Source organism: Halomonas sp. NyZ770 (assembly GCF_020616575.1).
In the GTDB taxonomy this organism is placed as follows: domain Bacteria; phylum Pseudomonadota; class Gammaproteobacteria; order Pseudomonadales; family Halomonadaceae; genus Vreelandella; species Vreelandella hamiltonii.
The window spans coordinates 2009429-2067099 of the sequence record NZ_CP085143.1 but is presented as its reverse complement, the minus strand read 5'-3'; the positions used below and the strand labels follow the sequence as shown (position 1 = coordinate 2067099).

The 57671-nt window shown below is 58.9% G+C and carries 52 protein-coding genes and 2 rRNA genes (2 of these 54 running past the window's edge); 40 read left to right on the top strand and 14 right to left on the bottom strand.

The features are described 5' to 3' along the window. Both LG409_RS09510 and rrf read left to right on the top strand, forming a co-directional pair. Positions 1-2732 (top strand): 23S ribosomal RNA (locus LG409_RS09510) (it extends 162 nt beyond the left edge of the window). Between the two features lie 153 nt (positions 2733-2885). Next, positions 2886-3001 (top strand): 5S ribosomal RNA (gene rrf / locus LG409_RS09505). Between the two features lie 164 nt (positions 3002-3165). Here the strand turns inward: rrf and guaD are convergent. The 4 genes from guaD to xdhA are packed head-to-tail and all read right to left on the bottom strand — an operon-like array spanning position 3166 to position 9214. After that, positions 3166-4482 (bottom strand): guanine deaminase, encoded by a 1317-nt coding sequence (gene guaD / locus LG409_RS09500; RefSeq protein ID WP_096922912.1) that lies wholly within the window; start codon positions 4480-4482, stop codon positions 3166-3168. Position 4483: 1 nt separating this feature from the next. Next, entirely contained in the window at positions 4484-5353 is an 870-nt protein-coding gene (gene xdhC, locus LG409_RS09495) for a xanthine dehydrogenase accessory protein XdhC (RefSeq protein ID WP_096922913.1), read from the bottom strand. After that, positions 5350-7773, bottom strand: a complete 2424-nt coding sequence (gene xdhB, locus LG409_RS09490) for a xanthine dehydrogenase molybdopterin binding subunit (RefSeq protein ID WP_227406541.1) — start codon at positions 7771-7773, stop codon at positions 5350-5352. Before xdhB ends, xdhC begins: the two co-directional genes overlap by 4 nt. Beyond that, positions 7757-9214 (bottom strand): xanthine dehydrogenase small subunit, encoded by a 1458-nt coding sequence (gene xdhA, locus LG409_RS09485; RefSeq protein ID WP_227406540.1) that lies wholly within the window; start codon positions 9212-9214, stop codon positions 7757-7759. Before xdhA ends, xdhB begins: the two co-directional genes overlap by 17 nt. 208 nt (positions 9215-9422) lie before the next feature. Here xdhA and LG409_RS09480 point away from each other — a divergent pair, with 208 nt between their 5' ends. Both LG409_RS09480 and hrpB read left to right on the top strand, forming a co-directional pair. Next, positions 9423-10073, top strand: coding sequence for a TetR family transcriptional regulator C-terminal domain-containing protein (locus LG409_RS09480; RefSeq protein WP_144984593.1), 651 nt, complete (start codon positions 9423-9425; stop codon positions 10071-10073). An 8-nt stretch (positions 10074-10081) separates the two neighbouring features. Next, the gene (hrpB, locus tag LG409_RS09475; protein ID WP_227406539.1) at positions 10082-12526 is read left to right on the top strand and encodes an ATP-dependent helicase HrpB; all 2445 of its coding nucleotides are present in this window, start codon (positions 10082-10084) and stop codon (positions 12524-12526) included. Positions 12527-12547: 21 nt separating this feature from the next. Here hrpB and LG409_RS09470 read toward each other — a convergent pair whose 3' ends face one another. Next, entirely contained in the window at positions 12548-12760 is a 213-nt protein-coding gene (locus tag LG409_RS09470; protein ID WP_096922917.1) for a hypothetical protein, read from the bottom strand. Between the two features lie 240 nt (positions 12761-13000). Between LG409_RS09470 and LG409_RS09465 the strand changes: the two genes are divergently transcribed. From LG409_RS09465 to LG409_RS09445, 5 genes are all read left to right on the top strand, one after another. Continuing rightward, on the top strand, positions 13001-13174 hold the full coding sequence (locus tag LG409_RS09465) for a DUF2970 domain-containing protein (protein WP_084123813.1): 174 nt from the start codon (positions 13001-13003) through the stop codon (positions 13172-13174). 124 nt (positions 13175-13298) lie between these two features. After that, positions 13299-14417, top strand: a complete 1119-nt coding sequence (coxB, locus tag LG409_RS09460) for a cytochrome c oxidase subunit II (protein ID WP_039181877.1) — start codon at positions 13299-13301, stop codon at positions 14415-14417. A gap of 45 nt (positions 14418-14462) precedes the next feature. Next, positions 14463-16121 carry a cytochrome c oxidase subunit I gene (gene ctaD, locus LG409_RS09455; protein WP_039181874.1) on the top strand — a complete coding sequence of 553 codons (1659 nt, stop codon included), beginning with the start codon at positions 14463-14465 and terminating at the stop codon, positions 16119-16121. Positions 16122-16149: 28 nt separating this feature from the next. Further along, entirely contained in the window at positions 16150-16734 is a 585-nt protein-coding gene (locus LG409_RS09450) for a cytochrome c oxidase assembly protein (RefSeq protein WP_227406538.1), read from the top strand. After that, positions 16731-17591 (top strand): cytochrome c oxidase subunit 3, encoded by an 861-nt coding sequence (locus LG409_RS09445; protein WP_039181869.1) that lies wholly within the window; start codon positions 16731-16733, stop codon positions 17589-17591. The genes LG409_RS09450 and LG409_RS09445 overlap by 4 nt, the downstream gene beginning before the upstream one ends. Positions 17592-17595: 4 nt before the next feature. On the opposite strand, the gene LG409_RS09440 is transcribed toward LG409_RS09445, so the two are convergent. Next, positions 17596-17787: a DUF2909 domain-containing protein gene (locus LG409_RS09440; RefSeq protein ID WP_039181867.1), complete on the bottom strand. Its 192-nt coding sequence runs from the start codon at positions 17785-17787 to the stop codon at positions 17596-17598. A 55-nt stretch (positions 17788-17842) separates the two neighbouring features. Here LG409_RS09440 and LG409_RS09435 point away from each other — a divergent pair, with 55 nt between their 5' ends. The 13 genes from LG409_RS09435 (at position 17843) to LG409_RS09375 (ending at position 30077) form a co-directional block, all read left to right on the top strand. Beyond that, positions 17843-18490, top strand: coding sequence for an SURF1 family protein (locus LG409_RS09435; protein WP_308428120.1), 648 nt, complete (start codon positions 17843-17845; stop codon positions 18488-18490). 4 nt (positions 18491-18494) lie between these two features. After that, positions 18495-18998: a hypothetical protein gene (locus LG409_RS09430; protein WP_039181860.1), complete on the top strand. Its 504-nt coding sequence runs from the start codon at positions 18495-18497 to the stop codon at positions 18996-18998. Between the two features lie 36 nt (positions 18999-19034). Further along, on the top strand, positions 19035-20087 hold the full coding sequence (locus LG409_RS09425; RefSeq protein WP_227406537.1) for a COX15/CtaA family protein: 1053 nt from the start codon (positions 19035-19037) through the stop codon (positions 20085-20087). A 47-nt stretch (positions 20088-20134) separates the two neighbouring features. Beyond that, the gene (locus LG409_RS09420; protein WP_144984613.1) at positions 20135-21058 is read left to right on the top strand and encodes a heme o synthase; all 924 of its coding nucleotides are present in this window, start codon (positions 20135-20137) and stop codon (positions 21056-21058) included. Positions 21059-21149: 91 nt separating this feature from the next. Further along, entirely contained in the window at positions 21150-21617 is a 468-nt protein-coding gene (locus LG409_RS09415) for a DUF2489 domain-containing protein (RefSeq protein WP_039181851.1), read from the top strand. Positions 21618-21861: 244 nt separating this feature from the next. Next, complete coding sequence (locus LG409_RS09410) at positions 21862-22731, top strand: OmpA family protein (RefSeq protein ID WP_039181848.1); 870 nt, start codon at positions 21862-21864, stop codon at positions 22729-22731. Between the two features lie 206 nt (positions 22732-22937). Beyond that, positions 22938-24860, top strand: a complete 1923-nt coding sequence (thrS, locus tag LG409_RS09405) for a threonine--tRNA ligase (protein WP_039181845.1) — start codon at positions 22938-22940, stop codon at positions 24858-24860. Between the two features lie 12 nt (positions 24861-24872). Then, entirely contained in the window at positions 24873-25412 is a 540-nt protein-coding gene (gene infC / locus LG409_RS09400) for a translation initiation factor IF-3 (protein ID WP_081135803.1), read from the top strand. An 81-nt stretch (positions 25413-25493) separates the two neighbouring features. Further along, positions 25494-25688: a 50S ribosomal protein L35 gene (gene rpmI / locus LG409_RS09395; protein WP_039181842.1), complete on the top strand. Its 195-nt coding sequence runs from the start codon at positions 25494-25496 to the stop codon at positions 25686-25688. A gap of 53 nt (positions 25689-25741) precedes the next feature. Continuing rightward, a complete protein-coding gene (gene rplT / locus LG409_RS09390) occupies positions 25742-26095 on the top strand; it encodes a 50S ribosomal protein L20 (protein WP_009097607.1) in 354 nt (117 codons plus the stop codon). 157 nt (positions 26096-26252) lie between these two features. Next, a complete protein-coding gene (pheS, locus tag LG409_RS09385) occupies positions 26253-27272 on the top strand; it encodes a phenylalanine--tRNA ligase subunit alpha (RefSeq protein ID WP_039181837.1) in 1020 nt (339 codons plus the stop codon). Between the two features lie 26 nt (positions 27273-27298). Further along, positions 27299-29680 carry a phenylalanine--tRNA ligase subunit beta gene (gene pheT / locus LG409_RS09380; RefSeq protein WP_227406536.1) on the top strand — a complete coding sequence of 794 codons (2382 nt, stop codon included), beginning with the start codon at positions 27299-27301 and terminating at the stop codon, positions 29678-29680. Positions 29681-29759: 79 nt separating this feature from the next. Continuing rightward, positions 29760-30077: an integration host factor subunit alpha gene (locus LG409_RS09375; RefSeq protein ID WP_039181832.1), complete on the top strand. Its 318-nt coding sequence runs from the start codon at positions 29760-29762 to the stop codon at positions 30075-30077. A gap of 70 nt (positions 30078-30147) precedes the next feature. Here LG409_RS09375 and LG409_RS09370 read toward each other — a convergent pair whose 3' ends face one another. Next, positions 30148-30354 (bottom strand): DUF2788 domain-containing protein, encoded by a 207-nt coding sequence (locus LG409_RS09370; protein ID WP_039181829.1) that lies wholly within the window; start codon positions 30352-30354, stop codon positions 30148-30150. 140 nt (positions 30355-30494) lie between these two features. On the opposite strand from LG409_RS09370, the gene LG409_RS09365 reads away from it, so the two are divergent. The 8 genes from LG409_RS09365 to LG409_RS09330 all read left to right on the top strand — a co-directional run bounded on the left by LG409_RS09365 (position 30495) and on the right by LG409_RS09330 (position 39876). Continuing rightward, positions 30495-30956, top strand: a complete 462-nt coding sequence (locus tag LG409_RS09365; protein ID WP_039181827.1) for a flavodoxin domain-containing protein — start codon at positions 30495-30497, stop codon at positions 30954-30956. A 2-nt stretch (positions 30957-30958) separates the two neighbouring features. Further along, positions 30959-31327: a hypothetical protein gene (locus tag LG409_RS09360; RefSeq protein ID WP_096922926.1), complete on the top strand. Its 369-nt coding sequence runs from the start codon at positions 30959-30961 to the stop codon at positions 31325-31327. Positions 31328-31501: 174 nt separating this feature from the next. Further along, entirely contained in the window at positions 31502-32854 is a 1353-nt protein-coding gene (gene tig / locus LG409_RS09355; RefSeq protein WP_039181821.1) for a trigger factor, read from the top strand. A gap of 66 nt (positions 32855-32920) precedes the next feature. After that, entirely contained in the window at positions 32921-33538 is a 618-nt protein-coding gene (gene clpP, locus LG409_RS09350; protein ID WP_016913935.1) for an ATP-dependent Clp endopeptidase proteolytic subunit ClpP, read from the top strand. A 73-nt stretch (positions 33539-33611) separates the two neighbouring features. Continuing rightward, positions 33612-34892, top strand: a complete 1281-nt coding sequence (gene clpX, locus LG409_RS09345; RefSeq protein ID WP_039181818.1) for an ATP-dependent Clp protease ATP-binding subunit ClpX — start codon at positions 33612-33614, stop codon at positions 34890-34892. Positions 34893-35055: 163 nt separating this feature from the next. Beyond that, a complete protein-coding gene (gene lon / locus LG409_RS09340; RefSeq protein WP_227406535.1) occupies positions 35056-37482 on the top strand; it encodes an endopeptidase La in 2427 nt (808 codons plus the stop codon). 192 nt (positions 37483-37674) lie between these two features. Further along, positions 37675-37947: an HU family DNA-binding protein gene (locus LG409_RS09335; RefSeq protein WP_009724302.1), complete on the top strand. Its 273-nt coding sequence runs from the start codon at positions 37675-37677 to the stop codon at positions 37945-37947. A gap of 111 nt (positions 37948-38058) precedes the next feature. Beyond that, positions 38059-39876, top strand: coding sequence for a SurA N-terminal domain-containing protein (locus LG409_RS09330; RefSeq protein WP_096922928.1), 1818 nt, complete (start codon positions 38059-38061; stop codon positions 39874-39876). A gap of 50 nt (positions 39877-39926) precedes the next feature. Here the strand turns inward: LG409_RS09330 and LG409_RS09325 are convergent, their stop codons facing one another. Together LG409_RS09325 and LG409_RS09320 are read right to left on the bottom strand one after the other, a co-directional pair. Further along, positions 39927-40718, bottom strand: a complete 792-nt coding sequence (locus LG409_RS09325) for a UDP-2,3-diacylglucosamine diphosphatase (protein WP_227406534.1) — start codon at positions 40716-40718, stop codon at positions 39927-39929. 14 nt (positions 40719-40732) lie between these two features. Then, positions 40733-41233 carry a peptidylprolyl isomerase gene (locus LG409_RS09320; RefSeq protein ID WP_016913930.1) on the bottom strand — a complete coding sequence of 167 codons (501 nt, stop codon included), beginning with the start codon at positions 41231-41233 and terminating at the stop codon, positions 40733-40735. 156 nt (positions 41234-41389) lie between these two features. Here LG409_RS09320 and LG409_RS09315 point away from each other — a divergent pair, with 156 nt between their 5' ends. From LG409_RS09315 to LG409_RS09270, 10 genes are all read left to right on the top strand, one after another. Then, on the top strand, positions 41390-43069 hold the full coding sequence (locus LG409_RS09315; protein WP_039181804.1) for a glutamine--tRNA ligase/YqeY domain fusion protein: 1680 nt from the start codon (positions 41390-41392) through the stop codon (positions 43067-43069). 11 nt (positions 43070-43080) lie between these two features. Then, complete coding sequence (cysS, locus tag LG409_RS09310; RefSeq protein ID WP_189463150.1) at positions 43081-44466, top strand: cysteine--tRNA ligase; 1386 nt, start codon at positions 43081-43083, stop codon at positions 44464-44466. A gap of 104 nt (positions 44467-44570) precedes the next feature. After that, the gene (osmF, locus tag LG409_RS09305) at positions 44571-45494 is read left to right on the top strand and encodes a glycine betaine ABC transporter substrate-binding protein OsmF (RefSeq protein WP_039181798.1); all 924 of its coding nucleotides are present in this window, start codon (positions 44571-44573) and stop codon (positions 45492-45494) included. A 3-nt stretch (positions 45495-45497) separates the two neighbouring features. After that, the gene (locus LG409_RS09300) at positions 45498-46697 is read left to right on the top strand and encodes an ABC transporter permease (protein ID WP_189463148.1); all 1200 of its coding nucleotides are present in this window, start codon (positions 45498-45500) and stop codon (positions 46695-46697) included. Further along, a complete protein-coding gene (locus LG409_RS09295) occupies positions 46694-47653 on the top strand; it encodes an ABC transporter ATP-binding protein (RefSeq protein WP_039181792.1) in 960 nt (319 codons plus the stop codon). Before LG409_RS09300 ends, LG409_RS09295 begins: the two co-directional genes overlap by 4 nt. Positions 47654-47751: 98 nt before the next feature. Next, positions 47752-48462: an ABC transporter permease gene (locus LG409_RS09290; protein WP_319799348.1), complete on the top strand. Its 711-nt coding sequence runs from the start codon at positions 47752-47754 to the stop codon at positions 48460-48462. 134 nt (positions 48463-48596) lie between these two features. Beyond that, positions 48597-49799 carry a thiamine pyrophosphate-dependent dehydrogenase E1 component subunit alpha gene (locus LG409_RS09285; protein ID WP_227406533.1) on the top strand — a complete coding sequence of 401 codons (1203 nt, stop codon included), beginning with the start codon at positions 48597-48599 and terminating at the stop codon, positions 49797-49799. 1 nt (position 49800) lies between these two features. Next, entirely contained in the window at positions 49801-50778 is a 978-nt protein-coding gene (locus LG409_RS09280; protein ID WP_016913922.1) for an alpha-ketoacid dehydrogenase subunit beta, read from the top strand. A 17-nt stretch (positions 50779-50795) separates the two neighbouring features. Continuing rightward, complete coding sequence (locus LG409_RS09275; RefSeq protein WP_227406532.1) at positions 50796-52097, top strand: 2-oxo acid dehydrogenase subunit E2; 1302 nt, start codon at positions 50796-50798, stop codon at positions 52095-52097. Between the two features lie 18 nt (positions 52098-52115). Then, the gene (locus tag LG409_RS09270) at positions 52116-53978 is read left to right on the top strand and encodes a protein kinase domain-containing protein (protein WP_227406531.1); all 1863 of its coding nucleotides are present in this window, start codon (positions 52116-52118) and stop codon (positions 53976-53978) included. Here the strand turns inward: LG409_RS09270 and LG409_RS09265 are convergent. From LG409_RS09265 to LG409_RS09245, 5 genes are all read right to left on the bottom strand, one after another. Next, complete coding sequence (locus tag LG409_RS09265) at positions 53975-54640, bottom strand: ABC-type transport auxiliary lipoprotein family protein (protein WP_096922938.1); 666 nt, start codon at positions 54638-54640, stop codon at positions 53975-53977. The genes LG409_RS09270 and LG409_RS09265 overlap by 4 nt on opposite strands. After that, positions 54637-55578: an MlaD family protein gene (locus tag LG409_RS09260; protein WP_227408080.1), complete on the bottom strand. Its 942-nt coding sequence runs from the start codon at positions 55576-55578 to the stop codon at positions 54637-54639. Before LG409_RS09260 ends, LG409_RS09265 begins: the two co-directional genes overlap by 4 nt. Positions 55579-55583: 5 nt before the next feature. Beyond that, positions 55584-56405, bottom strand: a complete 822-nt coding sequence (locus tag LG409_RS09255; protein ID WP_227408079.1) for an ABC transporter ATP-binding protein — start codon at positions 56403-56405, stop codon at positions 55584-55586. After that, entirely contained in the window at positions 56399-57511 is a 1113-nt protein-coding gene (locus LG409_RS09250; protein WP_227408078.1) for an MlaE family ABC transporter permease, read from the bottom strand. The genes LG409_RS09255 and LG409_RS09250 overlap by 7 nt, the downstream gene beginning before the upstream one ends. 84 nt (positions 57512-57595) lie before the next feature. Further along, on the bottom strand, positions 57596-57671 hold the final stretch of the coding sequence (locus tag LG409_RS09245) for an IclR family transcriptional regulator (RefSeq protein ID WP_227408077.1). It continues 746 nt past the right edge of the window; only the last 76 of its 822 coding nucleotides appear in the window; its start codon lies beyond the right edge, outside the window; the stop codon is at positions 57596-57598.

Below are 57671 nucleotides of genomic sequence, written 5' to 3'. Positions count from 1 at the left end.
ACATAGGCGTAAGAGGCGAACCAGGGGAACTGAAACATCTAAGTACCCTGAGGAAAAGAAATCAACCGAGATTCCCCTAGTAGCGGCGAGCGAACGGGGACCAGCCCTTAAGCGTGTGACGGATTAGACGAACAGATTGGGAAGTCTGGCCATAGCGGGTGATAGCCCCGTAGTCGAAAATCTGATCACGTGAAATCGAGTAGGTCGGGGCACGAGAAACCTTGACTGAAGACGGGGGGACCATCCTCCAAGGCTAAATACTCCTGGCTGACCGATAGTGAACCAGTACCGTGAGGGAAAGGCGAAAAGAACCCCGGAGAGGGGAGTGAAATAGATCCTGAAACCGTGTGCGTACAAGCAGTAGGAGCAGACTTGTTCTGTGACTGCGTACCTTTTGTATAATGGGTCAGCGACTTATATTCAGTGGCGAGGTTAACCGTATAGGGGAGCCGTAGGGAAACCGAGTCTTAACTGGGCGACACAGTCGCTGGATATAGACCCGAAACCGAGCGATCTATCCATGAGCAGGGTGAAGGTTGAGTAACATCAACTGGAGGCCCGAACCAGGATCTGTTGAAAAAGATTTGGATGACTTGTGGATCGGAGTGAAAGGCTAATCAAGCTCGGAGATAGCTGGTTCTCCTCGAAAGCTATTTAGGTAGCGCCTCACGTATCACCGCCGGGGGTAGAGCACTGTTTCGGCTAGGGGGTCATCCCGACTTACCAACCCGAGGCAAACTCCGAATACCGGTGAGTGCAAGCGTGGGAGACACACGGCGGGTGCTAACGTCCGTCGTGAAAAGGGAAACAACCCAGACCGTCAGCTAAGGTCCCCAAATCCTGGTTAAGTGGGAAACGATGTGGGAAGGCTCAGACAGCTAGGAGGTTGGCTTAGAAGCAGCCATCCTTTAAAGAAAGCGTAATAGCTCACTAGTCGAGTCGGCCTGCGCGGAAGATGTAACGGGGCTAAACCAGGTACCGAAGCTACGGGTTCATCCTTACGGATGAGCGGTAGAGGAGCGTCGTGTAAGCCGATGAAGGTGTGTTGAGAAGCATGCTGGAGGTATCACGAGTGCGAATGCTGACATGAGTAACGATAAAGGGAGTGAAAAACTCCCTCGCCGGAAGACCAAGGGTTTCTGTTCGACGCTAATCGGAGCAGAGTGAGTCGGCCCCTAAGGCGAGGCCGAAAGGCGTAGTCGATGGGAAACGGGTCAATATTCCCGTACCGGACATGATTGCGATGGGGGGACGGAGAAGGCTAGGTGAGCCAGGCGTTGGTTGTCCTGGTGAAAGTGAGTAGGCTTGGGTCTCAGGTAAATCCGGGACCCTCCAAGGCCGAGACACGAAACGAAGACACTACGGTGTCGAAGTCATTGATGCCACGCTTCCAGGAAAAGCCTCTAAGCTTCAGATCATGTGCGACCGTACCCCAAACCGACACAGGTGGTCAGGGTGAGAATCCCAAGGCGCTTGAGAGAACTCGGGTGAAGGAACTAGGCAAAATGGTGCCGTAACTTCGGGAGAAGGCACGCCGGCGTAGGGTGACGAGACTTGCTCTCCAAGCCCGAACCGGTCGAAGATACCAGGTGGCTGCAACTGTTTAGTAAAAACACAGCACTCTGCCAACTCGCAAGAGGACGTATAGGGTGTGACGCCTGCCCGGTGCCGGAAGGTTAAGTGATGGTGTTAGGATTCGTCCGAAGCTCTTGATCGAAGCCCCGGTAAACGGCGGCCGTAACTATAACGGTCCTAAGGTAGCGAAATTCCTTGTCGGGTAAGTTCCGACCTGCACGAATGGCGTAATGATGGCCACGCTGTCTCCACCCGAGACTCAGTGAAATTGAAATCGCCGTGAAGATGCGGTGTACCCGCGGCTAGACGGAAAGACCCCGTGAACCTTTACTATAGCTTCACACTGGACGCTGATGTTGCCTGTGTAGGATAGCTGGGAGGCTTTGAACCTCGGACGCCAGTTCGAGGGGAGCCAACCTTGAAATACCAGCCTGGCATCATTGGCGTTCTCACTCAGGTCCGTGATCCGGATCGAGGACAGTGTGTGGTGGGTAGTTTGACTGGGGCGGTCTCCTCCCAAAGCGTAACGGAGGAGCACGAAGGTACCCTCAGCACGGTCGGACATCGTGCAATGAGTGCAAGAGCATAAGGGTGCTTGACTGCGAGACAGACACGTCGAGCAGGTGCGAAAGCAGGTTCTAGTGATCCGGTGGTTCTGTATGGAAGGGCCATCGCTCAACGGATAAAAGGTACTCCGGGGATAACAGGCTGATACCGCCCAAGAGTTCACATCGACGGCGGTGTTTGGCACCTCGATGTCGGCTCATCACATCCTGGGGCTGAAGTCGGTCCCAAGGGTATGGCTGTTCGCCATTTAAAGTGGTACGCGAGCTGGGTTTAGAACGTCGTGAGACAGTTCGGTCCCTATCTGCCGTGGGCGTTGGATGTTTGAGAAGAGCTGCTCCTAGTACGAGAGGACCGGAGTGGACGACCCTCTGGTGTTCCGGTTGTCACGCCAGTGGCATTGCCGGGTAGCTATGGTCGGACGGGATAACCGCTGAAAGCATCTAAGCGGGAAGCCCCCTTCAAGATGAGACATCCCTGAGGCCTAGAGCCTCCTGAAGGGCCCAGCGAGACCAGCTGGTTGATAGGCACGGTGTGGAAGCGCTGCAAGGCGTTGAGCTAACGTGTACTAATGGCCCGTGAGGCTTGACCCTATAACACCCAAGGGGTCTGGTCGTGATGATAACGAGGAGTGTGAACGCACTCGCAACACCGGATACGCCGCAGTGAGCCCAAGTGCTTGCTGACAAGAGACGCACACAATACACGTCAACGAATACGCAGCATGATATGCATTACCTGTTACGCCTGACGACCATAGCACGCGTGAACCACCTGATCCCATGCCGAACTCAGAAGTGAAACCGCTTAGCGCCGATGGTAGTGTGGGGTCTCCCCATGTGAGAGTAGGTCATCGTCAGGCACTTATCCCGTAGAAAGCCCCGAGCACACTGTGTTCGGGGCTTTTTGCTATGCGTTAAATTTGTCGTGGGAAGGGGCGTCGAGAAACGTTGGTTGGGAAAATTCCTGAGCAAAAAAACACCCAGCCTGTGGCTGGGTGAGAGTGACTTTACAAGAGATCGGTTGCTAGGCGTCTCTGCGGTGTTGGCATACGCCTCCGGCCCAGGTTTCATAGACAGCGCGGTCATCGGCGAGCATCATCAATGCAAATAGCCGTTCACCGAGGGTGGTGCAGTGCTGGCTACGTCGCTGTAGCAGTGACGTGGCGTCAGGGTCGATCACGACAAAGTCAGCTTCGTAGGAAGGGGCCAACTGTCCAATGTGGCTATCCAGAGAGAGGGCTTTGGCGTTGCCGTGGGTGAGGCCATAAAATCCTTGCCAGGCGGTCAGAGGCTGACCACGCAGTTGGCCTACCTGGTAGGCACTTTTCAAGGTGCCGAAGCCTGAAAGATCCGTGCCTGCGCCAATGTCGCTGGCATAGGTAAATGCCATGCCCGTCTCTCGGGCAGCGTCTCGGTCGAACAGGCCGCTACCCAGGAACAGGTTGGAGCTGGGGCAAAAGGCGATATTGGCGCCGCGCTCTGCCAACCGTTGGCGCATGCCGTTGTCCAAATGGATACCGTGGGCAAAGGTGCTGCGTGGGCCGACGAGTCCTGCTTCTTCGTAAACGGCCAAATAGTCTCGACTGCCGGGAAACAGTTCCGCCACCCAGTCCAGTTCTCCGCTGTTCTCGGCGAGGTGGGTCTGCAGCCATAGGGTAGGGTCATTGCGCAGCAGGGCACCTGCCGCGTCCATTTGTGCTCTGGTCGAGGTGGGCGCAAAACGCGGGGTAACGCTGTAACCGAGGCGCTGCTTCCCATGCCAGTCCTCGATGAGTCGCTCTGTGTCGGAGATACCCGAGACGCCATCCATCAAGGCATCGGGGGCATTGCGATCCATCAGTACCTTGCCTACCAGCATGCGCAGCTGCCGCTTTTGGCAGGCTGCAAAAAAGGCATCCACGGAGCCTGGGTGGCTCGAGCCAAACACTTGCGCGGTGGTGGTACCTGCGCGCAGCATTTCGCTCAAGAACGCTTCCGATAACGCCTTGGCGTGATCATGATTGGCGAACTGGCACTCGGCCGGAAACGTGTAGTCATTCAGCCAATCCAGCAGTTGGCGCCCATAAGAGGCCATGATGTCCAACTGGACATAGTGGACGTGAGTATCGATGAATCCGGGCATGATGAGCTTGCCTCGATGGTCGATCACTTCCGCTGCTTTCGGCAACTGATCAACCAGCTCGGCATAATGCCCCGCTGCATGGATATGCCCACCCTTCAGCCACAAGAGGCCGTCAGCATAGTGTTCCAGACTGCCAGGGTGGGGCAGGTTGCCATCGCCGGGGTCATTGGGAAAGCTGATCAATTCAGCGCGGATAAGTGTATCGGTGGGCAAGGTCATATCAACTCGAGTGCGTTGCAGTAGGGGCAAAAAGCGCGCGTAGCGTAGCGCTATCCAGGCCACGGGTCTCAGTGGCATAGGGTTGGTCGGTCAACCAGAGTAATTCCGTCACCACGCTCAGCGCGATGGCGTAGGGGGTTTTATTGCTGAGCTTGGTATTCCTGACCGAGCCGATGGGGCAGCGCACGCGCTGCAGTATCGGCTGGTCGACACCTGCTCGGGAAAGGCGCCCTTTGAAGCTCGCCCACTTGCTGTCGGAGCCTATCAGCCCAATGGACGCAATATCGGCGCGCTCCAGCAACCCCTTGATCAAGGCATAATCCTCATCATGATCGTGGGTCATGACCAGAGCATGGGTGCCAAGGGGTAAGCCTGCCACCGTATCTCCAACGTCGCCTAGCAAATGACAACTCAAGCGTGCTCGAGGGACATCTGACTGGAAAGCATCGGCGCGGCTGTCATACCAATCGAGCTGCCAAGGCAGAGGAGCGCTGAGTTTGACGATCTCGCGTCCGACATGCCCTGCGCCGAACAGGGCAATGTGAGCGGTGGCGCCCAGAAATACTTCCAGCAGGACGTTGACCAGCCCGCCACAGCACTGCCCGCTACGACCGCCCAGCGAAAAGGATTCCAGTGAGAACCCCGCCTGGCGCTGGCTCAATAGGGAGCGAGCCTGCTGAATGGTCTGCCACTCGAAGGTGCCGCCGCCCAGCGTATCGAAGACAGCGTGTTCGGTAATCACCATGCGTGCGCCAGGCTCACGAGGCGTGGAGCCTGCGCTGGTCATCTGGGTGGCCAAGACATGAGGCGTGCCGTGGCGTTGACAATGGTCGAGGGCGGCGTGCCAAGTCATGGGCATTTCATGGGTCATAAGGCACTTTTCCGAATGGCATGCGACGCCAGCATGACGCGCTCGGGCGTGGCCGGGGTATCCAGACGCGGCGAGCTGCGGTAGTCATCCAGGCTGGCGAGGGCATCGCGCAAGGCTGACCAGACGCATATCCCCAGCATGAAGGGCGGCTCACCCACCGCTTTGGAGCGGTACAGGCTGGCCATGGAGTTAGGGTGTCCTTCCAGCAGTTCGACATTGAAGACGCTGGGCAGATCACCAAAGGTAGGAATCTTGTAGGTCGCTGGACCATCGCTGACCAGCGTCCCTTCACTGTTCCATTTGAGCTCTTCGCTGGTCAGCCAGCCCATGCCCTGGATGAACCCGCCTTCTACCTGACCAATATCGATGGCTGGGTTGAGCGAGTTGCCCACATCATGAAGTATGTCGACACGGTCGACCTGATACTCGCCGGTCAAAGTGTCGACGCTGACCTCCGCCGCGGCCGCGCCAAAGGCGTAATAATAAAATGGGCGGCCTTGGCCAGTTGCGCGATTGTAATGAATCAGTGGCGTCGCGTAGAAGCCTTTCTCGGACAGCGAAACCCGGTGTAGATATGCCGTCTGCACCAGCTCGCCCCAGGGAATGCGGCGTTCACTTTCGCCGATGCCTGCGATGAGCATGCCGTCCCTCAGCTCCATGCCTTCACGATCCAGCCCACCCTCGAAGTGGTTGGCGGCAAAATCGAACAGACGCTCACGCAGTTTGATGGCAGCATCGCGGGCGGCCATGCCGTTCAAATCCGCACCGCTGGAGGCTGCCGTGGGGGAAGTGTTCGGCACCTTGTCCGTTCGTGTGGCGCTGATGCGTACGCTCTCCAGGTCCAGCCCCAGTTCCAGAGCCACCACCTGGCAGATCTTGGTGTGCAGGCCTTGCCCCATTTCAGTGCCGCCGTGGTTGATCAGGATGCTGCCATCGGTATAGACGTGTAGCAGTGCGCCGGCCTGGTTGAGGTGCTGGGCGGTGAAGGAGATGCCGAACTTGACGGGTGTCAGTGCCAGTCCTTTCTTGATGACGGAGCTGGAGACATTGAAATCCCGTATCTGCTGTCGACGCGTCCAGTACTCGCTGCGTTGCTCGAGGCGCTCGACGAGCGTGTGAAGCAACTGCTTCTGGTCGACCTGTTGCCCGTAATGGGTCATGTCGCGTTCTGGGCGGTAAAAGTTGCGCTTGCGGATGGTCAGCGGGTCTTCACCGACATGGCGGGCAATATCGTCCATGGCCGCTTCGATGATCATCATGCCCTGGGGGCCGCCAAATCCGCGAAAAGCGGTGTTCGACGCAGTGTGGGTGCGGGCTCGGTGGCCGGTGACACGGGCATTGCCCAGTGAGTAGGCATTGTCTGCGTGAAACATGGCGCGGTCGACGATGGCATCGGAAAGATCGGGAGAGTAGCCGCAGTCGCCGATCACGGTAATGTCGCTGCCTTGAATCACTCCCTGTGAATCGATGGCCAGCCGATAGCGGTTGTGAAAGGGGTGGCGCTTGCCAGTGGCGCGCATGTCGTCACGTCTGGGTAGGCGAAGACGCGTGGCCTTGCCGGTGCGTCGTGCGATGAGGGCAGCAATGCAGGCCCAGGGGGATGCCTGGGTTTCCTTGCCTCCAAAACCACCCCCCATGCGCCGTACTTCCACCGTGACGGCATGAAACGGGATACCCAGCACTTCGGCAACCAGCTTTTGGGTTTCACTGGGGTGCTGGTTGGAGGTATGTACCATGACGCCTTCGTCTTCGCTCGGAATGACGACGCAGGCCTGGCCCTCCAGGTAGAAGTGCTCTTGTCCACCAATGAACAGCGCGCCTTCCAGCACGTGTTCGGCTTGCTCCAGTGTGGCCTGCCAGTCACCACGCTGCTGGGTGTGGCTGGGACGAACGAACTCCTGTTGAGCAGCGGCTTGAACGGCATCCAGCTGTGCTGGCAGCTTGTCGATCTGCACATTGGCAAGCAGCATCGCGTGACGCGCCGCACTCAGGGAAGTGGCAGCCACGGCGAACAGGCACTGCCCTGAATAGCTGATCTCGCGCTCGACGAAGATAGGGTCGCCAGGGAAGACCGGGCCGATGTCCGTGTGGCCAGGCACGTCGTGGAATGTGATCACGTCGACCACGCCGGGGGCGGTGCGAACGGCCTCCAGGTCGAGGTGCGTCAAGGTTCCGTGGGCCACGGGTGAGAGCCCCAGAGCCACGTGTAAAGCATCAGCAGGTGTCTTGAGGTCGTCGATATAGAGCGCTTTCCCCGTCACATGTTTTTCGGCGCTCTCATGAAAGCTGGAGGACCCCGCCTGGCGCTGTCCGCTGCTGTCCACGGTATGGCGTGCCAAGGGTGCCGCGCCATGTATACGCTGGTCGAGCTCATGCCGGGCCCGGCGACTGTCGTTGTCGAGTTTAGTGAGCGTACGCATGCAACATGACCTCCTGTTCTGGTGATGATAGCGACAAGTAGAGTCGTTCCAGCAGATTGGCGGCCGCCAACTGACGATACTGCTGGCTGCCTCGCACGTCACTCATGGGCTCGAACTCATCTTGCAGCGCTTGCCGAGCCGCTTGAAAGGCCTGTTTGCCTACCCTTTGCCCTTCCAGCGCGGCCTCCGTTGCCGGAGCGCGCCGGGGCGTGGCGGCCATTCCACCGAAGGCGATGCGCACGTCGCTTAACTTGCCGTCGTCCAAGCGGTAGCTAAAGGCACCCAGAACGGCAGAGATATCGTCTTCACGGCGTTTTGAGAGCTTCCACACTCTGAGTGAAGCACTCTTCTCCAGCGCCGGAATGAAGATACGTGTGATGACCTCATCGGCGGCCAGGGCCGTTTTTTTGTAATCGATAAAGAATGCCTGCAGCGGCAAACAGCGGGTACCCGCATGGCTGGCAAGTTCGAGGTGAGCGCCGAGTGCCAGGAGTACGGGTGGGGTATCGCCAATGGGGGATGCATTGGCGATATTGCCGCCCAGAGTTCCCCGGTTACGCACTTGTTCCGAGCCCAGCCGGTGGAGCAGGTGCGCGAAAGCGGGGAAGTGTGTTGCCAGCAGCGGAGCAAGCCGCGAATAGGTCACCGCCGCGCCGACCCACCATCCTTCCTGCCCCTGAAAGGTCGCTGACGAGATCATGCTCAGCTCGGGCACGCGGGTGGTATCGATCAGTTGATCCAGTGCGGACAGGCGCTGGGTCGTTTCCAGCCATAGGTCCGTGGCGCCGGCGACCAACCTGGCATTGGGCAGATCACGCCGCAGCGCTGTCAGTTCGCTCAGGGAGCTCGGCTGAGCAAATAGCGGACCTTCCTGAAAGGCTTGTGTGGAGTTGTCGCCATCCTGAGAGTCAGCAAGCGTCGCATCCCACCATTGAGGCGGCTGCCAGTCGCTGGCGTGCATGGTCAGCGCGGCATCACGAATCGGGCGATAGCCCGTGCAGCGGCAAAGGTTGCCACCCAGCGCGGCTTCCAGACGCTCGGGCGTCAAGGGGGCAGGTTGGCGCTGCTGCTGCGTATGCAAACTGAACAGCGACATGACGATGCCCGGCGTACAGAAACCGCACTGGCTGCCGTGGCAGTCGATCATGGCGCGCTGCGCAGGGTGCAAGGAGTTGCCCTGTGAAAGGCCTTCCACAGTGACGAGATGCTGACCGTGCAGTTGGTGAGCCGGCGTAATGCACGCATTGACCGTCAGGAACGGTGGCTGATCGGGGTCGCTGCTTTTCAAGGCGACTGTGCAAGCACCGCAGTCGCCGGAAGCGCAGCCCTCTTTTGTGCCCGTGGCCCCCAAATGGTCGCGTAACAGCGTTAGAATACTGGTCTCAGGGGGCACTCGACACTGTTGACGGGTGCCATTGAGCAGAAACTCAATCGTTGCCATGCCAAACTCCGTTATGATTGTTCTGACCGATTGGTCAATAATGGTGAGCTTGGGACAAAAAAGCGTGGCTTGCAAGACTTTGTTGTCAGCGCGTTTTGATGCCCTGAAACGATGCATAAAGAGCGAAAATGCCCCTTTTTGCAGCGTTGTCCGACGTTGGGCCTGAGCTGATCGGCACAACCCGAGCCTATATCAAGGAGCTTACTCAATGACGCTTGATACCGCTAACCATGAGAGCGCCAGCAGGGATCGCATCGAGCAGATGATATTGAGTGCCGCCGAACAGGTGTTTGCTCAGCATGGTTATCGCGGAGCCAGCCTGCAGTCGATTGCTGACGTCGCTGGTTTGCCCAAGGCCAATATCCTCTATTACATGGGGAGCAAACAGGCGCTCTATGTGCGACTACTGAATCGCATGATGAAGCGCTGGAACGCGGTGCTGGAGGACATTACGCCAGCGAGTGACCCAGCAGCCGTATTGAGCGATTTTATTCGCACCAAAATGGTGCTTGGTCAGCGCTATCCCGAGGGTTCCAAGCTGTTTGCGGCTGAAATCCTGGGGGGCGCACCTTTTCTGAAGGATTACCTGAACGGTGAGCTGAGAGAGTGGGTCAGCAGCCGTGCCGCCATCATGCGAGAGTGGTCGCGACAGGGGAAGATGGATGATGTGGATCCTCGCTGGCTGATTTTTCTGATCTGGTCATCCACCCAGCACTATACCGAGTACAGTGCCCAGGTGAACGGCATTCTCGGCCAGGAGGCACTGGCCGAGGAGGACATCGACGCTATTTGTCGCTTCCTGGAGCATGTGATCTTGAAAGGCTGTGGCATAGAGCGCCCAGTCGTATCGATTGCATGAGTTCGACCATGCCTGAGCTGCCCATCGAGCAACACCTGGCGTCGATCGAAGACGCTCTGGACACCCACTCTCGCCTCATTCTGGTGGCGCAGCCCGGCGCGGGCAAGACCACCCGCGTGCCGTTGCGGCTCATCGAGCGCCCTTGGGCGCGTGGCCAGCGCCTGCTGATGCTCGAACCTCGGCGGGTGGCGGCCAGGCTGGCGGCAACCTACATGGCCGCTCAGTTGGGTGAGCCGGTGGGTAAGCGTATTGGCTATCGCATGCGCGGTGATCAACGGGTGGGGCCTGACACGCAGCTGGAAGTGATCACTCAGGGGGTGCTGACGCGCATGCTGCAGGATGACCCGCTGCTGGAGGGGGTGGCCGGCATTCTCTTCGATGAGTTTCATGAACGCAGTATCGAGTCCGACCTGGGTCTGGCGCTGGCAATGGACGTGCAGCAAAGCATTCGTGACGATCTCCGCCTGGTGGTGATGTCCGCGACGCTGGATATAGAGGCGCTGCGTACCTTGCTGGGCGAGCATACTCCGGTGATCGAGAGCAGTGGCCGCGCCTTTCCGGTCACCACGCTATATCGGCCACCTGTTGGCGGTGAGACCGCCGCCATGGCGGCGCGCAGCGTCGTGGAGGAAGCCGTGGCGCTGGACGATGCCCAGGACATATTGGTCATCTTGCCCGGCGTGGCGGACATCCGCCGGCTCGCTCAGGCGCTGGCGGCTTCATCGCTGACGCTGGATATTCGCACGCTGCATGGCGGCATGACGCTGGATGCTCAACAAGCGGCACTTAGCCCTGGTACGCAGCGGCGGGTGATCATTTCCACCTCGATCACCGAATCGAGCCTGACGGTCGACGGCGTCAACGTCGTCATTGACGCAGGCCTTGAACGGGTGCCCGAGTTCAGTGCCCAAACGGGGCTTACGCGGTTGACTACCCGTCGCGTCAATCGTGCCAGCGCCGACCAGCGGCGTGGGCGCGCGGGTCGCCAGCAATCAGGCTACTGCTATCGTCTGTGGGCACAGGACCAGCCGCTGGTCGCGCACCGCGAGCCCGAGATGCTGCAGGCCGATCTCTCGCGGCTGGCGCTGGAACTGGCGCTATGGGGGGTCAATGCACCCCACGCGCTTGCCTGGCTATCTCCACCCCCCAAGGGCGCATGGCAGAGCGCGCGCGATCTTCTCCAGCGGCTGGGGCTGCTCGATCAGGCCGGCGGGCTGACCCCGTTGGGGCAGCAGTGCGGTACCTTGCCGGTGGAGCCTCGCCTGGCCGCGATGCTGGTGCGCTCCAAGGCTGGAGAAAATACCGCGCTGGCCTGTGCGTTGGCAGCGCTGCTGGAGGGCCGGGAGCGTCTTGAGGGAACATTGCAGGAAGCCCTGGCCGCTCGGCTGAAAACATCTTCTGCATTCCCAATCTGGCACCAGGAAGTCAAGCGTCTGGCGGCGCTGATGGGATGCACGGTGCCGTCACGCCTTGATCTTGAGCCTCTGGGTGAGCTGCTTGCGGTGGCGTTTCCTGACCGAGTGGCCCAGCTCATGAACCTCGGGCGTTTCAAGCTGGCCAATGGCAAGACGGCAACGCTATCGCCGCAGCACCCGTTGGCCAACGAGCCGTATCTGGTGGCCGTTCACCTCGACAGCGCTAGCCGTGATGCACCGATCCAGAGGGCAGTGCCCCTCTCCGAACAGGCTTTGCGAGCCCTTTATCCGGCGACGGCGAGGTGGCACGAACGAGTTGCCTGGCAAGAGCCGCCAGGCAAGCTGGTGGCCGAAACGGTGCAGTGTCACGGTGAGCTGGTATTGGCGGCACGCCCGCTACAGACGCTGCCCGCCGCCGCTGCCGAACAAGCGCTGATGAGCGCTTTGCAGCGCCGCCCTTCAGCCTTGCTGAATGACGAGGTCAGGCGCTTGCAGGGGCGCATGGCGCTGCTCAAGCGTACTTTCCCTAGGCAATGGCCCGACTGGTCCGATGCTGCGTTGGTGGATGATCTGGACGAGTGGCTGGCGCCTTACGTGGCCGGTATGACTCGGCTGGCACAAGTCGAAAAACTGCCTTTCGCGCGGTGCCTGCTGGATACGCTGACCTGGGAAGCGCAGAGTGCGTTGGCACGTCTGGCGCCTATCGGCCTTACCGCGCCGAGCGGTAACACGATTACGCTGGACTATCTTCCCTGCCTGGAGGGCAGGCCGCCGGTGCTGGCATTGAAGCTGCAGGAGGCCTTTGGCTGGCAAGAAACACCGACCGTGGCCGAAGGGCAAGTGGCCGTGATGATTCACCTGCTGTCACCGGCCCGACGCCCTCTGCAGGTAACCCAGGACTTGCGCAGCTTCTGGCTGACCGGCTACCCGGAGGTGAGAAAAGAGATGCGCGGGCGGTATCCAAAGCACCCGTGGCCAGAAGACCCCTTGACGGCGCAAGCCACGGCACTGACCAAGCGCCGCTTGGGCAACGCTTGAAGGTCAGTCAAAGCGTGCTCTTTACTCTTGTGCAGGTTCCGGTACTTCTCCAGGGCGTTGATAGCGTACGCCGTCCGCGCGAGGTTCTTCGTAACGCTTGTTCTCATCTTCGGAAACCACCCCAAAGACCGTTTCCTGAGAGCCATCCGGCCATGTGTAAGTGGTACAGCCCGCCAGGCTCGACAGACCAAGAATAAAAACGAAACCAGACAGCGTGATACGACGCTTGGGCATGAAAAGCTCCCTGAAAATGGCACATGCTCATGAAAAAGGGTGACGACGAGTGCTGCGTAGTGTGAAGCGCACCGCCACTGCTCGCAAGCTAATTTCAATGGTGTCGATGCAGCAATGGAGATGATGATCGGTGGCGGGCATGTTCACCTTGTGTCTATGCTGGGATATCAGTCAGGTGTCCTTGTAAAAGGGCGTCAGGAAGACGCCCAGGCGGTTGAGTGCAGAAGGTGGGGAGTGGATATGTGGTCAGTCTTGAAGTCGGTACTGGCAGCCCTGATCGGGGTGCAGAATGATCGGCAGCGCAGGCAGGACTTCTCCAGCGAGCGACCTGCGGCGTTCATTGTGACGGGGGTCGTCGTCACGCTCCTGTTCGTACTGGCGATTGCCTGGTTGGCCAAGTGGGTCGCCGGATGAAACGTTGAGGCAAATCACGCAAGGTTTGCGTGACGAATGGCATTTGTTTTCTATACTGAGATTGACGTCTTAATCCTGCTTTAATAAAAGCATGGCGAGAACAACAATAATAAAGGAGGTTTCTATGCCCCCAGTGTGGCGATGGCTACTACTTCCCTCATCGAGTCTTGCCGTCGCGTCAGCGGCGTCGGCCAATAGTTGGAATATGCCGGTGGGTGTCACGGACGTCAGCCGTGATATCTTCAATCTGCATATGACCATTTTTTGGATCTGCGTCGTCATTGGCGTCGTGGTGTTTGGCGTCATGTTCTACTCGCTGTTTCGCTATCGCCACGCCAAGGGAGCCAAAGCAGCCCATTTTCACGAGCACACCACGGTGGAAGTGTTGTGGACGGCCATTCCCGTGCTGATTCTGGTGGGTATGGCGATTCCCGCCACCGCTACGCTCAAGAACATGTATGACGCCTCGGAAGCCGACCTGGATGTGATGATCACCGGCCAGCAGTGGCGCTGGCGCTACGAATACCTGGGCGAAGACGTTGCCTTCAACTCCAACATGAGCACCCCTTGGGAGCAGATCCGCGGGCAGGAGGAGCGAGGAGAGCACTATCTGCTCGACGTGGACGAACCCCTGGTCTTGCCAATCAATCGCAAAGTGCGCTTTCTGATGACCTCGGACGATGTCATCCACTCCTGGTGGGTGCCCGAGCTGGCGGTCAAGCAGGACACGATTCCCGGCTTCATCAATGAAAACTGGGTGCAGATCAATACACCCGGTATTTACCGCGGACAGTGTGCCGAACTCTGTGGTGTCAATCATGGCTTCATGCCTGTCGTGGTACATGCCATGGAAGAAGAGGAATTCGATGCCTGGCTGGTAGAGCGGCGTGAAGCGGCCGAGCAGGAGGCCATGGGCGTCGACCGTGAATGGGAAATGGAGGAGCTGATGGCCAGAGGGGAAGCGGTGTACCGCGCCATCTGTTCTTCTTGCCATCAAGCCGAAGGGCAAGGGGCGATGCCGGCCTTCCCGGCATTGGCCGGTAATGATCAGTTGATCGAAGACCTGGATTGGCATATCGACAGGATCGTCAATGGGGTCTCTGGCGCGGCGATGCCTGCCTTCCGGGCAACTCTGAACCCCGTTGAAATTGCCGCAGTGGTCACCTATACCCGCAATGCCTGGGGAAATGACACGGGTGAAACGGTACAGCCTGCAGCCATTGCTGAGCTGATAGCCCAATAACTCCACGTTTCTACCCATAACAACGAAAAGCAGGCGGAGAAGCTCATGGCGCCCCAACTACCCCCTCAGCATCCGTTGCAGCATAGCTCTACCACTCACGCTGGCACTCATGCCAGCGCCGGTTCTGCCCACCATGAGCATGCGCATCACCCGAAAGGACTCATGCGCTGGCTATTGACCACCAATCACAAGGAGATCGGTACGCTCTATCTGATCTTCTCGCTGACCATGTTCTTCATTGGGGGCATCTTTGCACTGGTGGTCAGGGCAGAGCTTTTTCAACCAGGACTGCAGCTGGTACAGCCCGAGTTCTTCAATCAGATGACCACCATGCATGGCTTGATCATGGTGTTCGCAGCCGTCATGCCTGCCTTCACGGGACTGGCCAACTGGATGATCCCGCTACAGATCGGAGCGCCTGACATGGCGCTTCCTCGGCTCAACAACTTCAGCTTCTGGCTGCTGCCTGTCGCCTTCACGCTCCTGCTTTCAACACTGTTCATGCCGGGCGGCGGGCCCAATTTTGGCTGGACCTTCTATGCGCCCTTGTCCACTACCTACGCGCCACCCTCCACGACCTTCTTCATCCTGGCCCTGCACATCGCCGGTATCAGCTCCATTCTGGGGGCGATCAACATCATCGCCACCATCCTCAACATGCGTGCCCCCGGTATGCGCATGATGGACATGCCGCTGTTCGTCTGGACATGGCTCATTACCGCTTTTCTTCTGATTGCCGTCATGCCCGTGCTGGCGGGGGTGATTACCATGATGCTCATGGATATCAATTTCGGAACCAGCTTCTTCGATGCCTCGGGGGGCGGTGACCCGGTGCTGTTCCAACACCTGTTCTGGTTCTTTGGGCACCCCGAGGTCTACATCATGATTCTGCCAGCCTTCGGTATCGTGTCTGCGATCATTCCAACCTTTGCGCGCAAGCGTCTGTTTGGCTATGCCTCCATGGTGTATGCCACGGGAGCCATTGCGCTGCTCTCGTTTCTGGTATGGGCGCACCACATGTTCGTGGTGGGCTTGCCGTTGGCGGCAGAACTCTTCTTCATGTACACCACCATGCTGATCGCCGTGCCAACCGGCGTGAAGGTATTCAACTGGGTAACCACGCTATTTCGAGGCTCCATCAGCTTCGAGCCACCCATGCTGTTTGCACTGGCATTCGTGGTGCTGTTCACCATCGGTGGTTTTTCCGGGCTGATGCTGGCCATTGCACCGGCCGACTTTCAATACCATGACACGTACTTCGTGGTCGCTCATTTTCACTATGTGCTCGTGCCGGGGGCCATCTTTGCCATCATGGCAGGCGTGTACTACTGGCTGCCCAAATGGACCGGCCACTATCCCAACGAGCGTTTGGCTCAGTGCCATTTCTGGTGCTCGATCATTGGGGTCAACCTGACCTTTTTCCCCATGCATTTTGCCGGGCTGGCGGGCATGCCCAGACGGATTCCCGACTATGCGCTGCAGTTCGCCGACTTCAACCTGCTGTCCAGCATCGGCGCGTTCTTCTTCGGTTTCTCTCAACTGCTGTTCGTGCTGGTCGTCGTACTGTGTGTCAAGGGGGGTAAAAAAGCACCGGCCAAGGCTTGGGAAGGGGCTGAGGATCTGGAATGGAGTGTGCCTAGCCCGGCGCCACTGCATACCTTTGAGACGCCACCTGTCTTTCAACGCCATCAGGCACATGATTAGTCATGCGTAGTCGGGGGAGGGCTCCAAGATGGCCATCAGCAGTGCAGAGCAAACGGTAGCCGTTCGGCGTACGGTCATTCGCACCACGGCAGTGCTGGTGGGGATGTTTGCCTTCGCCTTTGCCTTGGTCCCGCTTTACGACGTTTTCTGCCGTATCACAGGGCTGAATGGCAAGGTGGATACGACCGCCCAGGCCATCGTTCACGAAGAGGTGGACACGTCGCGTTTCATCACGGTCCAGTTCATTACTCGTGGCAGCGCGGGGTTGCCCTGGCAGATGAGTGTTGCCACGCGCCAGATGCGTGTGCATCCCGGGCAAACTGCCGAGGTCGATTTCACGTTCACCAATAATAGCCAAGCCCAGAGCTGGGGGCGTGCCGTGCCTAGCGTATCGCCTTCCAACGCCACGACACACCTTCGCAAGGTCAGCTGTTTCTGCTTTCAAGAGCAGCAGCTGCAAGGCCAGGAACGGCTGACCATACCTCTGGTATTTCAACTCGCCCGGGATCTGCCAGCGGAGATCAATACGATTACGCTGGTGTACACCCTCTATCCCGTTCATCACGTCGCACTGAGTGACCCTTATGACAATGCCTCAGGAGGCAGCATATGAGCAGCGGCAGCTATTACGTACCTGCGACCAGCCGGTGGCCAGTATTGGGCTCGATTGCGCTGGGTGTGATGATGATCGGTGCCGGTATTCAACTGGTCTATGGCACCGGTATGCCAGTCTTGGCGGTTGGATTGGTGGCCGTGGTGGCGGTCATGGGTCTCTGGTTCCGAGATGTCGTGCATGAGTCGATGGGCGGTTTGTACGATGCCCAGATGGATCGCTCGTTTCGCTGGGGGATGGGGTGGTTCATTTTTTCGGAAGTGATGTTCTTTGCAGCTTTCTTCGGGGCGCTTTTCTACGTCCGAACGTTTGCGCTTCCGTGGTTGGGCGGTGAGGGTGCCAAAGGTGTATCGGCGCTGCTATGGCCTGGTTTCATTCCCGAGTGGCCGCTGTTGAACCCTCCTGATGCCGCCGTGTCAGGGCCCCATGGCGTGCTGAGCCCATGGCAGTTGCCGCTGGTGAATACGTTGCTGCTGGTCACATCGAGCATCACCCTGACGGTCGCTCATGAAGCGCTCAAGCTGGGTTATCGAGCAACATGTCGGAATTGGCTGGCGGCAACGGTCGGTCTGGGCATTTGCTTCATCGTCATTCAGGGGGTCGAGTACTACGAAGCCTACCACCATTACGGGATTACCCTGGAAGCCGGTATCTTTGGCGCGACTTTTTTCATTCTCACGGGCTTTCATGGTCTACACGTGATCATTGGCACACTGATTCTGGCCACCATGCTGGTCAGAATCATCAAGGGACATTTCGCCAATGAGCAGCATTTTGGTTTCGAAGCTTCGTGCTGGTATTGGCATTTTGTCGATGTGGTGTGGGTAGGGCTGTTCATCTTTGTCTATGTGCTTTAATGCGTCAGCCCAGTTCGCCGGACCAGAAGCCAAAAATGAGCAATGCCATGAGCAGACAGCCCAGGCCGACACGCCATTTCAGCGAGGTCAGAAGGCGCCGTGAAGCGCCGTGGTCTCGCAATAAAAAACCAGCACCTGCGGCGAGGCTGGCCACCATGCCTATGAATACCAATGCGATCAGTAGCTTGAGTGCCATGCGTCGACGCTCCCGTGTTACCTTGCGGTTATGTGTATGGGGTTGTTTTTGGACCGTGGTGGTCGTTGCTGGTGTGCTGTTAGGACTATGGCAGTGGGAGCGTGCTGCTGACAAGCAGCGATCGCTTGACCAGCGTGCCGCAGCCCCCTCCCTGGTGTCACCGGTCAGTGAGCCAGTCGAGGGCGCCACGTTGCGCCTGCAGGGCGAATATCTGGCGGCGAACACGCTCTATCTCGATAACCGTATCCTCAATGGCCGCCTGGGCGTTGCCGTGCTGACCCCCTTGCGTGACGAGCATGGTCAGCTCTGGCTGATTCAACGTGGGTTCATGGAAACCGGCAGCAGCCGAGAGCCACCGGTTTCGGCGACACCAGCAGGCCTGGTGCAGGTCATCGGCGAGTGGCAGGTGGCGCATTCGGATGGTCTCGTCTATGGCAATAATCTGGAAGGGGTGAGGCTGCAACGGCTCGACCTGGCTCCCTGGACGTCCGCACTTGGCGAGTTCCGTTTTGCCGGATGGGTGCATGCTCAGGAGGGCGATGGTGTCTTGATCCCCTGGTGGGAAGCCAATGTCGTGCCACCAGCTCGCCATCAGGCTTATGCGTTTCAGTGGTGGGGCCTGGCGTTGGCGGCTCTGGCGGTAATGCTGATCGGGGGCCACCGCCTCATGAATGACCCTCGGGTCGCGAGAATCAGGAGTTAACCCGATGTCCTCCAGCGCAAAGCGTTTTCCTCGTCTTATCCTGATGTTACTGTTCGTTGCGTTTGCCGCGCCAGTGGTGATCGCATGGGTCATGGTGACATGGCGCATCGGTATACCTTCCCATTACACCGCTCATGGCGATATTTCCGTGACTGCGCCACCACTGGAGGAGTGGCCACTAACGTCTAGACTTGAGCCTGGTGAGCAGTGGATGCTGGTGTTCGAGTGCGTGGAGCCCTGTGAAGCAAGACAGGATGAACTGTGGCGTTTGCACCGCGCGCTCGGACGGGAGGCAGGGCGCTTGCAACGCATCAGGATAGGCGGCGACTTGCAGATATTGCCTGGGGAGGCTGCTACGACATGGCACACCTTGCCCACTTGGCGTGGTGAGCAACGAGTCTGGGTGCTGGACCCCGCAGGCCGCCCAGCGCTGGCCTATCACACAACGGCCACTGCGTCAGACATGCTCAAAGATATCAGGCACTTGTTCAAAGTGAATGCTCTGTAATTTTTCCCGGCGACTGAACAGCCGTAAGGACACGTGATGATTCATTCCGATAAGCACCGTTTGCGCCTGCTGGTAGCGTTGAGCCTGGCAGGCACGCTATTGACGATGCTGGTCATTCTGGTGGGGGCTTGGACTCGCTTGGTGGATGCTGGGCTAGGGTGCCCCGATTGGCCTGGTTGCTATGGGCGATTGCTGGTGCCTGATAGCGAGCATGCGGCACTGCGTCATCCGGATGTGCCGCTCGACCCGTTCAAGGCCTGGGTCGAGATGGGGCACCGCTATGTCGCCAGTTTTCTCGGGCTGCTGGTGATCGGAACGCTGCTTCTGGGGTGGCCATTGAGGCGCCGAGAAGGCTACCCGTGGAAGGTAAGCGTCGCGCTACTGGTAGTGATCCTCATCCAAGGCGCGTTTGGCGCATTTACCGTGACCTTGAAGCTCTGGCCACAGGTGGTCACGCTGCACTTGTTGGGCGGGCTGAGTGTGTTGATGCTGTTTTTCTGGCTTCATCTGCGTATCCGGCGGTCGGCAAAAGGGGTGTTGGCGTCTCCCCGAAAGCCAAGCCTGCTTTGGCTGCTGGCTGGGGCGGCGCTGGTGCTGCAATTGGCACTGGGGGGCTGGGTAACGAGCAATTATGCCGGCATTGCGTGCCAAGGGTTTCCCACCTGCAACACCCAGTGGTGGCCTGAAATGGATTTGAGCGAAGGGTTTCATCTGACCCAGACCGTGGGCCCCAATTATCTGCATGGTCAACTGCATGCCGATGCGCGCACTGCCATTCACGTGGTACACCGTTTAGGTGCGTTGCTGCTGGGTATCGTGCTGTTGGCGCTCTGGTGGCGCCATCGCCGCCAGAGTGAGGTCGTGGGTGCCTTGTCCATGGTCGTGTTGCTGTATGTATTACAGGCAGGGTTAGGTGTTGCCAATGTGTTGCTCTGGCTGCCGTTGTGGCTGGCGTTGCTGCATACCGCTGGCGCAGTGCTGTTGTGCCTGGGGCTGGGGTGGGCCTGGTGGCGCTACCGTTATATGCCTGAACGGTCACACGCAGTGCAGGCGCTCGACGGGAAAGCGTTATACGTGCAGGCCCGATAGTCCAATGATTGACCTTGAAAACAATAACAATCCATCAGGTGATCACTATGCGATACGCAACACTGGATAGCACCTTGCCTGCCGTGCGCTGGGGAGTATTGAAAGAGCTGGTGTTACTGTGCAAGCTCAACGTGGTAGTCGTCATGTTGGTATGTACGGCCGTAGGCATGGCGCTATCGACACCAGGGGTGCCGCCACTGAAAGCGGTCATCTACGGCCTTCTGGGGGTCGGGTTGGCCTCCAGTGGGGCCGCCGCGTTCAACCATATCATCGACCGCCATCTGGATGCTGTGATGACGCGTACGTCACGGCGGCCGTTGGCGGCACACCGCTTGCCTGTCTGGGTGGCCGTGCTATGGGCCGTGGGGCTCTCGGTGGCGGGCATTGGACTGCTTGCCTGGCAGGTGAATACGCTAGTGGCTGCGCTGACGCTGGTATCCTTGGTGGGTTACGCCGTGCTTTATACCGCGTACCTCAAGCGTGCCACGCCGCAAAATATCGTCATTGGTGGTGTGGCAGGGGCCTCGCCGCCGCTGCTTGGGTGGGTCGCCGTGACGGGCAGCGTATCAGCAGAGCCCTTGCTGCTGATGTTGATCATCTTCGTATGGACACCGCCGCATTTCTGGTCGTTGGCTATCCACAAGCGTGACGATTACGCCCGAGCCGGCATCCCCATGTTGCCCGTGACGCATGGCGTCGTGTTTACGCAACTGCAGATCTGGCTCTACAGCTGGTTGACGGTTGCCGCATCACTTTTGCCGGTTGTCGTCGGGATGAGTGGCTGGGTCTATCTGGTGATTGCCGTAGCGCTCAATGCGCGGTTCATTTATTGGAGCTGGCGCGTATGGAAAGGGGATGACCAAGAAGCGCCGCTGCTTGCCTTCTGGTTTTCCATTCGTTACCTGCTGGGACTGTTTGGCGCGCTCTTGTTGGACCATTATACTTTTCTGCTGCCCTCGGCCCTTGGGTAGCGAGGACGAGCAAATGACAAAATTGGTCTACGCTGTAGAAAACGGTGTACAATTTTCGTTAAACTATTTCACGGCTGAATGAAGAGGTTTCATGAGCTCTACCGTTGCACTACTGTTGCTGGCTGTCGCGATGATGGTGATTGCCGGGCTAGGGGGCTATGCGTATTCCCTGCGGAAGGAGGTAAAGCGTCGGGAAGCTTTTCGTATCGAGGAAGAGCAGCGTGCTCAGCAGAACAGCCTTGAAAATCTGGATTACGTCGTAAGCGCGCTGGTGCAGGAGCAGGTGGATATCACCGAAGGCTCTTGGCGGTGTAAGGTGCTGCTGGAAATCGTTGATCCTAGTCTTGCAGAAAGGCCAGAATTTCAAGCATTTGCCGAAGTCTACAACCGGACGCGGCATCTCAAGACCCACTCTGCTCGCAAGCAATTGACGCCCCGAGAGCGGATGCGTGAAGACAAGGAACGGCTCGAAGTGGAAGCTGAAATGCGACCTGCGGTGCTTGCCGCTGCCGCTGCTGTGATCCAGTGGCGCGCCAAAGGTTCCAAGGCGTTACACTGATTTTTAGTGTCATTGGTGTCAGCTTTGCTATGCTAAACACGTCGGTATTGGCAAGAAGTTGATATCACGGCATTGTTGCCTTCTAACGCTGAAACGTTAATGATAGGCACCTCGTTCGATTTCATGATGCGCTCCGGCGCCCATCCTGAAGAAGAACAGCGAAAAATGGATGCTCTCGCTAAAAGAAGCATTAGATAGATTTGGTCACAGACCATATCAGCATTGGATCAAGAAGGAGTCTTGCATGAAAAAATCAACAACTGGCTTGCTAATCGGTTCTGCCCTCGTAGTAGGCCTCTCTGGCTGCGCCAGCTCTGCCTCTCAGTCTTCTGGTCAGGCGAGTGCAAGCAGTGACCGTAGCTGGTACCAGCATCCCGCCGTATGTGGACTTGCTGGCGGCCTGATCGGTGGCAGCATTGGCTACGCGACTAGCGGCAGCTCTGACGAAGAGAGTGGCGCTGCCACTGGCTTCGCAGCTGGCGCTGCCATCGGTGGCCTGCTGTGTGCCGACCACACCCCTGAGCCGGTTGCACCGCAGTGCCCGAGCTATGGTGAAGTGCCTGCAGGCGTGGCAGTTGACGCTGAAGGCTGCCCGCTGGACTCAGACGGTGACGGCGTGCCGGATTACCGTGACCAGTGCCCGGGTACCCCAGCTGGTGTGGCAGTAGACGCCAATGGCTGTCCGCTGGACTCCGACGGTGACGGCGTGCCGGATTACCGTGACCAGTGCCCTGATACCCCCGCGGGTGTTGCCGTGAACGCGCTGGGTTGCCCGGAAAGCCTGGTACTGCGTGATGTCAACTTCGAGTTCGACTCCGCACAGCTGACTGCCAATGCACAGCAAGTGTTGAACGGTGTTGCCGAGCGTCTGGTCAACAACCCTGACGTACGTGTCAGCATCGAAGGCCACACCGACTCACGTGGTGCTGCCGAGTACAACCAGAACCTGTCTCAGCGTCGTGCCGAGTCCGTGGCTGCCTACCTTGCCCAGCGTGGCGTAGAAGCTAACCGCATGCGTGCTGTAGGTTACGGCGAAGAGCGTCCTGTTGCGACCAACGACACTGACGAAGGTCGTGCGCAGAACCGTCGCGTAGAACTGGATGAGTGGAACTAATCACTTGCCGGTATGATGCTCCTTGACAGGCCACATGTGTGGCGCTGAAAGAGAGTAAAAGAACGGGAGGCCATGGGCCTCCCGTTTTATTTTATGAAGTGCCAAAGTCTGTTAGGCTGTCGGCCGGTTTCGAGCCCGTTTTTCTACCGTTGATAGCGAAATGTGATCCCTGGTATGGATCACCACTGCGCTCAAGGAATATTTGAATGCCCATAGTGACACTGCCTGACGGCAGCCAGAGAACATTTGATAGCCCCCTTTCCATCATGCAGCTGGCAGAGTCCATTGGTCCTGGTTTAGCCAAGGCCTGCGTGGCGGGCAAGATCGATGGGGTGCTGGTGGACGCAGCGGATATCATCGAGCAGGATGCCGATGTTTCCATCATCACGGCGCGGGATGACGAGGGGTTGGAGATCATCCGCCATTCATGTGCCCACCTGATCGGCCATGCCGTGAAGCAGCTCTACCCCAGCGCCAAGATGGCGATTGGCCCGGTTATCGATGATGGTTTCTACTACGATATCGATTTTGGTCAATCCGTGACGCCAGAAGATCTGGAGGCGATCGAGAAGCGCATGCAGGCGCTGATCGACCAGGAGTACGACGTAATACGTGAATACGTCGATAGTGCCAAGGCCATGGCCACCTTCGAAGAGCGTGACGAGCCCTACAAACAGGAAATCGTCCGTGATATTCCGGAAGGTGCTGCGATTCGCCTGTATCATCATGAAGAGTACACGGACATGTGCCGGGGGCCGCACGTGCCGAATACCCGGCACCTGAAAGCCTTCAAGTTGACCAAGCTGGCGGGCGCTTACTGGCGCGGCGACGCTTCCAACCCGATGCTCACGCGTATTTACGGCACGGCTTGGGGCGATAAGAAACAGCTCAAGGCTTACTTGCAGCGCTTGGAGGAAGCCGAGAAGCGTGACCACCGTAAATTGGCGCGCAAGATGGACCTCTTCCACCTGCAGGAAGAAGCTCCCGGTATGGTTTTTTGGCATCCCAATGGCTGGACCATGTACCAGGCCTTGGAAGAGTACATGCGTAACGTACAGCGGGCGCATGGTTATCAGGAGATCAAGACACCCCAGGTGGTCGATCTCTCGCTGTGGAAAAAATCAGGCCACTGGGGTCACTACAGTGAGCTGATGTTCACCACCGAGTCCGAAAAGCGTGAGTACGCGGTCAAACCGATGAACTGCCCTTGCCATGTGCAGGTGTTCAACCAGGGGCTGAAGAGCTACCGCGACCTGCCTTTGCGTCTGGCCGAGTTTGGCAGTTGCCATCGTAATGAACCCTCTGGTTCACTGCATGGTCTGATGCGGGTGCGTGGGTTTACCCAGGACGATGCGCACATCTTCTGTACCGAAAAGCAGATTCAGGCAGAGGCCGAAGCGTTCATTGCGCTGACGCTGCAAGTCTACAAAACGCTTGGATTCGACGAGGTAGAGCTCAAACTGTCCACGCGTCCTGAAGACTTCCTTGGCGAAGCAGAAATGTGGGATCGAGCCGAGCAGGGCTTGGAAGCTGCCTTGAATGCCACGGGACTTGCGTGGGAGTTGCAGCCAGGTGAAGGGGCGTTTTACGGTCCCAAGATCGAGTTTGCACTGCGCGACTGTCTGAATCGAGTATGGCAGTGCGGCACCTTGCAGTTGGACTTCAATCTTCCGGGCCGCTTGGGTGCTCAGTACGTGGATGAAGATGGTGCGCGCAAGACGCCGGTCATGCTTCATCGTGCCATTCTGGGCTCTTTCGAACGTTTCCTGGGTATTTTGATTGAGCACTATGCCGGTGCTATGCCATTATGGTTGGCCCCGCAGCAAGCGGTGTTGATGACGATTACCGATGCACAGCGCGATTTTGCTCTGGAAGTAGAGCGTCGGCTGCAAAAAAATGGCTTGCGGGTCAAGGCGGACTTGAGGAACGAGAAGATCGGCTTTAAAATCCGTGAGCATACATTACAGAAAGTTCCCTATCTCCTGGTGGTAGGAGATAAGGAAGTAGAAGCTGACTCAGTGGCCGTGCGTACTCGCAGCGGCGAAAATCTCGGCACCATGACCATCGACGAATTCATCGAAAGGTTCAGTGAAGAGAGAGCAGCCCTGGCGACATCGTCAATTGCCTAAGGAGACAGAGCAATCAAGCGAAGCAATCAGCGCGGGCGTCCACAAGATAAACGCCCACCAATGAACGAGCGGATCACCGAAGAAGAAGTACGTTTAATCGATGCCGAAGGCGAGCAGTTGGGCGTAGTGCCCACCTCCGAGGCTCTTGAGCGTGCAGAAGCGGCAGGTCTGGATCTCGTACAAATCTCGAATGCCGACCCCATCGTCTGCAAGATCATGGATTACGGCAAATTCGTTTTTGAGACCAAGAAACAGAAAGCGGCTCAAAAGAAAAAGCAGAAGCAAATCCAGGTCAAGGAAGTCAAATTCCGTCCTGGCACCGACGAGGGCGATTATCAGGTCAAGCTTAAAAACCTGATTCGCTTCCTGGAAGGTGGTGACAAGGGTAAGGTCACATTGCGCTTCCGTGGTCGTGAAATGGCGCATCAGGACATCGGTCGCAAGCTGATGGAGCGGATCGCGGCAGACCTGGAAGAGATCGGAGCGGTGGAGTCTTTCCCGAAAATGGAAGGCCGCCAGATGATCATGATCCTTGCCCCGAAAAAGAAGTGATCCAACGGCGTTGTTAACGGGCCAGCGCATTTGCGCTGGTCGGCCCTGGGTTTTCTAAAAAATATCGAGCGGAGTTATCTCATGCCGAAAATCAAAAGCAACAGCGGCGCTGCCAAGCGCTTCAAAAAGACCGCTAACGGCTTCAAGCACAAGCAGTCTTTCCGTAGCCACATCTTGACCAAGAAGTCGACCAAGCGTAAGCGTCAGCTGCGTGGCATGAAGCAAGTGCATGCTTCCGACAAAGCGCTGATTCAGCGCATGCTGCCGAACCTGTAAGGTCGAATTTTCTTATCTGAGCACCGTCTCAGTCATAAAGTCAGGAGTGTGTTATGACCCGTGTTAAGCGTGGCGTAGTTGCCCGTCGTCGCCATAAAAAAGTTCTGAAGCAGGCCAAAGGTTACTACGGTGCCCGTTCGCGTGTTTTCCGCGTAGCCAAGCAGGCTGTCATCAAGGCCGGTCAGTATGCCTACCGTGACCGTCGCAACCGCAAGCGCCAATTCCGCGCTCTGTGGATTCAGCGTATCAACGCTGGTGCACGTATCAACGGCATGTCTTACAGCCGCTTCGTAGGTGGCCTGAAGAAAGCCGGTATTGAAATCGACCGTAAAGTATTGGCCGACCTGGCTGTACACGAGAAAGCCGCATTTGCTGCTATCGTGGAAAAAGCCAAGGCTGCCCAATAAGGCACTTTTCACTGGGCTAGCCCAGCGTGAAATGCCCGTGGTCATTTCAGTGTGACCCATGCAGGGGAAGAGCAGCCGCTCTTCCCCTGTTTTTTTGTCACCTTCAACATGCCTGCCATCCCCGTGGATGGAGCCGCTTAATTCGGAGTGAAATCGGATGGACCACCTTCCTACTCTGGTGTCTGAGGCCCGCGAAGCTATCCAGGCTGCGCAGAGTGTCTCGTCGCTGGATGAGTTGCGCGTACGTTACCTGGGCAAGAAAGGCGAAGTGACTGCCTTGCTGAAAGGGTTGGGTAAACTATCGGCCGAAGAGCGACCTGCCGCAGGTGAGCAGATCAACCAGGCCAAGCAGACCCTGTCGGCGGAAATCGATAGCAAGCGCCAGCAGCTGGAAAATGCCGCCCTGGATGCGCGCCTGGCAGCAGAGCGGATCGATGTCACTCTGCCAGGGCGTGGGCAAGCCAGCGGAGGGCTGCACCCCGTGACGCGAACGCTGGAGCGTATCGAGGGGCTGTTTACCAGAATTGGCTACGATGTTGCGGTAGGGCCTGAAATCGAAGACGACTACCATAATTTCGAAGCACTCAACATTCCTGCCCATCATCCTGCGCGCGGCATGGCGGATACGTTTTACTTCGATGCGACGCGGTTGCTGCGTACCCATACCTCGCCGGTGCAAGTGCGTACCATGAAAAGTAGCGAGCCGCCCATCCGGATCGTTTGTCCGGGGCGCGTTTATCGTAGCGATTCCGACCTGACCCACACGCCCATGTTCCACCAGGTAGAAGGGCTGCTGGTGGATGAGGGCGTCAGTTTTGCCGACTTGAAAGGCACTATCGAAGACTTCCTGCAGGCGTTTTTCGAGCGTGACGACTTGTCAGTTCGCTTTCGTCCTTCCTACTTCCCGTTCACCGAACCCTCGGCGGAAGTCGATATTCAGTGCGTGATGTGCAGCGGTGAAGGGTGTCGTGTCTGTTCTCACAGTGGCTGGCTGGAAGTCATGGGTTGCGGCATGGTGCACCCTGAGGTGTTTCGTCATTCGGGGATCGATACCGAGCGCTATACCGGGTTTGCATTTGGCATGGGTGCCGAGCGTCTGGCCATGTTGCGCTATGGGGTCAATGATCTACGCCTATTCTTCGAGAACGATTTGCGCTTCCTGCGCCAATTCACCTGATACTGCTGCTTACGACGGGAAAAATTATGAAGTTTTCAGAACAGTGGCTGCGTGAATGGGTTGCTCCGCAGTTGGATGCGCAAGCCATTGCCGATCAGATCACCATGGCAGGGCTCGAAGTCGACGCGGTCGAGGCCGTTGCTGCAGCTTTCAGTGGCGTCGTCGTTGCCGAAGTGTTGAGTAAAGAGAAGCACCCGGATGCCGACAAGCTCAATGTGTGCACCGTGGATGACGGTACCGGCGCGCCCGTCCAGGTGGTGTGTGGTGCCGCCAACGTGGCAGTCGGTCAGAAAATTCCTTTTGCCCAGGTGGGCGGAGTGCTGCCGGGCGACTTCAAGATCAAGAAAGCCAAGCTGCGTGGTGTCGAATCCAATGGCATGATCTGCTCGGCATCCGAGCTGGGTTTGGAGGAGGAAACCTCGCCAGGCATTCTGGTACTCTCCGAGGCAGCTCCGGTCGGCGTCAGCTTCCGCGAGTACATGCAGTTGGACGACATGACCATCGAGGTCGATCTGACGCCTAACCGCGGTGATTGTCTGAGCATCAAAGGGTTGGCGCGCGAAGTGGGCGTGCTGAACAGACTGCCTGTCAGCGGCCCGCAGATTACGCCGGTGCCCGCCACGATCGACGATACTTTCCCTGTGCGCGTGGACGCCGCAGAGCAGTGCCCCCGCTATCTGGGGCGTGTCATCAAGGATGTCGACGTACAGGTGGAAACGCCGCTATGGATGGTGGAGCGGCTGCGCCGCAGTGGCGTGCGCTCGATCGACCCGGTCGTCGATGTCACCAACTACGTCATGCTCGAGCTGGGTCAGCCGCTGCATGCCTTTGACCGCGACAACCTTCACGGCAGTATTTGTGTGCGCATGGCGCAGTCGTCAGAGCGACTGACCTTGCTGGACGGCCAGGACGTAGCGCTTCGTCAGGATACGCTGTTGATTACTGATGAGCGTGGGCCCCTGGCCATGGCCGGTGTCATGGGAGGGGAAAACTCTGGCGTCAGCGAGAAAACGCACACCATTTTCCTGGAGTCTGCATTTTTCGCGCCGCTAGCGATTGCGGGCAAGGCTCGCTCTTATGGCCTTCATACGGATGCCTCGCACCGCTACGAGCGTGGGGTGGACCCTGAGTTGGCCAGTAGCGCGATCGAACGGGCGACCCAATTGCTGCTGGAGATCTGTGGTGGCCAGGCTGGCCCGGTTACGGAAGCTGTTCACCAGCAGGCAATACCTGCACCGAAGACCATCATGCTGCGTGAAGCACGACTCGAAGCAGCGCTTTCCAAGCAGCTGCCAGGTGATGAGGTGAGCGATATCCTCGAGCGCCTGGGGCTGCAAGTGGAGCGCTTGGCGGAGGGTTGGAAGGTCAAGGCAGCCAGCTGGCGTTTCGACATTGCCATCGAAGAAGACCTCATCGAAGAGGTCGCTCGTGTGCATGGTTACAACAATCTGCCCGTCCGCCGACCAGCCGCTCGCCTGGCGCTGCGTCCTGCCAACGAGTCGACCCTGACGCTGGCGCGTCTGCGTAACCAGCTGGTGGCTCGTGGTTATCAGGAAGCGGTGACGTATAGCTTCGTGGCGCCAGACCTTCAGGCGGCACTGCTGCCCGACGCCGTATCACCCGTATTGGCCAACCCGATTTCGGCGGATCTGTCCGTCATGCGAGCCAGTCTGTTTCCGGGGCTGGTGAGGGCGCTGGAGCACAACCTCAATCGCCAGCAGTCGCGCGTTCGTCTCTTCGAGACGGGCCTGGTGTTCAATGGCCCGCTGGACGATCTTTCTCAAGTACCCATGATGGGGGCGCTGGTGTGCGGAGGTCGTGAAGCAGAAGGCTGGAGTGGCGGTAAGGCAGCCGTCGATTTCTATGATCTCAAGGGCGACCTTGAGAGTGTGCTGGCACTGGGGGGGGCTGCAGAAGATTGGCGCTTCGAACCTGGCGAGCACTCGGCTTTGCATCCGGGGCAGACGGCCAAGGTGCTGCATAAAGGGAAGCCGGTTGGCTGGATTGGAACGCTGCATCCTCAGGTGCGTGCCAAATTGGGCCTGAAAGTGGATGCCGTGCTGTTCGAAGTGCGACTGGATGCTCTGAGTCAAGGTGCAGTTCCCGCCTTTGAACCACTTTCCCGCTATCCAGAAGTGCGCCGCGATCTGGCGTTCACGGTCAAGGAAGAGACGCCAGTGCAGGCGCTGCTCGACTGTGCGAAGTCTCAGGCGGGAGAAAGCTTGAAAGACATCAAGCTGTTTGATGTCTATGCTGGTAAGGGCGTTGCCGAAGGTCACAAGAGCATTGCGCTGGGCTTGACCTGGCAACACGCATCGCGCACGCTAAATGATGAAGAAATCAACCAGTTGGTTGATGCCATTGTGACTACCGTGCGTACCGAGCTGAACGCTGATCTGCGCGGTTGATGACGCCATGCCATGACATGACGCTTACCACGATCCTGGCAGTGCGTTTGCTACACCGTTTGCTACATGGAGGAGCCTTATGGGTGCGTTGACCAAAGCAGAGCTAGCAGAGCATTTACATAGCGAGCTGGCGCTGTCAAAACGAGAAGCAAAAGCGATGGTCGAAGCTTTTTTCGAAGAGATTCGCGCTTGCTTACGTGAAAACGAGCAAGTGAAGCTGTCAGGATTTGGTAATTTCGACCTGCGCGACAAGCGTGAGCGTCCAGGGCGCAACCCCAAGACCGGAGAGGAAATTCCGATTTCGGCGCGCCGAGTAGTGACCTTCAGGCCTGGTCAGAAGCTCAAGCAGCAGGTAGAGCGGTATGCGAGCGAAAGTGGTCTTGGCAAGCCGGATTAGCCTTGACCACCCATGTCGAAAAGGAGTGCTGGAAAGCACTCCTTTTTTTATGGCTGAAAGATTAGAAAGGCTACAGGCCTCTCCCTTCGATCAACCAGGTGATGATGACTTTGATGATGTAACCCATCATGCCTGCGCCGAGTACGACGAACAGCATGATCGTGCCGAATTTGCCTGCATTCGACTTTTTGGCCAAATCCCAAATGATGAAGCACATGAACACGATCAAGCCGCCGATCATGATAGGGGTGATCCATGTCTCAAAGGCTTGCTGCATAAGCGCTCCTGCAGATAGAAGATGTAAGAGTAGAAGGAAGAAGGGCGTGCGCAACGTGCGCGGCTTTTGCCAGTCGTGTTAATATTTGACCAAATTCATCAGGTATTTGTCGACTGAACATTGTGAACTGGGAGTAAGCAATGCCAAAGATGACGATTGTGGTGGGCACCATGTATGGCGGTGCCCTTGACGTAGCCGAGCAGGTCAAGCCGCTGTTCGAGAAGGCGGGATATGCCGTAGTGGTGTCTGAACAGCCAACGTTGACAGACGTGAGTGGAGATAATGACCTGACGCTGTTTTGCTTGTCGACCACCGGTAGTGGCGACTTTCCTGGCAATATCGTACCGTTCGTGCGCAGCCTGAAAGACCAGTCACCTTCGCTCACCGGTCTTCGTTACGGACTGATCGCGCTCGGCGACAGCTCCTATGGCGATACGTTCTGCGGTGCCGGCCGTGCACTGGACGAGCTGCTGACATCGTTGGGTGCTCAGCGTCTCGGGGAACGGTTGGAAGTCGATGCCATGGAGACCTTCATGGCCGATGATGCTGCAGTGCCGTGGGTGGAAGAGTGGATCGTGGCTCAGCAGTTGAAGGTGGCGTAACCATGCAGTCAGCGGCTCACTCTCCTGAACGGGTAAGCATTGCCATTGGCCTGTGCGTGGTCATGTTGTCTGCTTTGCCGCGCTATCTGGCGGGCGGGCATGAGACTCGTCAAACGCTGATCGTCATGGCCCTGGTGCTGGTGGCAGGGGCGGCTGCGGTGCAGTGGAAGATGCTTCCCGTCGAGGCTCGTCAGCGGTTGCCAGCGCTGCTCAAGCGCCTTAGTGTCATGATGTTGTTGGGCGCCATCATCATGGGTGGTTGGCATGCGCTGTTCACGGCGTGGATCAGTTGGCAGGAATTCATCTCCCACGCGGCCACCTGTGGGCTACTGTTGCATGCCGTCACACTTTGGTGGCGTTCGCGCGCTTGAAGTCGTGCAAGCATTGGAATGCGCCTGTTTTTGATGCCCGAACCCTTGAAATTGGGGGGCTAGCCCCCATCTTGCGAGCATGGCGCTTGCCTCCTTGCGTCAGGGTTCTTAAAATCGCCCTCTTGAATCAATTTTACGTAATCAACCCAACGCCCAGCCGCTAGAGGACAATTCATGCAAGTTTCCGTCGAGACGACCTCCCAGATCGAACGCCGTATCACTATTCAAGTGCCGGCAGCAGAAATCGATGGGGCCGTCAGCGCTCGCTTGAAAGAGACTGCGAAAAACGTTCGCCTGAACGGTTTTCGCCAAGGCCGGGTGCCGATGGCCGTTGTTAACCAGCGTTACGGCGACAGCGTGCGCAATGAAGTGGTTGGCGAAGTCATGCGCGAGCGTTACGTGCGCGCCATCACCGAAGAAGGCCTCAATCCTGCTGGCTTCCCGCAGATCGAGCCCAAGGTAAACCAGGCGGGCAAAGATCTCGAGTTCGTCGCGATCATGGAAATCTACCCGCAGGTCGAGCTGGCCTCCATCGAAGGTACTGAAGTAGAGCGTCCGGTCGTCGCCGTCAATGATGCCGATGTCGACGAGATGATCGATACCCTGCGCAAGCAAAACGCTGCCTGGGAAGAAGTCGACGCCGCTGCTGCCTCTGGCGATCAGGTCACCATCGATTTTCAGGGCTTCCTGGGCGATGAGCCTTTCGAAGGCGGCAGTGCTGAAGGCCACGCGTTGGTCATCGGATCGAACAGCTTCATTCCTGGTTTCGAAGATCAGCTGATCGGTGCCAAGGCGGGTGAAGAGAAAACGATTTCCGTCACCTTCCCGGCAGATTACCAGGCCGAGCATCTGGCAGGTCAGGAAGCGACTTTCAAGGTCACTGTCCACAAGGTCAGCAGCCAGAAGCTGCCGGAAGTGGATGCGGCGTTCATCGAGCGTTTTGGCGTTGAAGGCGGCGACGAAAGCCAGTTCCGCGCTGAAATCAAGAAGAACATGACCCGTGAAGCGGCACAAGCCGTGGATAACCGTGTCAAGCAGCAGGTGCTGGATGCGCTGAAGAAAGCCAACGACATCCCCGTGCCGAGCGCGCTGGTGCAGCAGGAAACCGACGCCATGAAGCGTCAGGCAGCTCAGCAATTCGGTCTGGGTGAAGACTTCGACGTCAGCCAACTGCCCAATGAGCTGTTTGCCGACCAGGCCAAGAGCCGCGTGCAGGTAGGCTTGCTGCTGGCGGAAGTCATCAAATCCAACGAGCTGGATGCCGATGATGCCGCCATCAAGGCGAAGGTGGAAGAGCTGGCTGAGCAGTATCAAGACCCCTCGGAAGTCGTCGAGTACTACATGGGTAACGAGCAGCTCAAAACCCAGGTGAAGTCTGCCATCCTCGAAGAGAAGGCGGTCGAGAAACTGCTGGAGCAAACGAACGTCAAAGACGTTGAAATGTCTTATCAGCAGGCACTGGCAGCCGCCCAGCAGCAGGCTGAGCAAGATGAGACCGCTGAAGAAAGCGAGCAGGCGAGCGCCTGATCTCATCGAGTCGCGCACCTGTTCTCAGGTGCGCTTTTCCCTTACCGGACGCAAGGAATCACCCGAATGAGTGAGTTTGATATTCAAAACGCCGGCGGTTTAGTGCCCATGGTGGTGGAGCAAAGCGCCAAAGGGGAAAGAGCCTACGACATCTACTCGCGCCTGTTGAAAGAGCGCGTCATTTTTCTGGTGGGTCCTGTGGAAGACTACATGGCCAACCTGGTGGTCGCTCAGCTGCTGTTTCTGGAGTCTGAGAACCCCGACAAAGATATTCATCTGTACATCAATTCGCCTGGCGGTTCGGTCACGGCTGGCATGTCGATTTATGACACCATGCAGTTCATCAAGCCGGACGTCTCCACGGTGTGTATTGGTCAAGCGGCCAGCATGGGCGCCTTGCTGCTGACGGCGGGTGCTGCTGGCAAGCGCTACTGTCTGCCCAACTCGCGCGTCATGATCCACCAGCCGTTGGGCGGTTATCAGGGTCAGGCGTCGGATATCGAGATTCATACCCGTGAAATTCTCGGTATTCGTGAGAAGCTGAACCAGATTCTGGCCCATCATACGGGTCAAGATATCGAAACGGTGGCCCGTGATACCGACCGTGATAACTTCATGAGCGCCAATAAAGCAAAAGAGTATGGCTTGATTGACGCAGTGCTGGATAAGCGTCCTACATCCTGATAGCGTAGTAGGATTCTGCTTTTCTAAGAGCTTTTCAGGCGGCTCTGGCCGCCTTAGTGACAGAGGTACGCGAATGGCCGACGGCAAAGGCAAGGACGAAGGTGGCAAGCTGCTGTACTGCTCGTTTTGCGGTAAAAACCAGAACGAAGTACGCAAGCTGATTGCTGGCCCGTCCGTTTATATCTGCGATGAGTGTGTCGACTTGTGTAATGACATCATTCGCGAGGAAGTTCTCGAAGCCGATGCCGAGAGCGATGAGGAGCGTTTACCCACGCCCCGCGAAATACGTCATACATTGGACGATTACGTCATCGGGCAAGACCGCGCCAAGATGGTGCTGTCCGTAGCGGTATACAACCACTACAAGCGTCTCAAATCAGAGGTGCGCGAAGGCGACGTGGAGCTGGGTAAATCCAACATTCTCCTGATTGGTCCTACCGGTAGCGGCAAAACGCTGCTGGCGGAAACCATGGCGCGGCTATTGAATGTACCCTTCACGATTGCAGACGCCACTACGCTGACAGAAGCGGGCTATGTGGGTGAGGATGTCGAAAACATCATCCAGAAACTGCTTCAGAAGTGTGATTACGATGTAGAGAAAGCCGAGCGTGGCATTGTCTATATCGATGAGATCGACAAGATTTCTCGCAAGTCGGATAACCCCTCGATTACTCGTGATGTATCGGGTGAGGGTGTTCAACAGGCGCTGCTCAAGCTCATCGAAGGAACGACGGCGTCCGTGCCTCCCCAAGGTGGGCGCAAGCATCCCCAGCAGGAGTTCGTACAGGTCAATACGGCCAACATCCTGTTCATCGTTGGTGGTGCTTTTGCCGGACTGGACAAAGTCATCCGTGATCGCGCTGAAAAAGGTGGTATCGGTTTCAATGCCAGCGTGAAAAGCAAGGAGTCCAGTCGGGGCGTGGGTGAGCTGTTGGCCGACGTCGAGCCCGAGGATCTGGTGAAATTTGGCCTGATTCCCGAGTTCGTGGGTCGTTTGCCTGTCATCGCCACGTTGACCGAGCTCACCGAAGATGCCTTGGTGCAGATTCTCACGGAGCCCAAGAACTCGCTGGTCAAGCAGTACGCCAAGCTGTTCGAGATGGAAGACGTGGAGCTGGAGTTCAGGGATGAGGCACTGCGTGCCGTGGCTGCCAAAGCCATGGAGCGCAAGACCGGAGCTCGTGGTTTGCGCTCGATTCTGGAGTCCGTGCTGCTGGATACCATGTACGAAATCCCTTCATTGGAAGGCGTCAGCAAAGTGGTCATCGAAGGTTCGGTGATTGCCGGCGAAAGCGAGCCACTGCTGATCTACTCCCAGCAAGAGGCTGCCCGCGTTGACGGCACCGATGGTTAACCGCCCGGGTTTCCGCGCGGTCTGATGACCACCGCATGCGCCAATCCAAGGGGTCGCCTAGGCGGCCCCTTGTTGTTCATACGTCTTGTATCATGAGCTGCTTGGCAAAGTATCCGGCTTGAATGCCGTTCAAGTACTCATCCGAAATTGAGGAACGTCTGCGATGCAGCAGAACGCCGATCAGACACAATGTCTACCCCTGTTGCCGCTGCGGGATGTGGTCGTGTACCCGCAGATGGTCATTCCGCTTTTCGTGGGTCGCGAAAAATCCATTCAAGCGCTTGAAGCCGCGATGGAAGCGGACAAACGTGTATTGCTGGTGGCTCAGCGTGAAGCGTCTCAAGATGAGCCGGACAATACGGATTTGTATGCCATGGGCACCGTGGCAGACATCATGCAGCTACTCAAATTGCCTGATGGCACGGTGAAAGTGCTGATCGAAGGCAGCTTTCGTGCGGATGTCGTCCGTATCGAGGAGAACGAGGCCGGTTACACTCAGGCCCATCTTCTGCCCCGCGACAGTGAGCCTCTGACCAGTCGTGAGCAGGAGGCGCTGGTGCGCGTGCTGCTCAATCAGTTCGAGCAATACGTCAAACTGTCGAAAAAAGTGCCCAATGAAGTGCTCAACTCTCTGTCGGGTATAGAAGATCCCAGCCGTTTGGTAGACACAATCTGCGCACACTTGTCATTGAAGATCGGTGACAAGCAGGACCTGCTCGAAATGGATCGGGTGCGTGATCGTATCGAGCACCTGATGGCGCTGATCGAATCAGAAATCGACTTGCTGCAGGTCGAAAAACGCATCCGCTCCCGGGTCAAGGAGCAGATGGAAAAGACCCAGCGCGAGTACTACCTGAACGAGCAGATGAAGGCCATCCAGAAAGAAATGGGTGAGCTGGACAATGTGCCCAATGAGGCCGAGAAGTATGAGCGTGCCATTCAAGAATCGGGTATGCCGAAAGAAGCCTCCGACAAGGCAACCCAGGAGCTGAACAAGCTCAAGATGATGTCGTCGAATTCTGCCGAGGCTACCGTGGTGCGCTCCTACCTGGACTGGCTGATTGCCGTGCCCTGGAAAAAGCGCACTCGTGTCAAGCATGACCTGGTCAAAGCGCAAGAAGTGCTCGATCAAGACCACTATGGTCTGGAAGAGGTCAAGGCGCGCATTCTCGAATATCTTGCGGTGCAAAAGCGCGTTCGCAAGATGCGTGGCCCGGTACTGTGTCTGGTCGGCCCACCTGGCGTTGGCAAGACCTCTCTGGGGCAGTCCATCGCCAAGGCGACCAACCGCAAGTACGTGCGTCTGGCGCTGGGCGGCGTGAGAGACGAGTCCGAGATTCGCGGCCATCGCAGGACATACATTGGCTCTCTGCCTGGCAAGTTGATGCAGCGGATGAGTCGGGCAGGGGTCAAAAACCCGCTGTTCCTGCTGGACGAAGTCGACAAACTGGGCATGGACCATCGCGGTGATCCGGCCTCAGCACTGCTGGAAGTGCTGGACCCAGAGCAGAACAACAGCTTCAGCGATCACTATCTGGAGCTGGACTACGATCTTTCCGAGACGTTGTTCATCTGTACGGCCAACTCGATGAACATTCCCGGGCCGCTGCTGGATCGCATGGAAATCATTCGTCTGCCGGGCTACACGGAAGACGAGAAGCTGGCCATTGCCAAACGCTACCTGCTGCCCAAACAGTTGGAGGCCAATGGCCTTAAAGACGAAGAGCTGGCGTTGGAAGACGATGCCTTGCTAGAGCTGGTGCGCTACTACACCCGCGAGGCGGGAGTGCGCGAGCTGGAGCGCCAGATCGCCAAGGTGTGCCGTAAAGTGCTGCGCGAAAGGCTGGAAGCGGAGCGTACTTCGGGCACCAAAGCCGGGAACCAGCTGCAGGCGAAACAGGTACTCCTGGCCGACGATATCGAGACCTACGCTGGCGTGCGTCGCTACAGCTACGGTCTGGCCGAACAAGAGGACCAGGTAGGGCGCGTGACGGGGCTTGCCTGGACCTCGGTAGGCGGTGAGCTGCTCAATATCGAGTCCGTCGTGACGCCTGGCAAAGGGCGTCTGCACAAGACCGGTTCACTGGGCGACGTCATGAAAGAGTCGGTCAGTGCGGCACAGACCGTGGTCAAATCACGGGCCGTTGCTTACGGTATCGATCCTCAGCGCTTTGAGAATGAAGATCTGCATATCCATGTGCCCGAAGGCGCGACGCCCAAGGACGGACCTAGTGCGGGTATCGCCATGGTCACTGCCATCGTGTCGGCCTATTCACTGCGTCCGGTTCGCTGTGACGTGGCCATGACCGGAGAGGTCAATCTTCGCGGTGAGGTACTGCCCATCGGGGGATTGAAGGAGAAATTGCTGGCAGCTCGCCGCGGTGGTATAAAGACCGTCCTGATCCCTGAGGAAAATCGCCGAGATCTCAAGGAAGTGCCGGATAATATCAAAGGAGCACTTGATATTCGTCCCGTACGATGGATAGATGACGTATTGGCCGTTGCGTTAGCCGAATCGGTGGACGACAAGGCCGCGTTGAAAGCAGCGGATAAGTCGTTCAGTACCAATGCTGTTGCAAGCACCCATTAAGTGTTAAAGCAGTCCTGCTTTAATTTTGCTTAATAAATTTGCCCAATGCCTTGAGCGACGGGCATTTCACGGCACGGTTGCTTGACAGGTGTTTCAAGGCATTGCTATAAAACGCAGCTATGCTTTGAGGTTGTTGCACTCGGTGACCGTGCCGTTCAGAGCCATTTTTTTGAAACAGTCAAGGGGTGAAGTGTGAATAAGTCCGAGCTGATTGAAGCTATTGCCGCATCTGCTGATATTCCGAAAGCAGCGGCAACCCGCGCATTGGATGCCATGGTGGAGTCTGTCACCGATAGCCTCAAAAAAGGCGAAAGCGTTTCTTTAGTAGGTTTTGGTACTTTCGCCATCAAAGAACGTGCCGCCCGTACGGGTCGCAACCCTCAGACGGGTCAGCCGATCGAAATCAGCGCTGCCAAAGTGCCCAGCTTCAAAGCCGGTAAAGCGCTGAAAGACGCCGTCAACTAATTGGCTCGCGTTTGCTGTAAGCTAATGGGCGCATCGCATCCGCGATGCGCCCATGTTCTTTTCTGGCCCGATGGTTTGGGCGATAAATGGCTTTGATGATCTGAGGCTAGCATGCTGCAAAGTATTCGAGATGGCTCCAGAAGCTGGGGTGCCAAGATAATCATTGGTGTCATGGTCGCGGCCATGGCGCTTTTTGGTGTGGAGTCGCTGTTCAGTGTCTTTGGTAGCGACCCCAATGAAGTGGCGAGCGTCAACGGCGAGCCCATCGTGCGTCAGCAGGTGGAGCTCGAAGTGCAGCGTGCGCTGCGTTCTGGGCAAGTGCCTCCTGAGCAGGAGCGGGCACTGCGCAACGATATGCTCGACCAGCTCATCACTCAGTCTTTACTGCGTCAGTATGCTGAGGACGGCGGTTTTTACGTCTCCGACGCTCAGCTTGACCAGATGATCGTGACACTGCCTGAGTTTCATGATCAGGATGGGCGCTTTTCTGCAGAAATGTTCCGGAATCGTCTGGCAGGAGCGGGTTACACGCCGCTCTCGTTCCGTGAAGAGCTGCGGATGGATATCAAGCGTCAGCAACTGCAGCAGGGCTTGGCTTTCAGTGACTTCAGCTTGGCCAATGAAGAGCAGCGTCTGGCAGACCTGCAAGGCCAGCAGCGAGATTTCCGCTACGTGATGCTGGATGCCAATGATGCTGCTTATGAAGTAGAGGTCACCGAGGAGCAGATGCAGGCCTACTATGACGCCAACCAGGAACGCTTCGAGCGCCCGGAACAGGTGCGCGTCGAGTACGTGGTGATCGACCGCCAGGCCATGGCTGAAGATATTGCTGTGGACGAGAGCGAACTCCGCGCTGCCTGGAGTGAGCAGAATCGCGATGCCGACCGTCGTGTTTCCCATATCATGGTGACCTTTGGTTCCGAGCGTGGCCGTGAAGAGGCCCAGCAGCTGGCCAATGAGGCGCTGGCTGACCTGAACAGTGGTGAGAGTTTCGCCGACACCGCCGTGCGTTTTTCGGACGACACCGCCAGTGCCGAGCAGGGTGGTGATCTGGGCGTGATCAGTCGCGGCTTCTTTGGTGATGCCTTCGATGACGCAGCGTTTGCCCTTGGGGTCGGTGAGACGTCCCAGGTCGTCGAAATGGACGGTGCTTTCCATATCCTGCAGGTTACCGAGCTGGATGCGCCTTCTTTCGAAGAGCAGCGTGACCGTTTGGCCCAGGAAGTGGCGCTGCGTGAGGTCAATGATGACTTCAATCGTCAGGTGCAGCGTCTGATCGATGAGAGCTTCGCGGCAGACGATCTGCAGTCCGTTGCGGATGACCTCGGCCTGACGCTCAACGAGAGCGACTGGTTGGCGCGTGGGGAAGGTGAAGGAGCGCTTTCCGAGCCGGGCGTGCTGGATGAGGCGTTCAGCGCTGACGTGCTGGGTGAAGGTTACAATAGCGAGGTCATCGAGCTGGACAGTGACCGTCGCCTGGTGCTTCGCGTGGCCGAGCATCGTGACGCGACGCTCTTGCCTCTTGACGACGTGCGTGATGAGGTAGAACAGGCCGTAGCGGCCCAGCAGCGCCAGCAGGCCTTGCAGGAAGAGGCCAATGAGATGATTGCGGCTCTGCGCGACGGTCAAGCCTTGGAGCTGGACTGGATGAGTGCGTCCAACATCACCCGTCAATCGGACAGCACTTTGCCACAAACGCTGATCCGTGAAGTGTTCCGCATGCCACACCCTGAAGAGGGCGACAGCGTTTACCGTGCCGTGGCCTTGCCTCAGGGCGTTGCCGTCGTTGCATTGGACAGTGTCAACGAAGGGCAGGCGGACGAGCAGATGAATGCTTTCGTGTCACAAATGGCCGAACAGCTGCGGGCTCAGGCGATCATTCAAGGATTGATCGATGACCTGCGCAGTGATGCCAGGATAGAGCGCTAAAACGAAAAAGCCGATCCATGTGATCGGCTTTTTCATGACGGGGCCTGTGCTTAGTGCGATTCGCCGTCGAACCCGGGCGGGTTGGTCATCGAGAACTGGCGCAGTACGGGCTCCGGGTGGCGCTCGCTCGAGTGCTCCACGACAATGTCCCAGCCGTGCGTCTCGTCCCAGTCGCCCAGCACGAAGCGCTTGGCAGGTACGTCTTCGACGGTGAGGTCATGGACCTTGGGGCGATGGGTGTGGCCATGGATCATGATGTTCACCCCATGGCGCTGCATCGTGGCCACGACTTCTGCGTGGGTCACATCCATGATGGCCTCGGCCTTGTTGGCGTTGGCATCCCCAGACTGCATACGCAGGCTCTTGGCCAACTCTAGCCGCTGCTCCAGCGGCATGGCCAGGATCTGCGCTTGCCACTCAGGGTGGCGAGACTGGGCGCGAAACGCCATGTAGGCCTCATCTTTGGTGCACAGGCTGTCACCGTGCAGAATGACGGCGGCTACGCCCTGCAATTCCACTTGCTCACTGTCGGGCAGCAGGGTGGCCTGACAGGCGTTGATGAAGCGTTCGCCGATCAGAAAGTCCCGGTTGCCGTGGATGAAAAAAATGGACGTGCCCGCATCGCTCAGTGCCCGCAGGCGCTTGATCACCTCATGGGCCACCCCGCTGAGGGGGTGAGGCGTATCCAGCAAGTCGTCTCCGATCCAGGCGTCGAACAGGTCGCCCAGAATGTAAAGATCCTCGGCCCCTTTGGCGGTATGCTCCAGGTAACGATAAAACCCCTGATTGAGCTCAGGGGTGTCGTTACTCAAATGCATGTCAGCGATCAGCAGCGTACGCATAAGACTCCCGACGGTTATTCCGCATCCTTCAGGTAGGCGCGCTCGATGACCACGTCTTCGGCGGGTACGTCTGCGTGCATGCCACGGCGCGTGGTGCTCACGGCCTTGATGGCGTTGACCACGTCCATGCCGTCCACTACTTCACCAAATACCGCGTAACCCCAGCCTTGCAGGCTTTTGCCGCTGTGGTTCAGGAAGCTGTTGTTACCGACGTTGATGAAAAACTGGGCGGTGGCAGAGTGGGGGTCCTGGGTGCGGGCCATGGCCAGCGTGCCGATGGTGTTCTGCAGACCGTTGTCGGCTTCGTTTTCGATGGGGTCGCGTGTCGGCTTCTGGTTGAACTCCTGGTCGAAGCCGCCCCCTTGAATCATGAAACCATCGATGACCCGGTGGAACAGCGTGCCGTCGTAAAAGCCATCGCGCACGTATTGCTCGAAATTGGCTGCGGTGGCAGGCGCTTTTTCGTGATTGAGAGCAATAGTGATGTCACCGTGGTTCGTCTGTAATACGATCATGGATAAATTCCTGTTCAATAAAGGCGTTCGCCTTGGCGCTGTGCATCGGCGTCACGTTATAATAGCGGTTTTGCTCGGCACCGCGAAGCGCTAACCCGTTTAGCATAGGCATCGGTTGCCCGGCACGCCATCCACGATGAGGTTATCAACACCACCATGACCAACGAGACCACCCCAGCGCCGAACTTCATTCGCAACCAAGTACGCGACGAGATAGCGGGCGGCCAGGTCACCAAAATTGTGACGCGCTTCCCTCCGGAGCCCAACGGCTTCCTGCATATCGGCCATGCCAAGTCGATCTGCCTGAATTTCGGGCTCGCCGAGCAGTTGGGTGGTGAGTGTCATCTGCGGTTCGACGACACCAACCCGGCGAAGGAAGAGCAGGCGTATATCGATGCCATCAAGGAAGACGTCAGTTGGCTGGGCTTCGAGTGGGCAGGCCCCGTACGCTTTGCCTCCGACTATTTCGAGCAGCTCTATGCCTGGGCGCAGCACCTGATCCGCGAAGGGAAAGCCTATGTCGACGACCTCTCTCCCGATGAGATCCGGGAGTATCGCGGTACCTTGACCGAACCCGGCAAGCCCAGCCCTTACCGGGAGCGCAGCGTCGAAGAGAATCTCGATCTGCTGGAGCGTATGCGCAAGGGCGAGTTTGCCGAAGGCGAGAAAGTGCTGCGCGCCAAAATCGACATGGCGTCGCCCAACATCAATCTTCGCGACCCCATTCTGTACCGTATTCGTCACGCCCATCATCACCAGACCGGTGACGCCTGGAAGATCTATCCTTCCTACGACTTCACCCACGGCCAGTCGGATGCCATCGAAGGGATCACCCACTCCATCTGTACCCTGGAGTTCGAAGACCATCGTCCGCTGTACGAATGGTTCCTGAACAATCTGCCGGTGCCCGCCAAACCCCGCCAGATCGAGTTTGCGCGGCTGAACCTCGACTACACGCTGACCTCCAAGCGCAAGCTCAAGCTGCTGGTGGATGAGCAGATCGTGGATGGCTGGGACGACCCACGCATGCCGACCATCTCGGGCATGCGCCGCCGCGGCTATACCCCGGCTTCGATCCGCAAATTCTGTGAAATGATCGGCGTGACCCGTTCGGATGGCGGCCTGGTGGACATTGCCATGCTGACCCATGCCATTCGTTCGGACCTGGAAGACAACGCCCCCCGCGCCATGTGTGTGCTGAAGCCGCTGAAAGTGGTGTTGACCAACGTGCCGGAAGACCACGAAGAGGTCTACGAAGTGCCGGGCCACCCCGCCCGTGACGACATGCCGATGCGCAAGGTGCCGTTTGGTCGCGAGCTGTACATCGACCAGGACGACTTCATGGAGGATGCGCCGAAGAAGTTCTTCCGACTGGCCCCTGGCAAGGAAGTGCGTCTGCGCAATAGCTACGTGATCCGCTGCGATGAAGTGGTCAAGAACGACGCTGGCGAGATCCAGGAGCTGCACTGCTCGGTGGATTTCGACACCCTGGGCAAAAATCCGGAAGGCCGCAAGGTCAAGGGCGTCATTCACTGGGTCAGCGCCGCACACGGTGTGCCGATGGAAGTACGCCTCTATGACAACCTGTTCATGGTCGAGCAGCCGGATCGCGACAAGGATGTGGATTTCCTCGAGCACCTGAATCCCGAGTCGTTGGTCACCTGCCAGGCCATCGGTGAGCCCAGCCTGGCCAGCGCCGCGCCGGAAGATCGTTTCCAGTTCGAGCGGATGGGCTATTTCTGCGCCGACCGCCACGCCTCCAGTGCAGAGCATCTGGTGTTCAACCGCACCGTGGGCTTGAAAGATAGCTGGGCGAAAATCAAACAGAAGGGTTAAGGAAACGTCATATGCACATTTACAATACGCTGACACGCCGCAAAGAGCCTTTTAAGCCCCTTGTCGATGGCAAGGTAAGCATGTACGTCTGCGGCATGACGGTGTATGACTACTGTCACCTTGGCCACGCCAGGGTGATGGTGGCCTTTGACGTGATTACCCGCTACCTGCGCCACCGTGGCTACGACGTGACCTACGTGCGCAACATCACGGATATCGACGACAAGATCCTCAAGCGTGCCGAGGAGAACGGTGAGGCCATCAGCGCGCTCACCGAGCGCATGATCGCGGCCATGCATGAAGACGAAGCGCGGCTGAATGTGCTGCCCCCCAGCCAGGAGCCCCGTGCCACGGGGCATATTGGCGACATCATCCGCATGATCGAAACGCTGGTGGAAAAAGGCTTTGCCTACGCTGCGGAAAACGGCGACGTCTACTATCGGGTGCGCAAGTTTGCCGATTACGGCAAGCTCAACAACCGCCAGCTGGATGACATGCGCTCTGGCGCGCGCGTGGAAGTGGACGTGCACAAGGAAGACCCGCTGGACTTCGTGCTCTGGAAAGCGGCCAAGCCGGGAGAAGCCCATTGGCACTCCCCCTGGGGGGACGGCCGCCCAGGCTGGCATATCGAATGTTCGGCCATGTCCACCTGCTGCCTGGGGGACACCTTCGATATTCATGGCGGTGGGCCGGATCTGACCTTCCCCCATCACGAAAACGAGATTGCCCAGTCGGAAGCGGCCACGGGCAAGACCTACGTGAACACCTGGATGCATGCCGGTGCCGTGCGCGTCAATCAGGAAAAGATGTCGAAGTCGCTGGGCAACTTCTTCACCATTCGTGATGTGCTGGCGGAGCATGACCCGGAGGTCGTGCGCTATCTGCTGGTGGCCAGCCACTATCGCAGCCCGATCAACTACTCCGTGGATTCGCTGGTCGAGGCACGCAAGTCGTTGACGCGCCTGTATACCGCCCTTGAAGGTGTCGAGGTGGCGTCTGAGGGTGAGCAGGGGAGTTATGCCGAGCGGTTCACTGCTTCCATGGATGATGATTTCAATACCCCGGAAGCGCTGGCCGTACTGTTCGACCTGGCAAGGGATCTCAACCGCGCCAAGAGCGACCAGCCGGAAGCTGCGCCCCGCCTGGCCGGAGAGCTGCAGCGCCTGGCGGGAGTGCTGGGGCTCTTGCAGCAGACGCCGCAGGCTTTCCTGAAAGGGGCGCAGCATTCGATGGCGCTGAGTGAAGGCGAGATCGAAGCCAGAATTGCCGAGCGTCAGGCGGCCAAAGCCAACAAGGACTTCGCCCGCGCCGATGCCATTCGTGACGAGCTGGCAGCGCTTGGCATCGTGCTGAAAGACTCACGAGAAGGCACGACTTGGGTCATCGAAGCGCCTTGATGACGAAGGAAGTCGGATGCCGTTGAGGCGGCGTCTGACTTCAACGCAGTTGCCTCGTATACTGAAGCGACACTCTCAGGATGCTCACTCAAAGGATGACCCCCATGCGCCGACTGCTGAACCCCCTGCTGACCGCCTGCTTGTCCACGGTGGTCGTTACCTCGACGGTACTCACGACGGCCCATGCCAGCGAGCCGGTGGTGGTCTCTTCCAAAATCGACACGGAAGGCTCGGTGTTGGGAGAACTGATCATCCAGACCCTGGAGCGCAATGGGATTGCCACCCAGGACCGCCTGCAACTGGGAGCGACCAGCGTGGTGAGGAATGCCCTGCTGGCCGCTGAAATCGACGTCTATCCAGAGTATACCGGTAACGGTGCGTTCTTTTTCGATATGACCGACAGTCCGGTGTGGAACAGTGCTGATGATGCCTATCAGACCGTTCGTGAACGGGATGCGGAGCAAGGCTTGATCTGGCTGCAGCCGGCCAGTGCCAACAACACCTGGGCCATGAGCATTCGTCAGGATGTGGCCGAGACCCATGGGCTCGACACCCTGGAAGACCTGGCCAGCTATCTGGCCGACGGGGGCGAGTTCAAGTTTGCAGCCAGTGCGGAATTCGTCGAATCCGAGCAGGCCCTGCCGGCGTTTCAGGACGCCTACGGCTTCGAGTTGAGCGATGACCAGTTGCTGGTGCTCTCCGGGGGCAATACCGCCGCCACCATGCGCGCAGCCGCCCAGCAAACCAGCGGCGTCAACGGTGCCATGACCTACGGTACCGATGGCGGGCTCACCGCGCTGGGACTGCGGGTGCTGGAGGATACGCTGGGCGTGCAGCCGGTCTACCAGCCTGCGCCAGTGATACGAGAAGACGTGCTGGCCCAGTACCCCGACATCGAAGGCCTGCTCAATGACGTGTTTGCGACGCTGGATCTGGTGACCCTGCAAACGCTCAACGCGGACGTGGCCGTCAACGGTCGCTCTGCCGACCAGGTGGCTCGCGAATATCTCGATAGCCTGGATGACTGATGAATGTCGTTGATCGACGCACTGCCATCGCCAGCGGCCATTCGGCGCCGCTGGCAACCTAATGTCGTACTGCTGTGCCTGAGCGCCGCCATGCTGGCGGCAGCCTGGTCTTTCCATCTGGTGACCGTGGCGCCCAATCGGATCGTCACGGGAACGGGGTTTGGAATGGTGGCGGCCATTGGCTGGCCCGGTGGCGTACTGGTATCGCTTCTGTTCATCGCCATGGCCGCCCTGGCCTGGGTGCCCAGCACGCGCCATTATCGGGCGCTGCTGGGGGTGATTACCCTGACGCTGTTGCTGATGCCGTTTGGCCTGATGGTCGCCGGGCACTGGCTAATACCCGTGGATGCGCCCCAGGCCAGGCTAGGCATCGGGACTGCCTACTGGACGGTGCTGTTCGTGCTGTTGCTGTGTCTGGTGGAAGTACGCCTGCGGCTTGGGCTATCCCGATGGTGGACAGCGCTGCTGCTGCTCGGCATCGGCATCTTGTGGTGGCTGTGCGCTGCCTTCGGATTGCAGGCGCTGGCCCTGGTGCAGGAGTTTCAGGCCCGGGAGCGGCAGTTCTACCGTGCGTTGAGTCAACATATCGTGCTGGTCAGCAGTGCCGTGAGCGTCAGCGTCGTGATGGGTATGCTGCTGGCCATGCTGATGCGCCGCTACCGGCGCCTGCAAACCGTCGCCTTTGGGCTACTCAATTTTCTGCAGACGATTCCCAGTCTGGCGCTGTTCGGCTTGCTGCTAGCCCCCTTGGCCTGGCTGGCGGCCAATGTGCCTGCCTTGGCAGCCATGGGCGTCAGTGGAATTGGCAATGCCCCGGCGCTGATCGCCTTGATTGCCTACAGCCTGTTACCCATGGTGCGTAATACTTACGTTGCCCTGGAGGAGGTCAGTGCAGAGACCCTGGAAGCGGCCAAGGCCATGGGAATGCGGAGCCCTCAGCGGTTCTGGCAGGTGCGGCTACCGCTGGCGCTGCCGGTGTTGCTGGAAGGGGTAAGAGTCACCGCCGTACAGGCCATCGGTCTCACGGCGGTGGCGGCGCTGATTGGTGCCGGGGGGCTCGGCACCTTCATTTTTCAAGGGTTGGGGCAGGCGGCCATGGACATGGTGCTGCTGGGTGCGCTGCCAATCCTGGTGCTGGCGCTGATCGTGGATGCAGGATTAGGGGCGCTGGCGGAAGCGCTACGCCCCGGAGGACAGCAATGATCGAGCTTTCCCATGTCTCCAAGCAGTTTGGTGACGAAACGGCGGTGGATGATATTTCACTGCGGGTGGCCAAGGGCAAGTTCTGTGCCCTGGTGGGTACCTCCGGATGCGGTAAGTCCACCACGCTACGCATGATCAATCGGCTGATCGAACATACCCGTGGCGACATCATTCTGGATGGCCAGGCGATAGAGCACTACGACCCGGTCAAACTTCGCCGACGTATCGGCTACGTCATCCAGAGCACCGGCCTGTTCCCGCACTGGACCGTCGCGCGCAATATTGGCCTGGTACCGCGGCTGTTGAAGTGGGCACCTGCCGAGGTCAACCGTCGTGTCGAAGAGCTGATGGGCTTGCTGGGGCTGCCGGTGGGCGAGTTTGCGCACAAATACCCGCATCAGCTTTCCGGCGGGCAGGCACAGCGCGTGGGCGTCGCCCGCGCGCTGGCCGCAGACCCGGATATTTTGCTGATGGACGAGCCGTTTGGTGCCCTGGACCCGATCACCCGGGACAAGCTGCAGGATGAGCTGGCCCGCCTGCAGGCTCGGCTGCACAAGACCGTGGTGCTGGTGACTCATGACATGGATGAAGCCCTGAAACTGGCCGACCACCTGGTCGTCATGCGCGAGGGGCGTATCGTCCAGCAGGGCACGCCTTTGGCCCTGCTGCAGAATCCCGCCGACCCTTTCGTGGATTCGCTGCTGGGCGGCCTGGAGCGGGGGCTCAAACAGGCAGGGCTGACGCGCGTCAAGGATCACATGGCGTCTCTGGGCCCCACGCTGCCAGCCCAGTCGCGTATTCCCGCTGACTTTTCGCTGCGGCAGGGGCTTTCCATGATGCTGCGTGACCACTGCGACCGCTTGACCGTGGTGGACCAAAACGATGTGCCCATAGGCGAGCTGTCGCTGCGTAGAATCGTCAAGGAAGCCCAGTTGGACAGGGGCACCCCAACGTGAGGCCGGATCCATCTCGCTCTGCGTCTTCGACCTCAGCCACTTCCAGCGCTGTTCCCACGAGTTCCACCGCTTCGCGCTATGCCGCGTGGGGCTGGCCACTGGCCTGGGCGGCCTTGCTGCTGGTGCTGGTGTTGGCCATGCCCACTCTGGAACCGCTGTTTCGCTGGGTAGAGCCCAATGCGCGGCAGGTGATCTACGGGCGTGCCGATTTTGTCGATTTGCTGGTGCGGCATCTGCTGGTAGTGAGCGTGGCGGCGCTGGTCACGCTTCTGGTGGGCGTTTCGGCAGGCATTGCCGTCACCCGGGCCAGGGGCCGAGATTTCCTGCCGCTGGTCGCTCAGCTGTCGTCGCTGGGGCAGACGTTCCCGCCAGTGGCGGTGCTGGCGCTGGCCGTGCCGGTACTGGGATTTGGCACACTGCCGATCATCGTGGCGCTGATGCTGTATGGGCTGCTGCCCATCGTGCGTAACACCTTGACGGGGATCAACGAGGTTGATCCTGTGGTCAAGCAGGCGGCCATCGCCATGGGCATGACGCCCTGGCAACTGCTGCGTCATGTCGAGCTGCCGCTGGCCTTGCCAGTCATTCTGGCGGGCGTTCGCACTTCGGTCACCATCAACATTGCCACGGCGGCGCTGGGCGCAACCGTGGGGGCCAGTAATTTGGGTGACCCGATCATCGCGGGGATCATCAATGACAACATGGCGTATATCGTCCAGGGGGCGCTGTCGATTGCCCTGCTGGCGCTCACTGTCGATAGTGCCTTCAATGCCCTCCAACAACGCCTTGCACGCCGATCTGCGTCTTAAGTTGAATCCCTAACGGCGGGAGACTGCGTTACTGTCCAAGTGTTGCGTTGACATGTGTCAGATAAATCCACTGGCACAAACGGTCATCACCAACAACACTGCCCTCAAAAGGGGTAAAAACAAGGACAATAACGATGACTCAGTTCGTACATCAGCCGACCTTCATGACCGGCGACGAATTCTCCATAGACACCTTCAGCGTGCTCAGCCCCGAGGGCGAGCTCCATGAAGGTGCCGACGAGCCCGCCTTGAGCCGCGACCACGCCCGCAGGCTTTATCAGGCCATGCTGGCCACGCGTATTCTCGATGAGCGCATGATGGCCGCGCAGCGCCAGGGCAGGCTCAGCTTCTACATGCAGTGTACCGGTGAGGAGGCCGCGGTGGTGGGAGCCACCGCCGCTCTGGACGATGCCGACATGATCATGGCGCAGTACCGCGAACAGGGCGCACTCATGTATCGCGGGTTCTCCATCGACGAGTTCATGAATCAGCTGTTTGGCAACGAGCTGGACTATGGCAAGGGGCGGCAGATGCCGATTCACTATGGTTCCCGCAAGCTGCATTACATGACCATCTCTTCGCCGCTGGCCACTCAGATTCCCCAGGCGACCGGCTATGCCTATGGCCAGAAGCTCGCAGGTGAAGGCCACTGTACCCTGACGTTCTTCGGTGAAGGGGCTGCCTCGGAAGGCGACTTCCACGCCGCCCTGAACATGGCCTCGGTGCATCAGGTGCCGGTCATTTTCTTCTGTCGCAACAATGGCTATGCCATCTCGACTCCCGCCACCGAACAGTTTGCCGCCGATGGCATTGCCCCGCGTGCGTTCGGCTATCACATGCATGTCATTCGCGTGGATGGCAACGACGCCCTGGCCGTCTTCGAAGCCACCCGCCAGGCGCGCAAGATAGCCGTGGAGCAGCATCAGCCGGTGCTGATCGAAGCCATGTCGTACCGCTTGGCGGCGCACTCCTCCTCGGACGACCCGTCGGGCTATCGTGCCAAGAGCGAAGAGGAGGCGTGGCGAGTCAAGGACCCGCTATTGCGCCTGCAGCGCTGGCTGGTGAGTAAAGGGTGGTGGAGCGACGACGAAGAGGCCCGCCAGCAGGAGAGCCTGCGGCGGGAAGTGCTGGAGACCATGAAGCGCGCCGAAAAGCGTCCGCCGCCGCCGCTGGATTCCTTGATTACCGATGTCTATGCCGACGTGACGCCTGCCTTGCAGCGCCAGCTGGATCAGTTGAAACGGCACATTCGCCGCTATCCCGATGCCTACCCGCGCGGCGCTCAGTCGCTGGACCCCAGCGTATCGACGGCCCACGACGCACAGGGAGATGCCTAGGATGAGCACCATGAACATGCTGCAGGCCATCAATAACGCCCTGGACATCGCCATGGCGGAAGATGACAAGGTCATCTGCTTTGGTGAAGACGTGGGGGTTTTTGGCGGGGTATTCCGAGCGACCAGCCATTTGCAGGAGAAGTATGGCAAGGCGCGCTGTTTCAACACGCCGCTGGTGGAGCAGGGCATCATCGGCTTTGCCAACGGTCTGGCAGCCCAGGGCTCGGTGCCCGTGGCGGAGATTCAGTTCGCCGACTACATCTTTCCCGCCTTCGACCAGATCGTCAACGAAACCGCCAAGTTCCGCTACCGCTCTGGCGATCTGTTCAACGTGGGTGGCCTGACCATCCGCACGCCGTATGGCGGCGGCATCTCGGGTGGCTTGTATCACTCTCAGTCGCCGGAAGCCTACTTTACCCACACGCCGGGCCTGAAGGTAGTGGTGCCGCGCAACCCCTATCAGGCCAAGGGGTTGCTGTTGGGGGCGATCCGTGACCCCGACCCGGTCCTGTTTCTGGAGCCCAAGCGCCTCTACCGGGCCGCCGTGGGCGAAGTGCCCGAAGACGACTATCAGCTGCCCATTGGTGAGGCCGAGGTCGTCAGGGAGGGCAGCGATATCACCCTGGTGGGTTGGGGAGCGCAAATGGAAGTGATCGGCAAGGCCGCCGAGCTGGCCGAAGAGCAGGGCATTGCCTGCGAGGTCATCGATCTGCGTTCACTGCTGCCCTGGGATGTGGATACCGTTGCCGAGTCGGTCTTCAAGACCGGTCGTATGATCGTCAGCCACGAAGCGCCGCTGACCGGAGGTTTTGCCGGTGAGATCGCCGCCACGATACAGGAGCGCTGTTTTCTCTATCTGGAGTCGCCGATTACTCGGGTGACCGGTCTGGATACACCTTTCCCGCTGATCCTGGAGAAAGAGTACCTGCCGGACCATCTGAAAATTTTTGAAGCGATTCGCGAAAGCGTGAATTTTTGACGCGAGGGAGAACGGTCATGAGTGATTTTTTACTACCGGATATCGGTGAAGGCATCGTCGAGTGTGAAGTGGTGGAGTGGCGAGTGGCCGAAGGCGACACCATCGAAGAAGACCAGCCCATCGTCGAGGTCATGACCGACAAGGCGCTGGTGGAGATCACTGCGCCCGAAGCGGGCACGGTGACCAAACTGTATGTGCCCCAAGGGAAAATCGCCAAGGTGCATGCGCCGCTTTACGCGTATCAGAGTGCAGAAGAGGGTGCCAAAGAGAGTGCAGAAGAGGTTGCAGAAGAGAGTTCAGATAACACCCGTTCCCCTGCCAGCGACGCTGCTGAAATCAGTAAGCCGCCACCTTCTACGCCATCGCCCAGCGTCGAACAATCGACGCCACAGTGCCCGACGGAAGGGCCAGCCTGCCCGGTGAAACCCCCGGCCAGCCCGGCCGTCAGGCGGCTGGTGCGCGAGCATCGGCTGGTGCTGGCGGACATCGCCGGTAGCGGCAAGGATGGCCGCGTATTGAAGGAAGACGTGCTGGCGCATGTGAAATCCAGCCACGCTGCGCCCAGCGACACGGCCCATCACACCCAAGGGAAACCGGCGGTGGGCCAGTCAGGCCCCGCCCGGGTCGAGCCCCTGCGCGGCGTGCGCGCCGTCATGGCTCGGCGCATGGTGGAAGCCGCGACGACCATACCGCACTTTCATTATGGGGAAGAGGTGGATGTCACTGAGCTGCTGGCGCTGCGCGAGCGCCTCAAGCCCCGGGTGGAAGCGCTGGGGGAGCGGCTGACGCTGATGCCCTTCTTCATGAAGGCGCTGGCGCTGGCCGTGGCCGAGCACCCCATCCTCAATGCGCAGCTCAATGCCGAGGGGGACGAGCTGCACTATTTTGCCCAGTGCAATATCGGCATGGCGGTGGACAGCAAGGCGGGCTTGCTGGTGCCTAACGTGAAAGCGGTGGAGCAGCTGAGCCTGCTGGACATTGCCAGGGAGGTGAGCCGATTGACTCAGGCGGCGCGGGAAGGTCGTGTGGATCAGGCGGACCTCAAGGGTGGCACCATCAGCATTTCCAATATTGGCGCCCTGGGCGGCACCTACGCCGCTCCTATCATCAACGCCCCGGAAGCGGCCATCGTGGCCATCGGCAAGACCCAGTGGCTGCCGCGTTTCGATGCCGAGGGCGCCGTGCAGCGACGCGCCATCATGACCGTGACCTGGGCAGGAGACCATCGATTCATCGACGGCGGCACCATTGCGCGCTTCTGCAACCACTGGAAAGCGTCTCTGGAAGCGCCAGAGACCATGCTGCTGCATTTGGCCTGACCCAAGGCCATTGCCCCCATGAGTCAGGCAGCGCTACAGCAGTTCTATATTCCAGAGGAGCAGTCGGTCTATCTGCTGAGCCATCACGATGCGCGCAAGCTGAAAGACTGGGTAGCGCTGTGCCAGGCTCAGCTGGTGCAGCTGGGATACCGGGACATCGAGCTGATTGGCAAGGGGGCCTATGGTTTCGTGTTTGCGGGCAGCGCTCAGCAGCAGGGGCAGCCCACCCACTATGTGTTCAAGTTCTCGCGCATCACGCTGCCTACCCACTTGCAAGAGCGCCTCGAAGAAGAGGCGTTCATGCTCGACCAGGTCAGCCACCCTCTGATTCCCGGACTGATCGCCTATCAGCGCGTGCGCGGTCAGTCCATTCTGGTCATGGAGCGCGCGCCCGGCTGGAATCTCGAGCAAGTATCGCTGCGCCAGGGGCGGCTTTCGCCGCGCCTGGTGGTGCATATTGCCGCACAGTTGGCGGAGATTCTGGTCACCCTGCGCCGGGAAACCGGCCCCCATGCCCGCCCGGTGGTGCATGGCGACATCAAGCCTTCCAACCTGGTGTTCGACGCCAGCAGGGAAAGCATCGCCTTGATCGATTGGGGGTCGTCGGTCTTTGCCCAGCTGGATGCGGCGCTGCAGTTCGTCGGTGCCAACGTGATGGAGCTGATGTCGGATAACCTGCAGCAGACCAACGCACGGCTGGGCGATGTCTACTTCATCGGCGATGAGCAGCTCAACGGCGCGCTGTCATCGCCGCGTTTCGACGAACAGGGGGTGGCGGGGACCCTGTATGCCCTGGCATCGGCACAGTCCTGCCGTTTTGGCTGCCGGGCGATTCCGGCCAGTGCGTTGGGCCTGCCCATCGAGTTTGCCCGCACGCTGGATGGGCTGCTGGATGCCGACCCGGCCATTCGCCGCCGCGCGGGGGATCACTTCATTCGTGAAATGCCGCGCATGGCCAGAACCGTGATGATCGACTTGCCTGCCGTGCCGCCGCCGCCCCTGGTGCCGATCTGGGGGCATCGCCAGCGCCGGGAGATCGATACCGTGGTGTACAGCTCTCGCAAGGCCTTTCTGCGCGAGGCCAGCGTCGAAGAAACCCTCAATGACGTCAATGACGTGCAGCTGGACCGCTACTACAAGCAGTTCATGCAGGGCATGGGCGACACCGAGAAAGCCTTTCTGGCGTCGGTGAGCCGGTTGGGCAAATACCCCGTGGTGGGCGGGCTGGCCGTGCGCTGGGAGCGGGAGGGCGTCTATATCGACTCGTCGCTCAATCTGCACGACCCCGACCTGAAGCCCGCCTTTACCGAAGCGGTGAATAACATGGTGCATCTGGCGCGGGCCATCCATCGCCAGGGTATTTTCAAGAGTTGCCTGTTCAATGCGCGGCAGACGCTGCACCTGGAGCGGGAAAGCGCCGATGCTTCGTTCGCTGCGCAGCCGGGCATGACCATCGGGTATGAGGTGAGCGCCGTGCCGGAGATGGAGGATCGCACCCGCCAGCACAGTTACTTCGAAGATGGTCCGGATCCAGAAGAGCTGCTGGTGTTGCCCGAAAGCATCATGGCCCTGCTGGAGCAGCTCAATGACATTCACCATACCGGCATGATCATCTTCGAGGCGCTGCCCAGACACCTGAAGATTCATAGCTACTACCGTCTGCTGGACCCACGCCGAGAGCAGGCATTCTCTGCGCTGCTGGCGCACATGCTGGACAGCGTCAATCAGATCGAAGGGCTGGGGGTGTCGGGCTTCATGAAAATGCCCTACAAGGACACCCGGTTCTTTACCCACCTGGAGTGCCAGCCTGCCCACTACTACCCCAGAGACCCGCGCGACTATCTGCGCAAGCTGAGCGGTGGGGCAATCGATCCGCGTTAGCGAGTTACCTCGCGGGTCAGCCACTCGCCCAACTGCTGATTCAAATCATCGGACGCTGCGCCGAAGGCATCGACCACGTCGGCAATGGCGACGCTGCTGGCACGCTTACGTATGGCGAAGCTGCTGGTCGCCAAGGGCGCGCGGTTACTGTCAACCAGCTGTACATCCAGCTGCACGTTGACGCTGGGCGGCGTATCGTCGTATTCGCTCTGGAAGTGGCGCAGCTCGCTGAGCAGGGTCAGGTCGTGGGGCAGGCGATCACTGCCGACGCTCGCAAACCGCTGCTGGGCCTGCAGGCCTTCGATGAGCCGGGCCTTGAGCATGTCCGGAGCGTCCTCGTGCCAGCGTGCGCCTTCGTAGACGTTCACCACGTTGCCTTCCGGAAATACCACCATGCGGTTGCTGCCCAGCAAGTGCCCCGTTTCTGGCGTGGCGATGCCCAGCGTCATGGCGTGGGTGGCCGCTGCATTCGGCTGCCCTGAGGTGTCTACGGCCGGCAGCCGATAAAGCGTGGCCGGTTCGTTGTCGGGCAGGATCGAACAGGCCGTCAGGGTGGCCAGAATGATCAGCAGGGCGCCTGTACGCAGGGGGCTGATTCGAAGGGCCCCGTTTCGAAGTGGCCTGATGTGCAGGGCTTTGGCTCGCAGGGTCTTGAACATCATGGGCGGAACTCCTCTATCTGGTCACGGCCCAGCAAAAAGTTGGTGGGGTTCTCTTCGAGCTGGCGGGTAATGCGATCCAGGGTGGTCAGGGTGGCGCGCAGCGCCGCCAGGGCCGGGGCAATATCGCGGGTGCTATGCAGCGTGCTTTCCACGGCACCGGCATTGTCATCCACCAGCTGTTCGATGCGCTGGGCGGCGTTGGCCACGTCGCGGCTGGCATTCTCGGCGCTCTGCATGACCTCTCGACCTTCGCGGCTGAGCAGCGAATGCGCTTCCTGGCTTAGGGTCTCGATGCTTTCCAGGGTGGCGGTGGCCTGACGCGAGACCTCACCGAACAGGGCCATGTTCTCGTCCAGAGCAGACTGCTGGGAGGCAATCATGTCGGTGATCTGGGCAACGTTGGTGAGAATGTTGCCTGCCTCCTGGCGATTGTCGTCGTTGAACAGCTCGTTGACGTTTTTCAGAATGGCGTTGATGTTGTCGATCATCTCTTCGCCCTCTTCGAAGAGCGTGGCAATCGGCGACGGGTCGGCGCGAATGAACGGCATGTCGTCATCGCTCTGGTCCAGCAGGCGCGGGGTCTCCGGCGTGCCGCCATGCAGCTGAACGGACATGCTGCCAGTAATGCTGGCAAAGGCCAGACGTGCCCGGGTATCGGTCTTGACCGGGGTGTCTTCGTACACACGGATACTGGCCAGCACCTGGCGGGGGTCATCCGGGTTGAGGCTCAATTCGGTGACATCACCTACCTCGATGCCGTTGTACTGCACCTTGCTGCCCACCGCCAGGCCGCTGACGCTGCGCTCGAACAGGATGCGGTAGGGCTGGTAGTCGCGCTCGCCCGCCGCGTGGCTCATCCATAGGGCAAAGAGCAGGGCAGCGGCTGCCGTGAGCACGGTGAACAAGCCGATCATGATATGGTGCGCGCGGGTTTCCATATGTCTCACTCCTCGCGGGAAGTCGGTTCGGCAGAGCGCTGCGCGGCGCGTCCACGGGGGCCATTGAAATAGTCCTGTATCCACTCGTCGTCGGTCTGGGCGACTTTCTCCAGGGTATCGGCCACCAGCACGCGCTTCTGGGATAACACCGCGACGCGGTCGCAGGCGGCGTAGAGCGTGTCCAGGTCGTGGGTGACCAGAAAGACGCTGAACCCCAGGGCGTCTCTCAAGGTGACCAGCAGCTGATCGAAGGCGGCGGCCCCGATAGGGTCCAGCCCGGCGGTGGGTTCGTCGAGAAACAGAATGTCAGGGTCCAGGGCCAGGGCGCGAGCCAGCGCGGCGCGCTTGACCATGCCCCCCGACAGCGACTCCGGGAACTGTCGCGCCGCCTGCGGGGGCAGGCCGACCAGCGCCAGCTTGATGCGCGCCAGGTACTCGGCTTCTTCTCGGGACAGCTTGGCGTGCTCGATGAGGGGGAGCGCGACGTTTTCCTGTAGCGTCAGCGAGCTGAACAGGGCACCACGCTGGAAAAGCACGCCAAACCGCCGTTCGACCAGGCTGCGCTCGGCATCGCTCAGCTCGTCGAGCCGGTTGCCCAACACGTCGATGCGGCCCCCATCGGGCTTCTTGAGACCGACGATACTGCGTAGCAGTACGGATTTGCCGGTGCCCGACCCGCCGACCACGCCGAGAATTTCACCGCGCTGCAGCGTCAGGTCGAGGTCTTCGTGGACCACGTGGCTTCCAAAGCGGTTGACCAGCCCCTCGACGGTGATGGCCGCGTGGTCGTCGCGGGCATCGGGTGTCTTGTGGAGTTCCTTTACCATCCCATCTCCATGAAAAAGAGTGCCGCCAGAGCGTCCAGTAGAATCACCATGAAAATGGATTGTACGACGCTGGAGGTCGTATGGGTGCCCACGGACTGGGCACTGCCGCTGACCTTGAAGCCTTCCAGACAGCCAATCACGGCAATCACGAAAGCAAACACCGGGGCCTTGCTCATGCCCACCAGAAAATGCGTCACCGAGACGTCGTTCTGGAGCGTGTCCATGAATTGGGTCAGGGAGATATCCAGCGAGAGGGTGGCGACCATGGCGCCACCGACCAGGCCACTGAGCATGCCGACGAAGGCCAGCAGGGGCAGGCTGATCAGCATGGCCATGACCCGGGGCAGCACCAGCAGCTCGATGGGGTCCAGCCCTTGGGTTTTGAGGGCGTCGATCTCCTCGTTGGATTTCATGGCCCCCAACTGCGCCGTGAAGGCGCTGGCAGTACGCCCCGCCAGCAGAATGGCCGCCAGCAGCACGCCGAATTCACGCAGGAAGGAAAACGCCACCAGATCGATGGTGTACACCGTGGCCCCAAAGTCTTCCAGCACCGTGGCCCCGAGAAAGGCCACCACGGCCCCCACCATGAAGGTCAATAGGGCCACGATGGGCACGGCATTCAGGCCACTTTGCTGCACATGGGCCACCGTAGCGGTGATGCGCCAGCGGCTGGGCCGAAACACTAGCGGGGCGAAGGCCGCCAGCACCAGACCGATGAACCCCAGCAGTTGACGCTGCTGAGACCACAAACCGCTCATCTGCTGACCGATGGAAGCCAGCGCTTCGCTGACACGAGAGGCGCGCGGTTGGTCATTTTCCAGCGGGGATGCCATGGCCTCGGCCAGACGCATCAGCAGAGCTTGCTGCGCGTCCGGTAGCTCGCTGGCCCACTCATTTACCTGCTTGGCTTTGTCAACGCCTACCAGCTCGATGACCAGCGCGGCGCCCGCTGTGTCCAGTTTGTCGAAGCCGGGCAGCTGGATAGACGCCTCAGAGACCTCCTGCTGTCGATTCAGCGTGTCTCTCAAGGCCGAATAGTGGCGAAGCGTCCATTCCCCGTGCAGCGCTATGTGATCATCGTGTTGCGTGATCCACTTGTTTGGCATCCTTGCTCCCCATGTGCCGACAAGGCGATTAATGCTCCATGATGCATTCAAACGAGCGTTAGTGAAAGGTCGTCGGCAACGGGATTAACGTGAAGCCCCATATTTGGGGGCGAGTTCCTGCTTGATGCGGGCAGCGACCTCCTTGAGTCGTGGGCCAAGA

Bases quoted from the DNA above. Each gene is read 5' to 3' on its own strand.
- LG409_RS09250 (WP_227408078.1), bottom strand. From the start codon at position 57,511: ATGCCAAACAAGTGGATCACGCAACACGATGATCACATAGCGCTGCAC.
- LG409_RS09410 (WP_039181848.1), top strand. From the start codon at position 21,862: ATGAAAAAATCAACAACTGGCTTGCTAATCGGTTCTGCCCTCGTAGTA.
- xdhA (WP_227406540.1), bottom strand. From the start codon at position 9,214: ATGGCAACGATTGAGTTTCTGCTCAATGGCACCCGTCAACAGTGTCGA.
- LG409_RS09270 (WP_227406531.1), top strand. From the start codon at position 52,116: ATGAGTCAGGCAGCGCTACAGCAGTTCTATATTCCAGAGGAGCAGTCG.
- ctaD (WP_039181874.1), top strand. From the start codon at position 14,463: ATGGCGCCCCAACTACCCCCTCAGCATCCGTTGCAGCATAGCTCTACC.
- LG409_RS09300 (WP_189463148.1), top strand. From the start codon at position 45,498: ATGTCGTTGATCGACGCACTGCCATCGCCAGCGGCCATTCGGCGCCGC.
- LG409_RS09375 (WP_039181832.1), top strand. From the start codon at position 29,760: ATGGGTGCGTTGACCAAAGCAGAGCTAGCAGAGCATTTACATAGCGAG.
- clpX (WP_039181818.1), top strand. From the start codon at position 33,612: ATGGCCGACGGCAAAGGCAAGGACGAAGGTGGCAAGCTGCTGTACTGC.
- LG409_RS09280 (WP_016913922.1), top strand. From the start codon at position 49,801: ATGAGCACCATGAACATGCTGCAGGCCATCAATAACGCCCTGGACATC.
- LG409_RS09320 (WP_016913930.1), bottom strand. From the start codon at position 41,233: ATGATCGTATTACAGACGAACCACGGTGACATCACTATTGCTCTCAAT.
- LG409_RS09465 (WP_084123813.1), top strand. From the start codon at position 13,001: ATGTGGTCAGTCTTGAAGTCGGTACTGGCAGCCCTGATCGGGGTGCAG.
- LG409_RS09440 (WP_039181867.1), bottom strand. From the start codon at position 17,787: ATGGCACTCAAGCTACTGATCGCATTGGTATTCATAGGCATGGTGGCC.
- osmF (WP_039181798.1), top strand. From the start codon at position 44,571: ATGCGCCGACTGCTGAACCCCCTGCTGACCGCCTGCTTGTCCACGGTG.
- LG409_RS09330 (WP_096922928.1), top strand. From the start codon at position 38,059: ATGCTGCAAAGTATTCGAGATGGCTCCAGAAGCTGGGGTGCCAAGATA.
- lon (WP_227406535.1), top strand. From the start codon at position 35,056: ATGCAGCAGAACGCCGATCAGACACAATGTCTACCCCTGTTGCCGCTG.
- LG409_RS09255 (WP_227408079.1), bottom strand. From the start codon at position 56,405: ATGGTAAAGGAACTCCACAAGACACCCGATGCCCGCGACGACCACGCG.
- LG409_RS09425 (WP_227406537.1), top strand. From the start codon at position 19,035: ATGATTCATTCCGATAAGCACCGTTTGCGCCTGCTGGTAGCGTTGAGC.
- xdhB (WP_227406541.1), bottom strand. From the start codon at position 7,773: ATGCGTACGCTCACTAAACTCGACAACGACAGTCGCCGGGCCCGGCAT.
- LG409_RS09445 (WP_039181869.1), top strand. From the start codon at position 16,731: ATGAGCAGCGGCAGCTATTACGTACCTGCGACCAGCCGGTGGCCAGTA.
- pheT (WP_227406536.1), top strand. From the start codon at position 27,299: ATGAAGTTTTCAGAACAGTGGCTGCGTGAATGGGTTGCTCCGCAGTTG.
- LG409_RS09275 (WP_227406532.1), top strand. From the start codon at position 50,796: ATGAGTGATTTTTTACTACCGGATATCGGTGAAGGCATCGTCGAGTGT.
- LG409_RS09480 (WP_144984593.1), top strand. From the start codon at position 9,423: ATGACGCTTGATACCGCTAACCATGAGAGCGCCAGCAGGGATCGCATC.
- LG409_RS09370 (WP_039181829.1), bottom strand. From the start codon at position 30,354: ATGCAGCAAGCCTTTGAGACATGGATCACCCCTATCATGATCGGCGGC.
- LG409_RS09420 (WP_144984613.1), top strand. From the start codon at position 20,135: ATGCGATACGCAACACTGGATAGCACCTTGCCTGCCGTGCGCTGGGGA.
- LG409_RS09430 (WP_039181860.1), top strand. From the start codon at position 18,495: ATGTCCTCCAGCGCAAAGCGTTTTCCTCGTCTTATCCTGATGTTACTG.
- LG409_RS09315 (WP_039181804.1), top strand. From the start codon at position 41,390: ATGACCAACGAGACCACCCCAGCGCCGAACTTCATTCGCAACCAAGTA.
- cysS (WP_189463150.1), top strand. From the start codon at position 43,081: ATGCACATTTACAATACGCTGACACGCCGCAAAGAGCCTTTTAAGCCC.
- hrpB (WP_227406539.1), top strand. From the start codon at position 10,082: ATGCCTGAGCTGCCCATCGAGCAACACCTGGCGTCGATCGAAGACGCT.
- LG409_RS09265 (WP_096922938.1), bottom strand. From the start codon at position 54,640: ATGATGTTCAAGACCCTGCGAGCCAAAGCCCTGCACATCAGGCCACTT.
- LG409_RS09365 (WP_039181827.1), top strand. From the start codon at position 30,495: ATGCCAAAGATGACGATTGTGGTGGGCACCATGTATGGCGGTGCCCTT.
- xdhC (WP_096922913.1), bottom strand. From the start codon at position 5,353: ATGACCCATGAAATGCCCATGACTTGGCACGCCGCCCTCGACCATTGT.
- clpP (WP_016913935.1), top strand. From the start codon at position 32,921: ATGAGTGAGTTTGATATTCAAAACGCCGGCGGTTTAGTGCCCATGGTG.
- rplT (WP_009097607.1), top strand. From the start codon at position 25,742: ATGACCCGTGTTAAGCGTGGCGTAGTTGCCCGTCGTCGCCATAAAAAA.
- tig (WP_039181821.1), top strand. From the start codon at position 31,502: ATGCAAGTTTCCGTCGAGACGACCTCCCAGATCGAACGCCGTATCACT.
- guaD (WP_096922912.1), bottom strand. From the start codon at position 4,482: ATGACCTTGCCCACCGATACACTTATCCGCGCTGAATTGATCAGCTTT.
- LG409_RS09470 (WP_096922917.1), bottom strand. From the start codon at position 12,760: ATGCCCAAGCGTCGTATCACGCTGTCTGGTTTCGTTTTTATTCTTGGT.
- LG409_RS09295 (WP_039181792.1), top strand. From the start codon at position 46,694: ATGATCGAGCTTTCCCATGTCTCCAAGCAGTTTGGTGACGAAACGGCG.
- LG409_RS09450 (WP_227406538.1), top strand. From the start codon at position 16,150: ATGGCCATCAGCAGTGCAGAGCAAACGGTAGCCGTTCGGCGTACGGTC.
- thrS (WP_039181845.1), top strand. From the start codon at position 22,938: ATGCCCATAGTGACACTGCCTGACGGCAGCCAGAGAACATTTGATAGC.
- LG409_RS09260 (WP_227408080.1), bottom strand. From the start codon at position 55,578: ATGGAAACCCGCGCGCACCATATCATGATCGGCTTGTTCACCGTGCTC.
- LG409_RS09360 (WP_096922926.1), top strand. From the start codon at position 30,959: ATGCAGTCAGCGGCTCACTCTCCTGAACGGGTAAGCATTGCCATTGGC.
- LG409_RS09325 (WP_227406534.1), bottom strand. From the start codon at position 40,718: ATGCGTACGCTGCTGATCGCTGACATGCATTTGAGTAACGACACCCCT.
- LG409_RS09285 (WP_227406533.1), top strand. From the start codon at position 48,597: ATGACTCAGTTCGTACATCAGCCGACCTTCATGACCGGCGACGAATTC.
- rpmI (WP_039181842.1), top strand. From the start codon at position 25,494: ATGCCGAAAATCAAAAGCAACAGCGGCGCTGCCAAGCGCTTCAAAAAG.
- pheS (WP_039181837.1), top strand. From the start codon at position 26,253: ATGGACCACCTTCCTACTCTGGTGTCTGAGGCCCGCGAAGCTATCCAG.
- coxB (WP_039181877.1), top strand. From the start codon at position 13,299: ATGCCCCCAGTGTGGCGATGGCTACTACTTCCCTCATCGAGTCTTGCC.
- LG409_RS09415 (WP_039181851.1), top strand. From the start codon at position 21,150: ATGAGCTCTACCGTTGCACTACTGTTGCTGGCTGTCGCGATGATGGTG.